Below are 56,373 nucleotides of genomic sequence, written 5' to 3'. Positions count from 1 at the left end.
TCACTAAGTTTAGCATCTAGAAGCTCTGCTATTAATACAAAAGATGCAAAGTTAGATTCTAAGGCTAAAACTGTAGATGCAACTGTAGTAGTAACTGTAAATAAACATCCTATTTCTGTAACGCTAAGAGGAGATACATCAGCACCCGCGGTAATGATAGATCCCGGAGATATGATGAAAAATGAAATGCAAAAAGTCGTTGGCGAAAAACTTAATGGTTTCCTAAAAGGCTTTTTCTAAGAAGCAGCATCGGCCAAAGTTAAACAAAAAAGGACTTCTTTTTTGTTTGCTTTCATAGCTTCTATAGCTTGACCTAGAGTTGAGCCAGTTGTGATAATATCATCTACTAAAATTACTTCTTTTGCTTCAAAACTGTTTACTATAAAATTTCTAGGATTTAAAAGTCTAAACTCTTTACTTTTCCCAGAATAGGAAATAGGGTTACTAGCTCGTAGTATATTGTATAGAGGTTTTATAAATTCTGACTTGAGAGTTTTATTAAGTATAGCTGTATGAGAATAGCCACTATCAATTGTATCATCGATTCCAACAGAAGTAACACTATTAGATAAATCAAAATTTTTGGCAAACTTAGCAAAGCTATTTTTTGCAAGAATATTGTAAATATAGTATCCGATATCTGTATGTTTTGTGTGGAGTAGATCTTTAATATCTTTGTATTTATAAAAAGAAATAACTTCGATGTTGTTAAGGATTTTTCTTTTGTAAAGCGAAGGTGCTAAAAAGGTTTCTTGGCAGGGCTGGCAGATATGCGAAAGAGATAAACTCTCGCATAAAAGGCATTTCATATTTTTTTGTTAGTCCATCTTAAGAACTGACATAAATGCTTCTGAAGGAAGTTGAACTTTTCCAATAGACTTCATACGTTTTTTACCAGCTTTTTGTTTTTCTAGGAGTTTTCTCTTACGTGTAATATCCCCACCATAACATTTAGCAGTAACATTTTTACCCATAGACTTCACCGTTTCTCGAGCAATAATCTGAGAACCTAAAGAAGCTTGAACAGCCACTTCAAAAAGTTGACGAGGGATAATCTCTTTCATGTTTTTAACTAAAATTCTACCACGTGAAAGAGCTTGATTTCTAGGGACAACGATACTCAGCGCATCAACAGCTTCACCAGATACTCTGATATCAAGTTTAACAAGATCTCCAGGTCTAAAGTCTATAGGCTCATAATCAAATGAAGCATAGCCTTTAGAGATTGATTTTAATGTGTCATAAAAATCAACTACAATCTCATTCATTGGTACTTCATACTCAAGCATAACCCTATCTTCATTAAGATACGTCATTTTTGTTTGTGTACCACGTTTGCTGATGAGAAGGGTAATGATATTACCTAAGTATTCAGCAGGTGTAATAACAGTAGCTTTAACATAAGGCTCTTCAATTCTGTCAATACGGTTTACTTCAGGAAGTTGAGAAGGATTATGAACGGTAACTTTATCCCCATTACTAAGGTAAACTTGGTAAATAACTGATGGAGCAGAAGCAATTAAATCAAGGTTGAACTCACGTTCAAGTCTTTCTTTTACTACTTCCATATGAAGCATCCCTAAAAATCCAACACGAAAGCCAAAACCAAGGGCTAAAGAAGTCTCTGGTTCGTAGGATAGAGAGCTGTCATTTAGACGAAGTTTATCCAGAGCATCACGTAAGTTTTCAAACTCATCTGTGTCTATTGGATAAATACCTGCGAATACAAAAGGCTTAGCAGGTTCATATGTTCCAACAGGTTCAGTAGCCGGGTTCCTCGCATCCGTTAGTGTATCGCCAACATTGATAACGCTTACTTCTTTGAGACCAAGAACAACAACTCCAATTTCGCCACACTCAATAGTTTTAGTCTTAATCTTTTTCATTGGATGTGGATACATCAAGTCTAAAATCTGATGCTCTTCTCCATTACTCATAAGCTTAATATTTTGACCTTTTTTAACTTGACCGTCAAAAACACGTACAAGTGCTAATGCACCTAAATACTGGTCAAACCAAGAGTCATAAATGATAGCTTTAGTAGTTTCTTCTGGATTTCCTACAGGAGCTGGAATTCTATCTACAATTGCGTCAATGAGTTCTCTGATACCAACACCAGTTTTAGCAGACACTAAACAAGCATCAGTAGCATCTATTCCGATAGAAGTTTCTATCTCTTCAGCTACTTTGTCAGGATCAGCCGCAGGTAAATCTATCTTATTTATAACAGGGATAAGTTCAAGATCATTATCAAGTGCTAAATAGACATTCGCAATTGTTTGTGCTTCAACACCTTGTGCTGCATCGACAATGAGTAGAGCACCGTCAGATGATGCGAGTGACTTACTTACTTCATAAGAAAAATCAACATGGCCCGGAGTATCAATGAGGTTTAGAATATAGTGTTCACCATCTTTTACATAGTCTAGTCTAACAGACTGCGCTTTAATGGTAATTCCACGTTCTTGTTCGATGTCCATAGTGTCCATCATTTGTGTACCCATTTCACGCTCAGTAACTGAACCACACTCTTGAATGATTCTATCCGCGAGAGTACTTTTACCGTGATCAATATGAGCGATAATTGAGAAGTTTCTAATGTTTTTCAATATTTTTCCTATTTAGAAATAATTACGCGATTATACAGAAAAAGTACTGATAAAGTTGTTAAGTGGATTCTAGGTCATTTATTAGAGCTTAAATTTTAACTATTTTCAACTTCTATCTTTAATTCTAAATTCATTCTTACAAATAAATCTAATAGATCAAAAATCATACTCTCAAAAAGGTATGCTATTACACCTTCAAGTTCCCATTTTTGAATAAAGATTACTTCATTGTTTGAAACTTCCTCTATTATAAAATGATGAGTTGCCTTAAAAAAACTCTTTGTGAATATAGTTTGACTTGCACTAAATGATTCATACTTAGTTTTATGTACAGCTATTGCTTGAAAACTATCGGCTAAAGAACCGTCATTTTCAAATATTGAGACGTCGAACTCTTTACCAAGTTCCATATTATCATTATTTTGCATCTTTAAAACAGTATTCCATTTAGAATAATCTTTAAAGTTTGTTAAAACATTCCAAACTTTTTCTTTAGATGAAGCAATGTCAATTTGAATTACATAATCGTATTCTTTTGTTGTATCAGTATTTCCATAAGAGCTTAGTATTGAGAGAGTTAAGAGTATAGACAACATCGTTTTTTTAAATTTCATAACATATACCTTCTTTAATTTTGGGTATTTTATATAAAAGTTATTATTTTGTATTGTACAAAACCGACATTATTTTATCGGTAGGAGTTAAGTTTGAGAATTTTTTAAAGTCTCTATTAAAATGTGCTTGATCGTAGTAACCGAAATCTAAAGCTTTTAATGAAAGTTCATTGAAATCACTTTTTAACAAACTCTTAAAAGCATAAAAAAACTTTATTATATTGGTAAATCTTTTGGGACTAAATCCAACTAGGTTGTTAAATAGCCTTTCTAATTGTCTTGGATTTATATTATTAGCTTGAGATATATCTTTTATAGATACATCTCCCTTCTTTGTCATTATTTCATCAATAATTTTTAGAATGACTTGATTCAATATTACATTCTTACAAAAAAGCTCAAGTATAATATTGAGGTTTTTAACTTTGTTTTTTTCACTATTTTCATCAAAGCTTAAAAGTATAAAAAGCTCTTTCGATACATCTTCCAATGGAACTATTTTATTAACGAAATCACTTGCTTTTATAGTTAAAAGTTGTGACAATATGGAAGGTTTAAACCTAATTCCAAAGACTTTAGTGTTTGGTTCTATTGGCATAATAACACCTTCGTCGAGACTACCTACGAGTAATAAAACATTATTATTGTATACAATGTCCATATTCCCATCAGGAACTATGGGTATATTTACTATTTCTTGTGTAGGGTTTTCTAATATCCAATATATATCAATGATATGCGATAGTTTTGATGAGGGATTGTACTTATTTACATATAGTTTTTTCATATTAATTTATCTTGAGAAAGAGCGATAGATTATTGAAGAAATTCTAGAAATGAATAAAGGACTAAACTTTTAGTCCTTTAGGTTTTGAAGTTATTCAAATAAGCCATTAACGCTTTCGTTATGGTAGACACGACGAATAACTTCTGCAAAAAGAGGAGCTACTGTTAATACTTTAATTTTTCTATGTTCTTTAGATTCCAGTGTATTTGTGATGATAAGTTCATCTAGTTCACCATTGTCTAAATTTTCGTATGCTTTTCCACTTAAAACACCATGTGTAGCACAGGCCATAACAGAAGTTGCACCTTTGTTCTTAAGTGCAGTTGCGGCTTTTACCATAGTTCCAGCAGTATCAACCATATCATCAATCATAATTACGTCTTTGCCTGCTACTTCACCAATAATTCCCATTACTTCAGCTTCATTTGCTTTCTCACGACGTTTATCAACGATAACCATCTCTAAACCCATACGTTTTGCAAAGTAACGTGCTCTTGCAACTCCACCGATATCTGGTGAAGCTATGATTGGGTTTTTAAGGTTTTTACTTTTGATGTAATGCTCAAACGTTACAGAACCATAAAGGTTATCCACTGGAATATCAAAGAATCCTTGGATCTGTCCAGCATGAAGGTCCATTGTGACAACCCTATCAATTCCTGCAGTTTCATAAAGGTTAGCAACAAGTTTTGCTGTAATAGGAACACGTGGAGCAGCTTTTCTATCTTGTCGTGCATAACCATAATAAGGAACAACGGCAGTGATACTTGAAGCAGATGAACGCTTAAGCGCATCTGTCATAATGAGAAGCTCCATTAAATTATCATTTGATGGCACACCAGTTGATTGAACGATAAATACATCACGACCACGAACAGATTCAGCGATTTGAACAGATATTTCACCATCACTGAATTTTTTAATATCAGCATTACCTAGAGGTACATCTAAAACTTGACAAATCTCTTTTGCGAACTCTACACTTGAACTACCAGCAAAAATTTTATAACCACGCATGGGATTCCTTTTGGAAAAATTTATACGCGATTATACAAGAATACTGCTGAGGGGATATTAAAAGAAGAGATTTTAAAACCTGTATCTCATCCCACTTGTAAGAGAGTAGGCATCTTTTTCAGAGAAAGTTCCGTTTACCCCTGTAGCATTTCCTTGGTTGGATGTTCTGTCCTCGTAATCAGCATAAAGAAGAGAGAGTCCAATGTCTAAATTATCATTGAGTTGATAACGTCCACCAAATGAGTAGGTCATTGAGTTGGATTCTGGTGAAGAGTAGCTTACATATGCTTCATCAGCGGCATTGTTACTATAGGCAATACCACACATAAGAGTGAGTGCATTTTTAAATTTATGAGTAATACCAAGTCGATATACTGTAGTATCTTTCCATACTTTAGGAGTAATTCTTCCCAGTGGACTAGCTTCTAAAGAAGTGTTCTCATAGTTGAAGTCTGTCTCCGTGACCTTAGACCAGAAAGTTTTATCGTATGTGATTTCGATTGTTGTTGCATTATTAAACGTATATGCTCCGGCAAGAATAAGGTTGTCTGGAATTTCAACTGCTAAAGAAGCTCCGGTTGTTCCACTAAACCATGGTGAAGTCACAACTGCACTCCCTTTTGTATTAAGGGTTAAAGGAGACCTATATGTTAGTGCTAGGTTTAATTCATCTGTTGGTTTATAACTTATAGCAATGTTATATGCAAAGGCATCATCATCTCCACTCATGTTTACACTGTAAATTGGTAATGCGTTAAGTTCGACCTCTCCTTCTCCCCTCACATAACGTACTCCAAAGGCAACAGAAAATTGATTCGTAATTGGGATCGCGATTGAAGGATTTAATTCTATTGTTTTAAGAGAAAATTTCTTAGCAGTACTCATGGCTGGCTGATCTGTCCATTCTCTTGTAAGACCATATGGAACAGATATGCTCAGACCTAAACGTATACCATTATCTGATAACTTTGGCGAAACATAATGTAATGATGGGATAACAGTTTGATGTTGTTGTGTATGGATCGGAGTCGTACCACTTGTAGGTGTATACTTCATAGATGGAAGATCTATGTAAGATAGTGAAACTTCGATTTCATTTTTATCTTGATTGTAAACCATATTGGCCGGATTAAAGTAAGCAGCATCAGCACCGTTAGCATTTGCCACATAAGCTGTTGCTAAGGCATTGGAATTAACAGAATTATTTGGAATTTGGTATCCCGCTCCCAAGAGTAAAGATGTACAGAAGAACGATAAGTAAATAGTTTTTTTCATGAAATATCCTCTATTAGATGTTCTAATTTTACACATCTTAATGTTAATAGTATATTAAAATGTGTTATGAAAAATTGTTATTGTTTATTTAATAGTCTTAATTCCCAATATCTCAATAAAAGCATCAGCCATTACTTCATAACCTTTTGCATTTGGATGAACATAATCACTTTTTAAGGAACGATTTCTTTCTATATGTTCTAAAACATTATCTTCAAACAGGACACTTGTTTCATTGGCTACTTCTTCATAAATAGCATGTGCATGAAAAGTAACAAGAGCAAAATCAGGTACACTCACAAGTAGAACCTTTACACCACTATCTTGTATGAGCTTAATCATTACGAGTAGATTATTTTTTAGCTCAGAAGAGGGAATTTTATTTAATATATCATTTCCACCGTGGCAAAGAATAACTAAATCAGGTTTGTGTTCTAAAAGTCTAGGAAGACGAAGTAGACCCTCCGATGTAAGTTCACCATTTATCCCGGCATTAATAACTTTTACTCCTGTTTTCATTTGTATCTGTTTAGGGTAACTAAATTCGTGTGATGCACCAAAACCATAGGTAAGACTATCTCCAAATGCTAATATCACACTCGTCTCCTTCAACATAGGCTCATGAGAATTTTCCTTATTCTCTTTAGTTATTATTAATAAGCTAATTACTATGAAAAGTAATATAGCTGTAAATATTACTTTATTCAAATTTATTTTACCTTGAGATATTTTAAATATTAAGAATTATAACATGATAGATAAATCTAAAGGTATCAAGATTAAATAATATAAGTCTATAAAAAATAATAATTTTAAATTAAATATAAGTTATATTAATATATAATGATTTTAGATATATAAAAGGAACTTATGATGTACAGGAAAATAATAAATGGAATTACAGCAGGCTTAATGATGTTAGCTTTAACTGAATGCTTAGGGGCTTCAGAAGTTAATACGGAAAAATTAGTAGCTGCTGTAAGTCAGAACTACCGTTTAATAGGAACGATGGATAATCCGTCAAATGAAGTTCAATTAGCTGCGGTTAATCAAAATTACATAGCTATAAAATATATTAGAAATCCATCAAAAGAAGCTCAGTTAGCTGCAGTTAATCAAAATCAATATGCTATACAGTATATTCAGAATCCCTCAGAAGAAGCGCAGGTAGCTGCTGTAAAACAGAGCTATTTTATAATACAGCACATTGAAAATCCATCAAAAAAAGCTCAAATAGCTGCTGTGAAAGAGAGTTACTTTGCAATAAGATATATCAAAAATCCAGATGTAGAAGCTATAAAAATAGCACAAGCTAAAATGATTGAAAAGTAAAGTAGAATGAACTCTAAGGTATATAAAAATCTTTTTATATACCTTACTTATTCTAAAATAGAAAGTTGTTTTCTTTATTCAGTTAGTTGAAGTATTTCAATAAAAGCATCAGCCATCATTTCATAACCAGCTGCATTGGGGTGAATATAGTCAGTTTTAAGAAGGTTACTTGTTAATATATTTCTTAAGATATTCTCTTCAAACAAAACACCAGTCTCAGCAGCTACTTCATTATAAAGACTATGGATATCATTACTTAGAAGACCAAAATTAGGGATTCCAACAAGTAAAATCTTTGCGCCATTTTCTTGTATCAACTTTATCATTGCAAGTAGGTTGTCTTTTAACTCTGTAGTAGAGCGTCTATTGTATAAATCATGAGTACCATGACAAAGAATAACTAAGTCAGGGTTCTCTTGTAACGATGATGGAAGGCGTTTGAGACCTTGGGAACTTGCTTCACCAGTTACTCCCGCATTGATAACTTTTAAACCTGTTTTTTTCTCTATTTGTCTAGGATAACTAGATTCACATTTTGCACCATACCCAAAGGTAGTACTATCTCCGAATGCTAATATTAAAGGCGTTGTCATTTATCGCTCTTCATAAGGATTAAAATTTGCAATTTCTTCTAATGCTTGATCAAATTGTTCTGGGATTAATTCAAAAGCATTAATATCGAAATTCGCAATTTTATAAAGTTTATCAGTATCTTTGGGTGAGACTAAAGCAAATATTGTTTGTTGAGGTTTTTTCTCTTTAATTTCTTTTAGAAGAACAACATCCTCAGCATCTACAGATATATCTCCAATGACAATATCGTATTCTTTTGTGTCAATAAGACTTAGTACCTCTTCTGTTGCTTGTGCTTTATCTACTTTGTTAAACAATTGAGTGAGCATTTTAGTATCTGAATCGAATAATGACTTATCTTCTTTTATGAAAAGTATATTCCATTTTTTATTTGTATTCATTCTTTTCCTTTTATTTGAAAAATTGCACTTGATTTTAAAGTTGGCGGGTTGAGATTACTGATAAATTGTTTTGATAAAAGTATTCCATGTTTTTTAAAACGTTCTGAAAGCTCAGGTACATATACTTTATCAGCTGCTGCAGAAAAAAGCTTGATCCAATTACTAAAAGCTTCCTTTTTTATATGAGGAAGTTTGATATGAGCACCAATAAAGTTTCCAACATAAGTATCCTTGCCTAAAAGTTCAGCTAACCAAAAGTCTGCTAAAAGGTCAATATGCGCTACCCAATCTTCATCTGTTATATCATCCCCAAGTTCATGTATAAAAAAAGGACCTAATACTTCATCATCTATTGCTTTTTCATAAAACAATGTCATTAAGAGTCTAAGGTTCTCTCTCGTAATACTATTTTCAAGTTCTATGATGCATCCTTTGTGTATAAATTGTCTATAAACATAAGTTTATTAAATCTAGAAGATAACTTTTTAAAATGTAATTATAGCAAAAACTTGAAAGAAGGTAAGAATACTCTATTCGTCATCCTCGTCTTCATCCTTAAGATACTCTATAAAACGATTGGCAAGTACTTCACTTTTTTTATAAAACTTGTCTGCAATTTCAGGAATAAATAACTCATACACTGTTGCATGAAAAAGTTCTAACCAACGATCAAATGTTTCAGGTGTAAGGTTTCCCAAGAATGCATGGGGCGGAAAAGGATCACCCCAATAGTTCTTTTCTCCATTCATCATCATGAGCCAAAAATTATTTAATGTATTGAGATGCTCGTGCCATGCATAGTTTTTTAAGTCATCGCCTAAAGCTTTGATAAAAAAAGGTCCAACGATATCATCTTTAATAACTATTGTATAAAATTGACGAACCATTTTTTCTACTGAAACTCTATGTACTGTATTAAAAAGCATATTTTTCCCTTGTGTATTTAAATGATTGTAGCATAAGCAGATTTAAATGTCTTACATCAAGTGTCTATAGTTTATGTATATATAAATGAGTGCTACTTGAATGAAAATAATAATTGTAAATTTAATTAAAAAAGATATTTTTTTTATTTTATGCCTAAAAAATAGCATCGCCATTATAGATCCAACAGTTCCACCAAGTAAGGAAGAGGTCAGTAATGTAAATTCCGATATTCTTCGAGGATTGTTTACATGATCAAGTGCTTTAAGTTTATCGTAGCCATAGAGGCTAAAGGATGAAAAACTAATAAGTAGTACATAAATTTCTAAGTATGTCAGTGAAAATTGAAATGTAATCATTTTATATTCTTTTTTTACCAAAAAGTGTATATCTATTTTTAGATATAAGTTTATATATAAAATCTCTTATTACTTGAGGGATTACTATAAACCAATACAAGTACTTTACTCCTCCTGATAGATTCTTAAGTATCATGAGTGCGGCGGTTGAAGCTGTATATACTTTGTTGTTTTCTATCAAGATAACAGTGTCAAAATCATCGAGAGGTAGACTGTACTTTTCTAAGTACAATTGTCCTTCTTCCGATTGCAGAGAGATTAATGTGTATAAGTTATTTATATCGTGCTTGATTATAAAATTCTCAGTTGTATTACAAAGATGACAATAGCCATCAAATAAAACAATTCTAATCCTCTTCTCCTATATCGAGATTATCCATAAATTGTGCTGCAAGTATTTCACTTTTTTTGTAAAATTTATCAGCAATCTCAGGAATAAAAAATTGATTTGTAGCAACCTTGAAATGTTTGAGCCAACATGCAAATGTTTCAGGATACATTTCACCTAAAAAAGCATGAGGAGGAAAAGGGTGCCCACCATAAGCACCTTTTCCAGTCATCATCTTAAGCCAAAAGTTATCTAACGTACTAAGGTGATCTCTCCATTTCCCACCTTCTAAATCTTGTCCTAAAGCTCTTATAAAATAAGGACTTACTAATTCATCTTCAAGTAGTGTTTTATAAAATTGACGTAGCATTTTTGTAACTGTAGCTCTATCGACTGTGTCTGCAAGCATTCTGTTCCTTTTGTATTTAAATGATTGTGTTAAAAGTAAATGTAACCGTATTTTATCTATTATCCCTAAAACAACCCCTTAACTATCGGAGTTGTCTTTATTTTTAAAACAAGTAGACATAAAGCAATATTTTTATCTTAAACTGTTATAATTTCATTCTTAAAACAAAAAAAGGATTTCTATGTTCGCTCAAGACAGAGATATTGTAACTATACTAAAACAAGAAAATAATCACTTTTCAAAATTATTTGATGATCATAACTCGCTACATGACAAAATTGAAGCAGATTCTAATCACTTATCAGATGTAGAACTTGAAACTTTAAAAAAACAAAAATTGAAATTGAAAGATGAGTTATATGCAATGATTCATGATCATAAGACTAAAAAGTAAGGCTTAATATTTTTAAGCTCTCTTCACCCTCTGTTGCTCCATCCATTGTATAGCTCCCAAATTATCTTAATAGTGTTCTTTTAACTAGTTGAAATTATAGGAATACATTCATGAAAAAATATCTAATATTTTTATATGCTGTACTAGGGTATATACTTTCGATTGGCTCTTTGAGCTTTTTAATTTTATGGATTTATCCTTGGGAATTTATAAAGTTTACTATTAATAATCCAATAATTACTCTAGATATCAACCCTATATTTTTAAATACAAGTTTACTCCTGCTTTTTGCTTTACAGCATTCAATTATGGCAAGGAGCTTTTTTAAAGATAAGTTATTGAAAAATATTTCAAATGGGGTGAAGTCTGCTAATTATTCACTAGCTTCTTCTATCTGCCTCATAATTATGTTTTATTTTTGGCAACCAATAGAGGGTGTATTGTGGGACTTTCAAAGTGATGTAGTATTTTGGAGCATTACAATAGTATATATTGTTGGATGGATTACAGCATTTCTTGCTACTTTTATTATACACCATTTTGAACTTTTTGGATTATATCAAGGCTACAGAGTTTTAAGAAATATTCCAGAACCAGAAGTAAAATTCCAAGTAAATTATTTCTATAAATATGTAAGGCATCCTATTCAGTCAGGAACCTTAGTTGGGTTATGGGCAACACCATATATGAGTCACACACACTTGTTTTTATCTATGGGCATGACCATATACGTTCTCATAGGTCTTCATTATGAAGAAAAAAGTTTGATAAATACTTTTGGGGATAAGTATAAAAAATATATTGATACTACTCCAATGCTACTTCCATTTGCTCTAAGAAGGTAATGTCCATTGACTAGTATCTTTAACCATTTACTTGCAATTTGTTATAATTATGAAGGAGAGATATCTTGATACGAGGAGGATGTTATGCCTATTCAACGTGCTGGATTAGTTCATACTCAACATTCTAGTTTTGATAAAGAAGAAAAAGAGAAGAAACACATTGTACCAGTTTCTGAAAATGAATTTGAACATGGTGACCCAGATTTTGTCGACGAAAGAGTACCTGCTCATAAACTAAAAGAAGAAAAATCATTTCTCAGTAGTCTATTTGAAGATGATGAGGAAGATGAACAAAAGGGAGTGTGATAAATTTTGTTTGAACACCTAATTACTCCTAAAATAATACTAAATCTGAAGTTTAATTGTTCTCTTTGTTTTGTATAAACACTAGTAAAAGGGTATCTATTGTAGGTTTTTGAAATAATAAAAGGTTTCCAATGAAGTATATAAATAAGAAAATTATTTTTACTTTCTTATTAGTATTGTTAATGAATGGATGTTTAGGAATTATACCAAATAAAGATAGTGTTACAAGAAAAGATACTACTACAAATATAGAAAGTTCAATATATAAAAAATATAACCGCCATACAGATACTACATACTACTCTCATAATAATCTTTTTGGAAAAAATATCAGTATATATTGGACAAAAAAGAAAAAAGAAAAAAGCTACGCACGAATCAAATTTTCTTATCTCGGTAGTAGATGGATATTTTTTAATGAAGTAACATTGGTTAATGCTGCTGGAAGTAGAATATCATTTCACATAAAAAGTACAGACATAAGTACAAATGTAGTTAGCGATAGAATTGTTAGTGAAAAAGCAAATTTTCTTTTATCTAAGGTAGACATAATTAGTTTAAAAAAACTTTTTAATTCTCCTTCTGTGGATTTAAGGTTGTCAGGAAAATCTCATAAAGACTATGCCTTAAGTGAATCAGAAATAAAATCCTTATTTGAAATTTTATCTTATAATCCATAACTATACTTAAGAAAATTAGTAGTGTTTTCTTTGCATGTATCTGTATTATTTGAGTATTTTATCATATATTTTATGTTGTTTATATATGAATAGTATTTTTTGTAATTGCAACTATGAAGATATTCTATCTTTGAAGTGGGTGATTTAGGAATACTATTAGATATAAGCCTATCTTTTCTAGTTTTGTGTTCGATCTCCACTTTTGAAACCGAATAAAAGGTACGACTATTGATATTCAAAAATCTTTATACATTAATTAATTTCTTATCTTCTTATATGTGAATAGTGGTCATATGGATTATTCTTATAATTTGTTTTTAGTTTTCCAACATCATTAACATTCACACTGCTTAAATCACACTTATTAGAGAGCTTATGATAATCGAAAGATTTACACCAGTCTTCATCTTCACAAGAAGTCATGCAGTTTACTACAGATACATTTTGTAATTGTTTATTGTTATGTCCACTTATAGCCGCATTTTTGGTCAATTTATAATTTGCAGCAATATTATTAGTATTCTGTGGTGCATTTGTATTGTTGGGCTTGTTTGGTAAACTTGTTTTATTAGTTGTACTAAAGATTCGCGTAAAACCAATTCCTTTTGTACCTGCATTATGGGACCAAGTTGCTGAATCAGAATCTAAAACTAAATATTTACCAGCAGATAATGTAATATTTGGATATACAATCCAGTAAACATTTTTTGCACCATTCATCCCCGATTTTAAAGTAGCTCTCCATGGGCCATATATTTTATTAGTATGTAAATTTATTAATTTTATATATGCTCCATATTTATTTCCTATTGAACCTTGGGCATTATTCCAGTGATACGTTTGAATAGAAGAAATATTTGTTGACTTATTTAAAGTAAATAAACTTTGCGTATTAGGCCAATTATTAACTGCACTTTTATTATCATAATTAACAATAAGATTATTAGCAAACATATTTGAAGCTAAAACAATTGAGAAGAGTAAAAATATTTTAAAAATATTTTTCATAATAGATTCCTTAATATTATATTATTCTAAATTATCTCATAGATATACTTAAAAAATTTAAAAGGTACTATAGTTTTTTTTGCTTTAGACAAAGAAGAAAAGAAACTTATAATTGAGAGAATAGAATATATGTATCAATATTAAGTACAGTCATTAGCTACAATAAAAAGACTGAAAGACTAATATACACAAATGCCAGAATATCTAAAAATATGACTTATTGGCTTTGCGGTTCTTTGTGTAAAATTTCTACTTTTTAATACGATATTGGTTTGAAGTAGTTTTGTATCTATTTATAAAAACTTAATATTTAGCTTAAAGTAAATTTTTGGTAGGACGTGCTCTATCGAATAATATGCTTATAAACACCCATTTGTAGTAGTTTTTATAGTTATGTTTATTCGTAATGTACCAATGAGTGTACCTAAAAAGAAAAGTGCTTAATTTTAAGACGAGAGTTCGATTCTTATTTAATGAATTAGATTATATCATTTTTTTTGATAAAAATTTGTGCTGTGATGTTACGAATCACGCCTATAGTATTAAGCCTTCGGGCTTACTTACTCCTAGAACACGGCACTTATAAGACCTCTTAAGGTTTCTATTCAATACTCATTTCTAACCTATTTCTAACCATAGAATGAAAAATTACTATTATTAACCTCAATAAAACAATAACACAATAACACATACATTACTATTTATCTATACAATCAATAGTATAAAACTTTCATAATCCACGACTGAAGCGTTTAGGTTTTTAAAATAATTTATTATATGAAATGATTTAAAAGCTTTTTTTTGTTCCAAAAGTCCTAAGGGTTTGTAGGAATACTGGATTTTGACTTGTTGAACACTTTGTGGAACATCCAAAGCTCATTGTGGTTGACTATGTTCCAAATAGTTTTGGTCTGTTTCTGGGTATCTTTTTATATTCTATAGTGGGTTTACATAATACTACTTCTCAAAACTCTATTATTTAGCTATAAGACCCTGAATATAGGGTCTTATAGCTTCCCTACAAAGCACTTTAAGTTTTCACACAACCTCTTACAACCTTAAAGTGTTTCTAGGAGACCCATCTTCCGGCGTGTCCTTTTCCTCGTCCAAAGATGCTGATATTGAAAACTCTTCCGAACTTTCAGAAGTAAACCTATTTTCTGCATATACCCCTGAATTAACTATGCTTAATAATACTAAACTCTTTATTAAATTTCCCATTTGTATCCTTTTCATCTAAATCCTTTGATAAATTGTATCTAAAAAAGTGAAGAAGTAATGAGCATTTTCATATATCTATGGGAATTGGAAAGTTAAGGTTTGAAAGTGGTTATCATAACAAATCTTCTCACAATAGAAATAAATTACTATAATCCCTAAAAATAGGGGCTCACAGCTCATTAACAAAGCATTTTAAGTTTTCATTCAACCCACTACAACCTTAAAGTACTTCTAAGAGTCCACTTTTTAGGTGGTTTCCCATTTAAGATTACAACAATTACTTCTTATTCTTAAGCAATAAGTTTCAATATAGTAGGTTAAGGTTGAAAGTTGGTTAACATAATGCAAGTTCTATTGAAAAAGACCTTAAAGTGCCTATTATAGGGGTGTAAAAAAGGGGAGTGTTAAAAAAGCTTCTCATTTAAGGTTGCACAGCTTAAACACATGAAAAAATGTACTTTTCACTTAAGGTTAGAGAGGAAAAACACTCTTTTCCGTACTAACCTTAATTAAGTTTCGAGCTGTTTTTCATTTCTTAAACTACAAAAATAAAAATAGTCTTGTATCTAAAACTATACCATACCAATATTAGAAATCAGGCTCCCTTGCTTCAATTACAATAACATTATTTTGTTGGCTATTGTCCTTTCCATATAAGCCCAAGTGTTTAGCTAACATATCAAGGGCTCTCAGTTTATCAAAACGCTTATACTCATCAATGATTGCATACTCTGCATTACCTTCTTCGTCTTTGCCTTGGTACTCTCTCTTTGATTTAAAAGAAGAAATTGCAGATGCTGAAGAATCATCCAACTCTTTAACTGGAACTAGCTGACCGTTTTTATCGTAAAGACTTCTTATATCATGGAATGCAGTTTTACATATTTCTTTAATTACCATATCAGCAGTAACTTGGGTTCTCTCACTTCTTTTTAGCATAAGCTCTTGAATATGGTTTTGAATGTTAACATTTACCAACAACCTTGAAGATTGAGCAATTGCTGTTTTTTCACTGTACCCTGCTCTTATTGCTGACTGAGTAGCATTCAAGTCAATAAGATATTCCTTACAAAATATTTCTTGCTTGTCTGTTATTTTCCTATTATTTTCTTGCATAAATTACCCCTAATTTCGTATTTACTTTTGACCTCGACTAAAGCCCAAGATATAAGGCTAAAGTTGATGTTTGTGTGAAAAACTTATGTATTAACTTAAAGGTACAAGATTTTTACATCAAGCCCACTAAATCGTTTAATAGTTTTCGCCATTTTCTTGAATAACTTTTCTAATTCTTTTACTTTTACTTTCCCGAGATAAGAACTAAGAAAACTAAACTCTAAGCGTTCAATATCTTGAGAAAGTTTCTCTTTATTCGACTTACTGTAGCTTTTTATATTCAGACGGTTGTTTGATTTTTTCTCACTCTTGCTTTTGTAATAAGTTGTATTCCAATATCTAAAAGGAACTCTATCTTCACAAAGTTTTTTTATCACTTTGTTTGGTATCTTTCCCTTATAATCAATTGCAATATCTAACCTTGTAATTGTTTCATCTTGTATATGTTCTAATAACTCATGTAACAGCTCACTAAGAAGCTTTGATTTATCATTGTAAGCATGAAGTCCAGCAAATTCTAAAGTCTGTTTGTGAGGACTTACTGCATACCTTTTTATGGGTAATGCTAGTCCAGAAGATGTATGAAGTATTTTTGCTTCAACTATGTTTCTAGTCAATGACTTTTTAAAAGTTTCTTTCCATAGTTTAGGCTCAAACACTCCTATACTTTTGACTGTCTGTATGATATAGTCATCATTGAAAAAATAATCTTCTAAGTGTGTGCTACTAAAGTTCATAGAATCAATTACTCCCTTGAGCTTCATAGTGATTTACTGCGTCAATACTTGGCTTTTGTTCTAGAAAACACAACACATCATCAGTCGCGTAACTCTTTAATAGTTCTTTGGCTTTATTGAGATTATCCATAGTCGGCTGTAAAATATAAGGTTTATAGTATGAGTATCTACTCTCTCTTGATACATCATCTATAAAATCAATCCCACTTTTCACTAGATCAACTTTTATATTTTCAATGCGTGAAGTTAAATAAACTATTGTATCGCTGTACTGTCTTACATCAATATTATCTAATAAATCAGATAATACTAAATAGTGTGAGATATGCTTAGGTTTTTTCATCTAAGCTACCTCAACACTATTGAAGAGTTTATTAATCTCTTCAATATCAAAGACTGTTACTCTAGCACTTAATTTTTTTGGTGTTAATTTTCCTTCTTTTGCATATAACCAAATTGTGGATAAGCCCACTCCCAATAGTTGCGATAATTCTCTAGCTCGATAATATTTCTTTTGTCTCATTTCTGAATATTGAATAGTACTCATTTTTACATCCCTTTAGAATAGGACATAATTGCAATTATGTTTAGTGATTCAGAATACTAGCCTCGTATTTTTTATAAGTGCAATACCAACTACTGCAACTCATCTTAATCTAAGTACTATGATACAGGACATGGTATAGATTTATAAATGTATAGTTACAGAATGAAAGTTCGCTATTTAGGGGGCTTTTGAAGGGTAAAACTATCAAATTAACATCTTAATTTGATAGTCCTACTTTTTTTAGAAAATAAATTAAAACCTTGAGGTTATTTATTGTATTTTTTCTTTTTATTTAAAGAATAAATATGTGGATATAATTTATTTAACTTATCTTGTTCACTCTTTGGAATATTAAATTTTTGCTTATTAAAGATTTGATTCATGATTTTTTTTGTTGTAGTGTGTAGCTTAGTTTTTTTACCTGTTTCAAAATCAAAGTTTACTTTCCTAGTAAGTTCAAGTTCAAGTTCAATATTAATTTGTAGTTGGTATCTTATCTCTGTTGGTGTTCTAGGTAACATAAACTCAATCTCACAATTAGGTTCTAATGATGAATTTAGAATATCATCATCAGACTTATACACCCTTTTTAGATAAATAAATCGACTAACTTCTTCATATTTTTTTTTGAGGTTTTCATAGTTAGTTATAAAGTTATTTTCATTTTCATTTCTATTAACCAATAAACAAGATTGTTTAATATCTATTAATGCTTTTATTACCATTATTAAAACTTTATATGCACTTAATTCATCTAATCTTGGCTTATGATTATCAAGAATATCTAAAGTAGTGTAGATATCTTTAGAGTAATAATCAATATTATTTATTATCATTCCTTTATTATCTAAAATATACGACTTATATGAGTACTCTCTAGTCACATAGTCATCTAAATTCAAATTAGGCACTATTACTGTTTCTAAATAACTTAAAAAATCTATAACATTTGGATATTTTATTGATTCCATTATTCCACCACCTTACCTAATCTATGAAGATAATTACTCCACCATTGCATAAGTGGTTTTAACTGTTCGGTATAGTCTGCTTTATTTGAATATGCTCTTACTTGCTTTTTAGTTTCTTGATGATCTAATGCTCTTTCTTTTGTATCGTACGTTGCGTTATGCTGTTTTTGATGTGTTTCTATAAGGCTTCTGAATGTACCACGAAAACTATGAGTAGTTTGCTTTTTTTCTTCTATACATCCCATGAGCTGTAATGCTCTATTTGGACTTTCTTTATTGATAGGATATTTTCCCTTACTTAAAAATACGAATGATTGGTAGCCAGTTAAAAGGTATTGCTCTTGTAGAATTTTAATAACTTGCTCACTTAATGGAATTCGATAGTCTGGTAAATTAGTATTTTTTACTTTCATTAATTTTCTAGGTATTGTTAAAAGCTTATCCTCAAAGTTTATATGTTCCCATTTTAGATTACATAAGTTGTCTGCTCGCAAAGGTACGTGTAAAACGAACAGTAAGGCACTACGTACCGAATAATGACCTTGATACCCATGTATCTTATTGATAAGCTCTATTAACAGTTTCTCATCGGTTATCTTTGCATAGTGTTTTACTTCTTTTTTAATAATAACTAAGTCTTTCATAATATCTTGGAAAGGATTGTATTTGCATAAACCTTTTGTAATGGCGAACTTCCAAACTGTATTTAGTTCTGAAAACATTCTACTAGCACTTTCAACATAGCCTTGTTTTTCTTTTGCTTTAATCACTTCGATAATATCTTGATGAGTAATATCTTCAATATTCTGATTCTCTAAAAATGGATAAATACTATTCTTAAACATTGAACGCTTTTTCTTATTTGTATCTGCTATTGTTTTTGTTGCATCAAAATTTAACCAATCTTCTGCAATTTGTTTAAAGTTATTATTTGACTGTTGTTCTTTTAGTTTATTCTGTTCTTTGTAATAATCAATAGGATCAATTCCTTGCGAAATTAGTTCTAATCGTATATTTCTCTTTTTCCTTGCATTAGCAAGTGTAACATCTGGATAGCTTCCTAATGATGTTTTTCTTCTTTTTTGCAAAGTAGGGCTGTTGTATCTAAACTCCCATGATTTAACACCGCTTGATTTTATTAACAGTTGTAGACCTTTACCATCTGATAAAGCATAATCTTTATTTTGTTTCTTAGTATTTTTAATTTCTGTATCTGTTAATGGGGTGCTCTTTCTGGGCATACAAATCCTTTTAGGTACATCTAAAATGTAATCGAACGTAAAATGGTACACCATGTACCAATAAAAGTACCTTAAAGATATAGATTCCCTTGTATTGCCTTAGACTAACATAGAGTATAGATATGAGGTTTGGTATGTAATTCAGGGGATTTTATAGTGTTTTCAGATTGTGTGAGATTAAGTTTTGGTGGAGACGTGCGGGATCGAACCGCAGTCCTAAAGTTGAGTTTCTGTGACGTCTACATGTTTAGAGAAGTTGTTAAAATTTAATTTTGCTTCACACACCTTGCAAAGCTACACAAAACGAGCCTCTAAATTCATACTAAGACGAGACAAACTCAGCATATATCTACATAAGGGTTATACTTCGAATCCGACTTATCTAGAGTCCATCGGTGAAGCAGCCCGTCCTCTAAGAGGGGGTAAAACTTATGCTACTGCGTAAGCTGGGCGGTAATTTGTATTGTTTGCGTTTAAGCAAGTTTAAGCCGTGTAACGGAAGTGCTCAGTCCGACATGCAATCACAGACCACCAACTCCAGTCGAAGCCAAGTCGTCCCCAAATAACTTCTAGAATTGTACAGTTATTTTCTTAATAATAGAATTTATACATATTTTTCTATCAAGAAAATGGGTAATTTTAGGCAAACATAGTACAATAAAAAAAGTATAATGAAATCTAATACTAGGAAATTATTATGGTTGATGGCCTTAAGCAAAAAACCCATTACTCATATCTATTTATTTTTATTGTCTTTACTCTCATGCTTCTCACGACTGTATTCTTGATATACAGTGAAAAATCAACAGCACATAATATTAATATAGCTGGGAAACAAAGAATGATAAGTCAACGTATTGCACTACTTTGTAATAATTATTATGATAACCCATCTAATGAAAGAATAAAGTTCCAGATAGAAGAACAATTAATTACTTTTAACTTCAATCATGATGTGATTACAAACATTGGTAATAAAAAGCTCGATGAGATATTGTATAGTTCACGTTATCAATATGATAATTCATTGCATATATATGAAAGTAATGTATTAAAGTTCTTGTCCAATAAAAGTCTTGAAAAACTCAAAATTATTAACTATACAAATGAATCTTTACTTCGTACTGCCGACACCCTTGTCGAAGTTATGGAAAATGAATTTGCATATTTTATAAACTTTTTTATCTCTCTTATATTGATATTATCCACAATATTTATGGCTACACTCTATTTTGTCTATAAAAACATAACGTTGAGCTCCATTCTAAAGATGCAAGAGGCACTCAATACAGTTGAAAAAGATGAGCAGTTTATCAAATCTATTGTAGACAATTCTGCACATGCTATTATTACGACCACTTCTGAGGGCTTTATTACCCTTTTTAATAAGCAAGCTGAATCTTTACTTGGGTATAAAAGTGAAGATATCATAAATAAACATACACCTGCACTTTTTCATAAAGAAGCTGAAGTCGTGCAAAGAGCAGAAGAACTAAGTACAGAACCCAATAAAATTATAAAACCAGGATTTGATGTATTTGTAGAAAAAACAAAACGTGGATTGAAAAATACTGATGAATGGATATACGTTGATATTAAAGGTAAAGAAATAGTTGTAAAATTATCGATAACTGCTTTAAAAGATAAAAATGGATTGTTAAATGGTTATATGGGAATAGCAGAAGATATGACTGAGATTAAGATGAAAGAGAGTGATATTAAAAACTATTTACACCTTATAGATGAAAATATTATTACTTCGACAACTGATTTATCAGGAAAAATAACATTTAGTTCAAAAGCATTTAATAGGATAAATGGCTATCTAAAAAATGAGTTGCTAGGAAAAAACCATAGAATAGTTAGACATGAAGATATGTCTAGCGATACTTATAAAGAGTTATGGGAATATATTTCAAACGATAAAGTTTGGCATGGTGAAATAAAGAATAAGAGAAAAGATGGAAGCTTTTACTGGGTATATGCAACTATATATCCTATATACGACAATGATAAAAATAAAATAGGTTACACAGCTATTGGACAGGATATTACGGATAAAAAGACAGTTGAAATGCTTTCTATTACAGATGCTTTGACTAATCTATACAACCGTAGATATTTTAATGATGTAGCGCAAATTGAACTCGATAGGGCAAAAAGAGATAAAAATCTATTTGCATTTGTATTATTAGATATAGATCATTTTAAGAAGTATAACGACATGTATGGGCACCAAGAGGGAGATAATGTTCTTATAGATGTCTCTCAATCATTAAAAGATAGTTTTCAACGTTCTATAGATATTGTGTTTCGTCTTGGTGGAGAAGAATTTGGGGCTATAGTCAATGCAAAAAATATAAAAGAAATTGAATACTTAGTAGAACAAGCCCGTGCAAATATTGAAGACTTAGCAATTGAACATAAGTTAAACGTTCCATCTAAAGTAGTTACTGCTTCTTTTGGTGTAGTTATTTTATATGCTGATGACTTCACCAAAGTACGTACGATTGATGATATTTATAAAGCTGTTGATGATCTACTTTATGAAGCAAAAGAGACAGGAAGAAATAAAATTGTACTCAAGGAAATATAATGAAATTAATATATAGCGCTTTAATGCTAGTACTATTTATCTTTAGCGGATGTTCTAATGATGAAGAGGTAGATACTTTTCGAGTAGGAACAAATATTTGGCCAGGATATGAAGCATTACATTTGGCAAAAGATCAAAATGAGTATAAAAATAATATAGATATATTGACTTATGATTCCGCAACGATTGTACTCAACAAATTTAGAAAAAAAGAGATAGAAGCAGCAGCGCTTACTCTTGATGAAGTGATATTATTAAAAGATCAGGGCTATGATCCTGTAATCATTGCTGTTTTAGATATTTCTGAAGGGGCTGATGTATTACTTTCAAAGCCGTATATTAATTCAATTTCTCAATTGAAAGATAAGAGTATTGGTGTTGAAAATTCTGCACTAGGTTCCTATATCTTGGCGAGAGTGCTTGAGTTGGCTAACCTTACATATGATGATGTACAACTTGTTCCCTTAGGTGTTAACCAACACGCAAATGCGTTTAGAGATAATGTTGTTGATGCCGTAATAACTTTTGAACCAGTACGTTCTGAGCTATTGAAAATAGATGCAAAAGAGATATTTACAAGTAAAGAAATTCCTGGTGAAGTAGTTGATGTCTTAGTAGTTAGAAAAGAGTTTACAGATAGTATCTATGTAGAAGATATTTTACATGCATGGGAACGCTCTAGTCAAAAAATAATATCTTTAGATAATACCGCTATTAGTTTGATTGCAAAACGTCTCAATCAAACTAATGATGAATTTATTAGTTCTTTAGATGGTCTTAGTATCCCAACACTTGAAAAGTCGAATCTAATGCTTCAAGATAAATCTTTAAAGAAAACAATTGTAAAAATTCAAAATGTTATGATTGAAAGAAAGTTACTTCAAAAAGAGATAGATGTTGAATCTCTATTAAGATAATCCATTAATTTAGTCTTCAAACGTTTGCGCATTCCTTGAAAAGAGCATAGATAGATGAATGCTTTAAACCTTGTATCTTTAAATTATAAAGAGGCACACTTAACGTTTCAGCTTGATTCTAATTAAGTTTAAACTTGGGTATAATCAAAGAATGATAATAAAAAATAATATATGGAAATTGTTTTGCCTGATATTTTTCGGAGGTTTATCTTTACTTATATCTCTTTTATATGTCAGCTTTAACGATATAAATATTAGATACCACACTCAAATAAAACACTATACAGAAATTTTATCTGGGTCTGTAAACGCTGATTTTTTGCAAAAAGATATGATACTTGATATTGTTGGAAAACAGCTCTTTCATGATGATAGTTATAAGGATACAAAGAAAACAGAACATATTTTAGATGATTTGTTAAAACAAAACCCAAACCTTGTAAGTTTTGGACTTGCTGATGTAAATGGTAATATCCTTATCTCGAACTCTAAGGTTAACATTAACAATAAAAAAAATCTCCTCACTGATGAAGTTACAAATTATGATTTTAAAAGCTCACTTACAAGTAAGAATATGGTTGTGGCAAGAACGTATTACTTTCAAGGAATACAAAAGTGGATTATTCCTTTAAGAAAAGCTATTCGTGATGAAAATGGAAAAATTTTAGGGGTCGTGATAGCTGGTATTAAAAATAATAGAAATAGTAGTTATCTTGATACTTTTACATTATCAAAGAATAAAACAGTTGTTATAACAAAAGACTTTGATAAGAGTAACAAGGTTTATAGACAGTACTATAGCAATTTTGAAAATATTTCTAATGAAGATATATACAATATCCCTATTTCTGATGAATCAACAATGAGTGTGGGTAAAGAACTTCAAAAAAAATATAATTACTCCTTTGAAGAATTGAGAACCAATGAAAAGACTCTTAGTGTAGAGGCTATAGACTCGTTTGGAAAACAAATGATCGCGGGTATAACATATGATGAAAAGTATAAGCTTTGGATATTAGTTCAGGGTAATAAGCTCGATATATGGCATGAGTTTTATAGTATATTAGTAGTTTATACAGCACCATTCGTAGTAATATTTATATTAATATTTATATTATCCAAAAATATTGCAACAAATGAACAGAGGAAGAATAAAGAGCTCATTTTTCAAGCGCAACATGATAGTTTAACTAATCTTCCAAATAGAATTTATATGTATGAAAATATATCTACTTGGAAAAGCAGGCATAAAGATAAATATCATGTCCTTTATCTTGATTTAGATAATTTTAAAAATATTAATGATAAGTTTGGGCATACAGTTGGGGATAAGATATTAGTAGAGGTCGCACAAAGACTAAAAGGGTTCTTTAGTAAAGATGATATGCTAATCAGACAAGGTGGTGATGAGTTTATTGTACTTATGGACGAGGTAGATGAAATATATGTGGAGAAACAGATGAATAATCTAATCACCATAATATCCAAAATTTATCATATAGATACAAAAGAGTTTAGAATTGGTATGAGTGTTGGAGCTTCTCAGTATCCAGCAGATGCTTCGGATATCGAAGAGTTATTAAGTTTAGCAGATACCGCAATGTATGAGGCTAAAAAACGAAAAAATTCATACTGCTTATTCTCGGAGAAAATGCGTTCTTATCGTGCTATAAAAACAGATATAGAACATGAGCTTAGAGGTGCAATAGAACAAGATGAACTTTGGATGGTCTATCAACCACAAATAAATGCAAAGGGTAGTTTGTGTGGAGTGGAGGCACTTATAAGATGGGAAAATATAAAACTTGGAAATATAGGACCGGATAAGTTTATATCTGTGGCTGAAGAGACCGGGCTCATGAAAGAGTTGGGAGAATTTATTTTAATTACTTCTTTGAGAGATATTAAATCAATCCAATCGCTCCAAGGCATATCATTTAACTTGTCAATAAATATTTCTGTAGTTCAGCTGGTAGAATCAGATTTTTTAGAAAATTTTCTAGAAATAGTTGAAAGTGAAAAATTTGATAAATCATATTTAACTTTGGAAATTACGGAGAGTTTATCTATAGAAGATTTAGATGAAGTTTTACCACTGTTACATGCCATACGAAAAGAGGGTATAAAGCTATCATTAGATGATTTTGGTACAGGTTACTCATCTTTAAGTATCTTAAGAGATTTACCCATAAATGAGCTTAAAATAGATAAAAGTTTTATAGATAATATTTTATACGACGATAGTGAAAAAGCACTTGTTCAAACTATTATAAATATGGGAAAAACCTTTAACATGAAAACTCTTGCAGAAGGGGTTGAAAGTTTAGGTCAAGTAGAAGAATTAAAAAAAGTTGGATGTGATATATTTCAAGGCTACTATTACTCAAAGCCGCTCTCTAAAGAACAATTAGTAGATTTTTTGACACATGATAGTTTTAAGTAGATTTTAAAAGAAGTGGTGGCCAATCTCGGAATCGAACCAAGGACACACTGATTTTCAGTCAGTTGCTCTACCGACTGAGCTAATTGGCCACGCTTATTATTGTAAGGTCTTTAAAAGGTGGTGGCCAATCTCGGAATCGAACCAAGGACACACTGATTTTCAGTCAGTTGCTCTACCGACTGAGCTAATTGGCCATCTTTTAAAGACCGAAATTATACCTCTCCTCTACTGAAAGTAAGCTTATTCTTGTAAATTTACCGAAGTGGTATGGCCCAGTGATGTTTATAGGCTAAAAGTCTAAGAAGTAAAGAAGATAAAAATAGACCTGATATTGTATAAACAGAGATTAAATTATACATGTCTAAAAAGTATAAAACCACTGCAATCATGATAGCTACAGTTCCATAAAAGCCTGTTTTAAGAACAAAGGGGACTTCATTAATGATGATATCCCTCATAATACCTCCCCCAACAGCGGTTAAGAATGTCATAGCAATTACACCAGTTAGGTTAAAGCTTCCTTCTATCGCAATAAGGGCACCGGAGATACTAAATGAAATAAGACCAATAGAATCACTTAATATAAAAGAAGGCTTATTTTCAATACTCTCTCGACGGTGAAGTTTAAAAAGTATCATGAGTATAAAAACAGATAAAACAACTATACCAGGGTAATGATGACTAAATGTGTAGGGTGTTCTATCTAAAGCAATATCTCTCATAATTCCACCGCCTAGAGCAGTTAAAAAGGTAGATATAAGGGCACCAAGAAGATCGAGCTTACTTTTCGCAGCTACAAAGAATCCACTCATAGCAAATGCTATCATGCCTATAAGGTCTGTTACTTCAAACATTTAGCTAAGGCTTCTACTAGTGCAATTTTTTCGAGTGCTTTAATTTTTCCTTCTAATGTCTCAGAAGTTTCACCGCTTATTAAAGTAAGCTCTTTTTGTAGAATTATCTTTCCTTCATCATACTCTTCATTTACCTCGTGAATTGTTACTCCGCTGATTACTTCATTATTATTTATAACTGCTTCATGTACAAATCTTCCGTACATTCCCTCCCCTCCATATTTTGGTAAAAGTGCAGGGTGGGTATTTATTACTTTAAAATCATTTGTTATTTTGATAGAGATTTTTTTCATGTAACCAGCGAGTATCACGTACTGACAGTTGTTTTCTTGGAGTATTTGATGAATTGTATCATCTGGATGTGAATTAGTTTTTGAGTTTACGAGAAAACTTTGTATATTGTATGCTTTTGCTTTTTCTAAAACAGGTGCATTCGTGTTATTTGTAATTACAAGCTTGATATTGAGATTTAAAATCTTATCTTCACAAGCCTTAAGTAAAGTGTCAAGTCCGCTGCCATTATGTGAGGCTAATACTGCTATGTTTATCATGATAATTGTGTTACTGCCTTTTTAAATTCATTGCCTCGTTGTGCATAAGAAGTAAATTCATCCAAACTTGATGCAGCAGGGGAAAGAAGAGCTACTTCACCGAGTTCAAGGTTTGTATCTATCTTTGAGATTGCATCTGCGAGATTGAGACATAGGTCTGCGTTTATAGAGTATTCACATGCTAGTTGTGTAAGTTTTTCTTTGTTTGAACCAATAGTGTAAATTTTGACATCAATACTTACTAAATACTCAAACAGTTCATTCAATTCTACGCCCTTGTCATCGCCACCAAGTATCAGATGTATATTACTGTCTTTGTATCGATTGAGTGCTGCGATAGTTGCATCAATGTTTGTAGCTTTTGTATCATTTACCCAAAGTCTATTTTTAGAATCTTTTAACTCTTCTTGTCTATGGGGATCTAATTCAAAAGAATTTATCTTCTCATAGTCTATTTTATCAAAAAGTATTTTTTCAACTGCCATAGCTAAAAGTGCATCAGCTAAAAAGGCACCTTTAAACTTTACTTTTGTCGTGTCTATATTAAAGTTTGCGGCTAGGTCTTCTTCATTTGAATAAGAAATAACCTTCGCCTCTGTTTTATAGTCCTTATAAGCATCAGGAATAATCGCTACTCCACCATCTTTCATTGTGTCTAGAGGCTTGAGTTTAGCGTGAACATACTCTTGCATACTTCCATGCCATGATAAATGGTCTGGATTAATTGGAAGGAGTACGTAAATATTTGGTGCGGCTATATTTGTATAGTGGATTGTAAAGGAACTTGTTTCAAGAATCCAAATCTTTGCATTGCTATCTAGCTCCCCAAGAGCTGTACCAATGTTTCCACCAGCAAGAGAACCTTTTTCTTTTAAAAGATGTTGCATCATTTGCGTAGTAGTTGTTTTTCCGTTTGTTCCACTAATCCAAATATTTAAAGGCATCGTATCTGCAAAGTAATCATATTCACTTATGAGGTTTTTTGCTTTACTTATAAGAGGGTTAGATGGTGGAATGCCAGGTGATGGAATCTCTAAATCAGAGTTCTCAGGATGAAAATCAGAAGATGGTTTTACTGTAAATCCATTTTCATCTTTATAGACCTGCGTACATTTATCATCATAAAATACTGCATGAGGGATATGTTTGGCAATAGCCTTCGTTGTGCCGCCATAACCAAATAAAGAAACTCTTTGCATCTATCTGATTTTAAGTGAGATAAGAGCTATGATGTTTGAAAGAATTGCGATAATCCAGAAACGAACTATGATTTTATTTTCGGCCCAGTTTTTCATCTCAAAATGATGGTGAATTGGTGCCATTAAGAAAACTCTTTTTTTACGGAGTTTAAAAGAACCAACTTGTAAGATAACTGATAAAGTCTCGATTACAAAAATGGAACCAATGAGAAGAAGTAAAATTTCACTTTTAGAGATGATTGCTAGGTAGCCTAAAAAAGCACCTATGGTAAGAGAACCACTGTCCCCCATAAAAACTTCGGCAGGATGACAGTTGTACCAAAGAAAACCTGTAAGTGCACCCATAAGAGCTGCAGCTACGATAGCTACTTCACCAACATCAAAGTTTGGCATTAAAAGATAAGTACTAAAATTTGAATGACCTGTGATATAGATAATTATAACAAAAGAGCCCAGAGCTGCGATAGAAGGAACAGTCGCCAGTCCATCAAGTCCATCAGTTAGGTTAACTGCATTTGAAGTCGCAATGATAACGAGAACCCAAAGTAGTACAGAAAATATTCCCATATCAATGACGGGAGATTTGAAAAATGGTACGTAAAGATCAGTGTTAAAGTCAGCAAAGTAACAAAGGTAACAAGCAATAATAAGTGCAGATATAATTTGAAATATTAGTTTTGTTCTCGCTTTTAAGCCAGCTAGGTTTTCATTTTTTCTAATCTTCGCATAGTCATCTTGAAAACCTATTAAAGCAAAAAGTACAAGAGTGATTATTGCCCCAATTGCATAAACATTTGAGAATTTTATAGTAATAAGTGAAGCTAAAATAGTTGCTAAGATAAATACAATTCCACCCATTGTAGGGGTAGATGCTTTTTCCTTATGTCTATCTGGTGCCCATTTATTGATAGGTTGCACGCTAGATGTTTTTTGAGCCCATTTAATAAACTTTGGCATAAGTAAAAGGGTAAACAGCAGGGCTATGAAAAATGCTACACCAGCACGGATAGTAATGTAACCTAGAATGTTAATATCGAAATTTTGGTGAAGCCAGTAAAGCAAATCTTGTCCTATTTATATATTTATGACATTATAGTATAATCTTTAAAATCTTTATTAACAAAGGAATATCCAGTGAGTAAAAAGGCGATTTTAGTCATTACAGACGGGATTGGTTATAGTCCTAAAACTGAGCACAATGCTTTTTTTAATGCACAAAAACCAACATACGATAAGCTCTTTAAGGAAGCTCCTCATTCTTTGATTGACACTTCTGGTTTGAGTGTTGGCTTACCAGAGGGACAGATGGGAAATTCAGAAGTTGGGCATATGAGCATAGGAAGTGGAAGAGTTTTATACCAAGACTTGGTAAAAATATCTCTAGCACTCTCTGAGAATACCTTAGAAGATAATGAAGAGTTACAAGTACTAATGGCTAAGTCAGATAGACTTCACCTTATTGGACTTTTAAGTGATGGCGGGGTTCACTCTCATATAGATCATTTTATGGGACTTGCAAAAATAGCCTCAAAAAATGGAAAAAAAGTTTTCCTTCACCTCATTACTGATGGACGTGATGTTTCACCAACGTCTGCTGGAAAGTACATTAAAATAGTTGAAAATGAACTTGATGAAAACATGTCTATTGCTACGATATCGGGACGTTTTTATTCTATGGATAGAGATAACAGATGGGAGAGAGTACAGCGTGGATATGAAGCAATTGTAGATGCAAAACCGAAAACAGACTGGCTACCCCAAGGTTATATTGGACATTCTTACTCTATGGGTGAAACTGATGAGTTTGTAGAACCAACTGCTTTTGAAGGTTATGATGGTGTCAAAGATGGGGACAGCATCTTAACAATCAATTTTAGAAGTGATCGAATGAGAGAGATGGTATCGGCTCTAGGAAGTTCTGAGTTTAATGGTTTTGCTAAGCGTCATATTGGAGTAAACTTAGCAACTATCACTGAATATGATAGGAGCTTTGAATATCCAGTTCTTTTTAGAAAAGATGTACCTAAAAATACTTTAGCTGAGGTTATTGCTAGTAAAGGCTTAAGACAACTTCATACAGCAGAAACTGAAAAGTACGCGCATGTTACATTCTTCTTAAATGGTGGCATAGATGAGCCATATGAAAATGAGACACGGGTACTTATACCTTCTCCAGATGTTAAAACATATGATATGAAGCCAGAAATGAGTGCAAATGAAGTTGGACAAGCTGTTTTAAAAGCGATGGATGAGAGTTACGACTTTATAGTTGTTAATTTTGCCAATGGTGATATGGTTGGTCATACTGGAGATGAAGAAGCTGCTAAAATCGCAGTAACTACGGTGGATGAACAACTAGGTAAGATTGTGAAAAGTGCAAAAGATAATGACTATGCTCTGGTTCTTACCTCAGATCATGGAAATTGTGAAGAGATGAAAGATGATGAGGGGAATACTCTTACAAATCATACAGTTGGTAAAGTATGGTGTTTTGTGATGGCTGATGGAGTTAGCAAAGTAGAAGCGGGTGCTTTAAACAACATCGCACCAACAGTTTTAAAACTTATGGATATAGAGATACCATCTGAGATGGATCATAGTTTAGTATAATAATCAAAAATAATTTAAGGATAATAAATGAAATTTTCAGGAAATAACGTCTTAGTTACAGGTTCAAGTCGTGGTATTGGTGCAGAGATTGCAAAAACTTTAGCTGGTTTTGGTCTTAAGGTATGGGTTCATTACAGAAGTGGAGCAGTAGAAGCTGACGCTGTAAAAGATGCAATTGAAGCGGCAGGTGGAAAAGCTGCAGTAATTGGCTTTGACGTTAGTGATGAAGCTGCTTTTGTAGATGCAATCAAAACTATTGTAGATTCTGATGGTGAATTATCATATCTTGTAAATAATGCTGGAATCACAAATGATAAACTTGCTCTTCGTATGAAAACAGAAGATTTTATGTCAGTTATCAATGCAAATCTTACAGCTACTTTTGTAGGTTGCCGTGAGTCTATGAAAGCGATGAGAAAGAAAAAGTTTGGTTCAGTTGTAAATATATCTTCAATCATTGGTGAAACTGGTAATGCTGGACAAACTAACTATGCTGCATCTAAAGGTGGAGTAATTGCAATGACAAAAAGTTTTGCAATAGAAGCTGCAACAAGTGGTATCCGTTTCAACTCTGTAACTCCTGGTTTTATTTCTACTGAGATGACAGAAGTATTAGCAGATGAAATTAAAGATGAGATTAATGCCAAAATTCCGATGAAGAGAATGGGATCAGCAAGTGAAGTTGCAGAAGCGACAGCTTTTTTACTCTCAGACCATGCAAGCTACATTACTGGTGAAACATTAAAAGTAAATGGTGGTATGAATATGGCGTAACGCCATAGTCCCAAGTAGTAACTATAAAATTTATTACTATGAAAGAGAAGCTGTTTATTGGAATTGAGTGGCTATATTATGAATACAACTATAAAGGGACAACTTCTAAGACAAGTGCAGTTGAGGCAATGATTAAGTATAGTTTTTAAACTTATTGTGCTAAAATTGTCCTCCCAACATAAAATATAGGAAATTAGATGGACAATTTAGAAATATTAAATGAAAAAGTATCTCAAGTACTACAACAGTACAATTCTTTAAAAAGTGAAAATGAGATGATTCGGAATGAACTTATCACATTAAAAGCAGAAAAAGAGATTAAAGATCAAGAGATAGAAAAATTATCAGATGCTAATACGATGAAAGATTTAGAAATCGAAGAGATCGTAAATAAAATAGAAAGTATTTTAGGCTAAGCTTATATGACTAAAAAAATAGGTTTACACATAGGTGGTCGCCGTTTTGATGTTGATGTTGAAGAAGGATTTGCTCAGTTTTTAGAACATAATATGGCAAAAGACTTCAATATTGAAGGAAACAATGACTTAAAACTATTACTTCAAGCGTACGTGAGAAAAAACCATGAATTATATATGCAAGAGAAAAAAGTAGAAGAAATTATAAAAAAGATAGACATTTTATAATCCTATAAGCTAAAAGTGCTATAATTTCATTCTCTCAAAACAGAGATGGTGTGCGCTCGTAGCTCAGCTGGATAGAGCACTGGTTTGCGGTACCAGCGGTCACACGTTCGAATCGTGTCGGGCGCACCATTAAACTACAACAATTTTACTTCACTTTGAAAATCTTGAATTAATCTTAGAAATGTCGCGGAATAGAGCAGTTCGGTAGCTCGTCGGGCTCATAACCCGAAGGTCACAGGTTCAAATCCTGTTTCCGCAACCAATTTACTAATTATATTTTTAAAATATAATTTACATAACAAATATCGCGGAATAGAGCAGTTCGGTAGCTCGTCGGGCTCATAACCCGAAGGTCACAGGTTCAAATCCTGTTTCCGCAACCAAATACTAAATCCTTTATTTATAGGCTTTATAACAACATATTTTAAACAAATTTAACTCGACTTATATCTTCGTATCAATAAGCCACATTAAACACCTTTTAGAACCACTCAACTTGTTATCCACCTATTGTTAAATGATTTAATGAAAATTAAAAACAAAAGGAAATAAATGTCAATTACAAACATAAAACAGACAGAAAAAGTCAAAGTATTTTTAAGATTATTAGATAATCAAGAAAATATTGAAATAGCTTGTTCTAAAGCTGGACTTAATATCGAAACAACAAAAAAATTCTTATCTCTATAAGAAAGGCGCAATCCTCTCAAGCCTAGACGCAATATTAAATTAATGAGACTCACGGCATTGATTTAATTTACTTAAACTTATAAAAACTATATTTTTTTTTAATAATAAACTATTATTACGATATACTGAATCCAATATCATAATACTTGATCTGTATTTGACTTCGTTTTTATAATCCTTTAAAAACACAATAACTACATATAAAGCCTAGATCTACTCGAATTAACAGTAACAGATTTTTGTTAGGTTTTTTCATAATTCACTTTCTATCTATACCATTTCAATACCAGCATGTATGGCTGGAAACTTTTATAGGAACTAATATGACATATGGTGAATACAATTACCTTCTAAAAGAAAGTATGACATTAAAAAATGGTGTATGGATTGCAACTAGACCCGCAATGAGTACACCGGCTAAGATGTCTAGAAAAGAAGCTTCAATATATTATACATGTAAATTTAGTAAATATTGGGAATCTAAAAGTAATTAAAACTGCTGCAGAGAATAGTTTTTAGGATGAGATATAGTTTAAATCATCGTGATAGACATTGAAAATTAACTGTATTTTGGTAACTCTTACTAAAATACTCCCTAAAAAAAATAAAATTATATTAAAATATCAAAAGAATTTTAATAATATGCGATAGCTGATGAAGACATTAATCAAAGTAATATTTGTTACTCTGGCTCTTAGTCTCACAGTAAATTTGTCATGATGACTATCACGTAGAAATAATAGTAACTACCGATATCGAGCTAAGTTCTAACGAGTGTAAAAAAAGGAAAGTAATGAATGAAATAAAACTTTTAGTGGAAGATAAAAATATTACACTTGTTTTAGCTATATTAGATAATTTAAAAGAGGGGCTTATCTCAGATATTCAAAGTAATACCGAGACAAAAAAGCCACCAAAAACTACACGCTACCAACCAAAAGTAAATACTATAGTGAAGGAAGAGGATTCAGGTACTGCTGATACAAGTGGAAAGTATATGAATCCAGCAAGCTACAAACGTAGAATGAAAAAGTAGCTAAAACAGTATGAAATATATTTTTATGTTGAGCTCTATTTTAATATTTTTTACAGCTACCCTTTATGCAAATGAAGAGGATAGAGTAAGTAGTGCAGTTGTGTTCATGTACCACCATTTTGGAAAAAGTAAGTATCCATCTACAAATATAAAACTTGAACAATTTAAAAAGCAGTTAGATTACTTAGAAGCGCATCATTACAATGTATGGCCACTATCCAAGATCCTTAGATATGTAAAAAATAGAAGAGGCTTACCTTCAAAAACAGTAGGTATAACTATTGATGATGCATATATTAGTACTTATACGCACGCATACCCGATGTTGAAAAAAAGAAACTTCCCTTTTACGGTTTTTGTAAATACCAATCCCATAGGACATAACTCGGTCAATTATATGACTTGGGAGCATATGAAAGAAATGAAGCTATATGGTGCAGAGTTCGCAAACCATTCTAGTACACATGATTATCTTACACCTAAAAAAAATGAACGAAAAGTGGAGTGGCAAAAAAGAATAAAAAGAGAGATAGAAGATGCTCAAAGAATCTTGCACAGAGAGTTAGGACAGACAACAAATGAAAAACCTAAGGTTCTCTCTTATCCATTTGGCGAATACACACAAGAGAGTGCAGACTTTATCCAGCGTTTAGGATACATTGGAGTAGCACAGACCTCTGGGGTTCTAAGTTACGATAGTGATTTACGTAGAGTTCCTCGATATGCCATGAGCGAAGCATTCGCAGATATGGATGGATTTACATTAAAGTTACAGACTTTAGCACTTGAAGTAGAGTCTGCACAACCTTGGGATCCAGTTGTAGTAATGAACCCACCAAGATTAAAAATTAAACTAAAAAATTCTATGAAAAGTTTAGGTTGTTATACATCCAATGGTAAAGCAATTAAGATAGAATGGATTTCAGATGTAGAGTTTGAAGCTGAGGCTACTTCACCACTTCAGGGTGTACGTGATCGCTATACGTGTACTGCGCAAGACTATAGTGGAAAGTGGCATTGGTATAGTCACCTTTGGATACTCAAAAAGAAATAAATGAAAATGTTGACGTCTCTGTAGAAACATTCGAAAATGATTTTAAATTACTTTTAGAGATTTATGAAGGGTTTTCGATTGAAAAAAGCCTTTAGTCCGTAACTAAAGGTTAATTTCATTTTTAATAATTTTTGCAAGTTCTGAACATTGTGCAATTTTCTGAGAGTAATTTAGATTTTCTTTAAGTAAAACATCAACAAAAGCGCTTCCTACAATAACTCCATCAGCACCTTTTACTTTTTCCCTTGCTGTTTTAGGGTTTACTCCAAAACCAACATAAATTGGTGTTTGTGTATATTTTTTTATAGAGCTTAAAAATGGTTGTAAGTCTTCACTTACTCCTGAACCAGTAATCCCAGTATACGCAACCATATAAATAAACTTTTGAGCTTCACTAACGACTTCTTGGATTCTTTCTTCACCATCAGTTGGTGCCACAAAAGAAATATTTGCAATTGTATTATTTCTAAAGAGCTGAGAGTATTTTAATGCTTCTTCGTGAGGTAAATCAGGAATGATAAGACCGTTTACACCAATTTCGCTCGCAAGAGGAATAAGTTCGTCCATATTCTGTTGATAAAAACTGTTAAAGTATCCCATCCAAAGAGTGTCTATTTTAGGTGCCACTTCTTTAGAAATTTCTAATAGATGTTGGAATTTAAATCCAAGCTCGAGTGCTTTATGGTTTGCTTTTTCAATCAATGGTCCATCTGCTACAGGGTCTGAGAAAGGAACACCAAGTTCAAGAGTATCTACTCCATTTTCGCCTAAAGCTAAGGCTAAATCTACGCTAAATGATTTTTCTGGATAACCAGACGTTATAAATGCTACTAGTTTTTTCAATTATTTGTTCCGTTATTTATTTTTCTGTGTCGGGTATTTTTAACAAGGAGTATTGTACTTTTGAAAGTTTTCCATCCATCTTAAAATCTTGATGCCAGCGTGCAAACATATCACTAATCTCAAGTAACCAAGTGATAGTTTCCTCATTGACTACTTTATCATTATTTCTAAGTTGTTCTAGCTCATCCTCTACGAGAGTGGCTAAACGTGTCATAGGCTCTATTTGTAGATAACCTGATGCAGATTTTATATTGTGAAAAACACGAAAAAGTTCGTCTATACTTCGTCTTTGCATATTTGGTTTTGAAAGGTCGAGAATCATCATTTCCATGCTATCAACCATCATTGAGTAATGGTCTAAGAACTCATCTACTATCTCAAAATCAAAGTTAGCATCTAGGTCACTTTTTATTCCCATTAAATTATTCTCCCATATTGGTGTAATTGTAGCACTTTTTGGTTAAAATTCTTAATACATAAAAAAAAGAGACGAGTAATGAATAAAAAAATGACAATATCTTCTATTAAAAAATCAAAAGGCTTAGCTCCCTTAGTAATGATTACTGCTTATGATGCACTTTTCGCTTCGCTTTTTGAAGAGAGTTGTGACATGATTTTGGTGGGCGATAGTCTCAATATGAGTTTTGCTGGCAAAGCAGATACGCTTAGTGCTACGATGGAGCAGATGATCTACCATACTAAGGCTGTATGCAACGGTGCAAAAAATAGTTTTGTTGTCTGTGATATGCCGTTTGGAACGTATACTAATGAAGCTGATGCTCTTCATAATTCTATAAAAGTATTTCAAGAAACAAGTGCTGATTGTGTCAAGATTGAAGGTGGAAAAGAGAAGGCTGATATTGTAAAACATTTAACATCTAATGGAATTGCGGTTTGTGGTCATATTGGACTTTTACCACAGTCGGTAAGAAGTGAAGGTGGCTATAAGGTAAAAGGCAAAACGAACGCAGAGTGTTTATCACTCATTGCTGATGCCAGAGCCATTGAAGATGCTGGTGCTTTTTGTATGGTTATAGAAGGTGTAATAGCACATGTTGCAGAGGAAATTGCAAAGAGTGTAGATATCCCTGTTATCGGGATTGGTGCCGGAAATAAAGTTGATGGACAGGTTTTAGTTTTTTCTGATATGTTGGGTTTATTTGAAGCCTTTACTCCTAAGTTTGTAAAAAAATATATAGATGGAGCGTCACTTGTAAAAGAAGCTGTAAAGAGTTATGCAGGTGAAGTAAAGGTACGTGATTTTCCACAAAAAGAGCATACCTATTAATCTGCTTAAGTTGGAGTGTTAATGGATAGAATAGTTGAGATAGAAAAATTTGATGCAGAAGAGACAAGTGTTGAAACAACACTACGCCCAGATGTATGGGCTGAGTACATTGGCCAAGAACAAATCAAAAAAAATCTCTCTGTCTTTATACAAGCGAGTAAAAAAAGAGATGAAGCACTTGATCATGTGCTTTTTTTTGGACCTCCCGGGCTAGGTAAAACTACACTTGCACTTATTATCGCAACTGAGATGCAAGCAAACATAAAAGTCACAGCAGCTCCTATGATAGAAAAAAGTGGTGATTTAGCTGCAATATTAACAAACTTAGAAGAGGGCGATATACTTTTTATAGATGAAATTCACCGTCTTTCACCAGCGGTAGAAGAGATACTTTATTCATCGATGGAAGACTTTAGAATAGACATCATTATAGGAAGTGGTCCAGCTGCCCAAACAGTGAAGATTGACTTACCTCGGTTCACCCTTATTGGAGCGACTACCAGAGCCGGTATGCTTTCAAATCCACTTCGAGATAGATTCGGGATGAGTTTTCGTATGCAGTTTTATAGCTCGGATGAACTTTCCAGAATCATTGCTCAAGCTTCTGGTAAACTTGATAAAGAGATTATTCATGAAGCTTCTCTGGAAATTGCAAAACGTAGTCGAGGTACACCTCGTATAGCACTTCGTCTTTTACGTCGTGTACGAGATTTTGCAGATGTTGCAGAAGAGATGGGCATTAGTCATTCTCGTACACAGTATGCACTAGATGAGTTAGGGATTAATTCACATGGTTTTGATGAAATGGATTTACGACTTCTCAATCTCTTAGCTTCAAGTAATGGAAGAGCTATGGGTTTAAGTACCATAGCCGCATCATTAAGTGAAGATGAGGGAACAGTTGAAGACGTACTAGAACCTTACCTAATTGCAAATGGATACCTCGAGAGAACAGCCAAAGGTAGAAAGGCAACAAGAATGACGTATAGTGTTTTAAATATCTCTTTACCCGTAGATGAAAAAGGGCTTTTATAATGAAACCACAATATTTTATAGCAATACTATTTGCAACGTCTTTATATTGGATGTATTTACTTTATTCACCATTTATTTTAACTATTTTAATTGCTGCACTTTTAGCGGTATCTACTTCAAGTATTCAATGTTATCTCGAAAAAACACTTCATTCGAAATTTTTAGCTTCACTTGTATCAAGCTTACTTCTGAGCGCTTTATTTTTCGCTCCTTTAGGTTACTTTTTAACTACGTTAACAATCCAACTTAATACTGTAAACCCAGTAGATATGGTGAAAATAGATATATATATTAAAGAATTCATTGCTTCGCCTCCTGAGTATTTAAGCTTTTTAGTTCCCTATATTAATGAAGCATTACAGAATTTAAATACAAGTACAGTAACAGCAAATGCAATTTTTGTTACAGGAAAAATAGGTGCTTTTAGTGCAGGCTTTTTAAAAAATGCATTCCTTGTTATTATCTTTTACTTTTTTGCGCAATATAATGGTTCTTATGTTCTAACATTTTTAAAACGTGTTATACAGATGTCAGTAGAGGATACAACACTCCTTGTAAAAGAACTTTCAGCAGTTATGAGTGTTGTATTTTATTCTATTATTACAACCGCGATGTTTGAAGGTATACTTTTTGGTATAGCTATTTCCTTTATGGGTTACAATGGTCTTTTATTTGGAATTATGTATGGTTTTGCTTCTTTAGTACCTGTGGTTGGAGGTATTATAATGTGGCTACCATTTATGGTGTATGAATTTGCAATTGGGAATAACTCTAGTGCGATATTTATCGCAGTATATTCTGTTGTAGTTATATCTATTATTGCAGATACATTTATAAAACCGCTTATTATTAAAGCCATTAATCAACAAATATTAGATGAAGACGATACAAAGATGAATGAGCTTCTCATCTTCTTTGCTATTATCGCGGGACTTGCAACTTTTGGGTTTTGGGGTATGATCTTAGGACCTGCAATTACAGCATTTTTCCTAACGATCCTAAAACTATTTGAAGCAAAAAGTCAGGAGTATAAAACTACTGTTGATCTGAGTAAATCTTAGGGTGATCATTCTTAAATCTTCTATGAAGCCAGAACCAAAATTTTGGTTCTCTTTCAATAAGGTTACCTAACCAATCAGCTTGGAGTTGGGTAGCTTTTAAAATATCTGCCTGTGCATCATCAGTCTTTTCTACTTTTATCTCATCAAATAGTATTAAAGTATAGTTGTCCTCATCGTCTGTTCTCATTGTCACGGGAATGATTGCAGCGTCAAATTTACGTGCAAGAAATGCTGGTGTTGAGGTCTGGCGTAAATCTTTTCCCATAAATTTTATCATTACCCCTTCATTATCATTAATATTTGTATCTATTAAAAGCCCGCAGGCAACACCGTTTTTAATGTTCTTTACCAATGGCTTTACAACGTTACTTTTCTCCATTGAAATATTTCCAAATCTATCTCTTGCCTCAAGTAGCCAAGCTTCGTATTCCCGATTTTTCATTTTTTTATAGACTGCGATAAGTGGTTCTATAAAAGCACCGATTGAAGCACCACCTAACTCCCAAGAACTATAATGAGTAGTTACGTAAATAACTGCTCGACCTTGAGCATGAACCCTTTGAACAGCCTCAATATTTTTTATAGTGATTTTTTTTTGAAGGTCTTCTTTACTCATATGGCGAAGTTCCATTGCGTGCAAAAAATTAAAAGCTAAGTTTTTAAAAGCGTAGCGTGTGATTTTATCTTTTTCATCCTCACTCATAGTATTATTAAAAACAAAATCTAAGTTTTGGTAAGAGACCTTACGATATCTTGAAGACATGTAGTATCCTATATTTGCTAAAGAGGCAAAGAAACTTTTTCTCCATGATGCAGGTAAAATCATGAGAAATTTTTCAAAAAGTAAAAATAATTTAAATGCCATTTAGGAGCTCCATAGCTTTTTTTGTAATCTCTTTAACTTCAATTTCAGAGATTGAGAAGTCGTTTTTATTTATTTTGAAAATATTAACATCTGAGGGTGAATGAATTGCTATATTTTTTGGATTTTCATAAATCATTCTCTCATTGGTTGGTCCAAAAAGAGTAATAGATGGGATATTTTGTCCCCAAGCCATATGGGTTGGTCCTGTATCATTACCTATGAGTAAATCACAAGAGCCAATGTAAGAAACTAGCTCTACTAATGAAAGTTTTGGAGCGAGTGTGGCAAATTCAGAGTTTTCACAAATCCATTCTGCGTCTTTTTTTTCATCTTCGTTGCCCCAAATGATAAGAGAATTTTGTTTGAGCTCATTTGTAAGGAATGCTATTTTTTCTTTTGGATACTTTTTTGATTCCCAAGATGCACCAATAACGATAGCTATATTTGACATCTTGTCTTTTTTAGTATGTTTGTACTCCGTAGATGGAAATACCTTTTCTTTAGTTAGTAACATAGAATCAGTAATTGTAAAGCCCAAAGCATCAGCTACTACAAAAGAGTTTCTTTTGACAATATTTTCATCATAAGCGATGGAAGAACTTGTTCTATAGAGTAAGGAAGCTAAACCTTCTCGAGTAGAATTTTTATCAAAACCGTGCGTATTTTTCCCTATAAGCCTAGCTACTATACTTGACTTTATAAGTCCTTGCATATCTATAATTAGGTCAAAGGGGCCTAAAGATTTCAGATGTGAAACTGTTTTGCTTAAGGCACTAAAACTACGTTCTTTCTTTAATTTTTTAAGATTAACAGAATGAACAGAATGAATAAGAGGATGATTGCTTAAAAGAGGAGCAAAAACTTCTTCTGTAATCCATTCTATCTTTACATGAGGGTATTCTCGATGTATAAACTGTAAAACAACAGCACTGTTAACAATGTCACCAAGGGCAGATAGTCGAACTATCGCGATTCTTTTTATATCTTTATTCATTAGATGTAATTATAGCAAATATATTTTTTTATTAGCTTATCCATGCTATGATATATAGAAGATACTAAAGGGGGATAATTATGGAATTAAGTTATTTAGGAATATTATTAATCATTGCTAGTTTTGCTGTTGGTTGGTTTATTAGCTATATCAAATCTAGGTTTGAAGTTAGAAAGTATAAAAAAGAATTAAAAGAATTTCAAGAACACTTAAATAGACAAATGAAGATAACTGGTGAAGGAAGTAAGAATCTTGAACTTGATTTGGAAAAACTAAAAAAAGAAAATGAAAATTTACGAATATCGGTCAAAACACTTGGTCAAAAACCAGGACGTGCTGAAGTGAGACTTTTAAATATTTATGACGGAGCACTTCGAAAAATGATGTTGAATGCACCTGGATTTTCTGGTGCTTGGGAAGCTTCACTTCAAGAAGCAGAAAGAGAGTATGAAGAAAATGAAAAAGGTTTTAAATCAATTATAAAAAAAGTTTTCAGTCCTAGCTTAGCACATAATACAGAGCCTAAAAAAATAGAACAACAAAAAGAGGGATTTAATTAATGGTAGCTAGTGATTTAGATAAAATAGCTAAAGGAAGGACTAAAGCAAGGGCTTATTTTTGTTACCTTTTTTCAGCGAACCTGCCAAATAAAATATCTGAAGTATCTCAGAGTATGGTAATTCCACAACTTTTAGCCATAAAAGAGAAGCTTAGAAATTGTGAGAGTGCATACCTTTTAGATTATCAAGGTAAACAAGTTACACCTACATATTTACCAAATGGCAAAGAAGATACTAAGGGAGAGGGTGTTCTTCGTTCTAATCGTGCTTATTATTATCGTGCGGTAAGAGAAAAACGCTGTATTTTAACAGACCCATATCCATCTCTTATAAGTGGCGAGCTTACAGTTACAGCTTCTCAACCTGTCTATGATGATAAAGAAGAATTAAAATATGTAGCATGTTTAGATTTACCAATTAATGAAGTACTTGCTGCATCACAAATGAATAAGTATGATTCAGGATTTGCAAATTTTTTCAAAATTGCATATATATGTTTTGCGTTTGCATTGACAGCTGTAGCCCTATTACTTTTTGTTCATGGTATTCAGAACTTTTTTGTTCAAGACATATCTATGTCACATCTTTCTATTGATGAGATGTTTAAAGCAACCATTTTATTAACACTTTCCCTAGCGATATTTGACCTTGTGAAAACACTTATAGAAGAAGAGGTTTTAGGACAGCATAAGGAATATAATGTATCAGGACCACATAAAACGATGGTTAAGTTCCTTGGTTCTATTATTATTGCCTTATCAATTGAAGCCTTAATGCTTGTATTTAAATTTGCAATAACAGACCCTGACCATTTAGTCAATGCAATGTATATAGTTGCGGGTGTCGCAATGTTGATTGTGTCGCTAGCAATTTATATCAAGTACACAAGAAATGAGGGAGAGATAGATAACTAATGATAGCAATTGTTGATTATAATATGGGTAACCTTGCGAGTGTACAAAATGCATTTACAAAGCTTGGTTGTGAAACAGTGGTTGAAAGTAATCCAGATAAATTCAAAAATTATGACAAGTTAATTCTTCCGGGAGTTGGAGCCTTTGGTGATGCTATGGAGCATCTAAGAGAGCGAAACATGATAGAAGCTATACGTGAATACGCAGCAAGTGGAAAATATATGCTTGGAATTTGCCTTGGTATGCAGTTACTTTTTGATTCAAGCGAAGAGTTTGGTACACATGAGGGTTTGGGACTTATTAGTGGTGAAGTAAAAGCTTTTGATGAAAGTAAGTTTAATCAAGCTTTAAAAATACCTCATATGGGTTGGAATAGAATGTTTACACAAGAACATCCATTGTTTGAAAATTTAGATGAAGAACATTACCTTTATTTTGTACATACATATCATGTAAATTGTAAAATGAAAGAAGATATTATTGGACGTACTAACTACGGCTATGAATTTACTTCTGCAGTTGCTCGTGGGAACATTTTTGGTATTCAACCACATCCAGAAAAAAGCCATGATAATGGTTTAAAGATACTAGAAAATTTTATTAATTTATAAGAATGAAATACTAAATTAGAATATATGCAGTTTTAAACTAATGGTATAATTCCATAATTTAAAATTGATAACTTCACAGGAAAATTATAATAATGACTTTATACCCAGCAATAGATTTAAAAGATGGAAAAGCAGTTCGCCTTACAAAAGGTTTGATGGATAGTGCAAAAATTTACTCAGATGAGCCTTGGACTCTTGTACAGAAGTTTGAAGAAATGGGTGCTGAGTGGGTTCACTTAGTTGACCTTAATGGTGCCTTTGCAGGTAAACCAAAGAATCTTGAGCAGATAATAAAAATTAGAGAAAACTGTAATGTTAAGCTTGAACTTGGTGGTGGAATTCGTGATGAAAAAACAATTGTTAAAATACTTGAAATTGGAATAGACAGAATTATCCTAGGTTCTATAGCTGTAAAAGACCCTCAGTTTGTTAGAGATATGGCTGCAAAGTATCCAATAGCTGTTGGGATTGATGCAATTGATGGTTTTGTAGCAGTTGAAGGTTGGGGTGAAGTAAGTACTATGAAAGCAACAGACTTAGCTAAAGAGTTTGCAGATGCTGGGGTTGAAGCTATTATCTGTACGGATGTTGGTAAAGATGGAACACTTAGTGGAGTGAACGTAGAATTTACTTTAGATATTGCAAGAGCAAGTGGCATCAGTACGATTGCAAGTGGCGGTGTAAAAGATGAGAGTGACATAGAAGCCTTGATAGCAACAAACGAAGTGGATGGTGTTATCATTGGTAAGGCTTATTATGAAGGAAGGTTAGATCTTCCAAAAATGTTTAAGCTTTTATAGTTAATAGAAAAATAAACATTTTTTTGCTATTATATGAGCATTAAATTATAAATATATTAAAGAAAAGGATTTCAATTGAAATTACTTGTTGTTGATGACAGCTCTACAATGCGTCGTATTATTAAAAATACTTTAGCCCGTTTGGGATATAAGGATATTTTAGAAGGTGCTGATGGTGTTGAAGGTTGGAATCAAATGGATTCTAATCCAGATATTGAAATGTTAATTACTGACTGGAATATGCCAGAAATGAATGGTCTTGAACTTGTTAAAAAAGTTCGTGCAGATGCAAGATTTAAAGATGTACCTATTATAATGGTAACGACTGAAGGTGGTAAGGGTGAAGTTATTACAGCATTAAAAGCTGGTGTGAATAATTACATTGTTAAACCATTCACTCCTCAAGTCCTTAAAGAAAAACTTGGTGCTGTTATGGGTGTTTCCGAATAATGCAAGAATACTACTATGAATTAGTAGTTAAAGTTTCATCTCATCTTCCTCTTTTTTCAGATTTTTTATCGGATACGGTACCAGTAGGTTTTGAAGAGACTGATGATGGCTTTATCATACGAAGTGAAGATTCTTTAGAAACGATTGAATGGGGACTAATTCAGTATCAAGAAGCCCTTCAAAAAGCTCTTAATGAAACTATAGAACTTGAATGTACGCATACAAAGCAAAAAAACAGTGATTGGGTTGCTGAATATCAAAACTCAATTCAGCCATTAGCAATAGACAGGTTTTATATTCATCCAACTTGGAATGAGCCGAGTGACTCACTTATAAATATCGCGATTGATCCAGCTTTAGCTTTTGGAACCGGTCATCATCCAACAACTGCATCTTCTCTTCGTGCTATCTCAGAGTATACAAAGAGTGGAAGTACTTTGATTGACGTGGGTTGTGGAAGTGGAATCCTCTCAATTGCTGCAATGAAACTAGGTGCAATAGTAGATGCTTGTGATACTGATGTTGTTTCTGTTGATAACTCAATAGTAAATGCTGAGTTAAACGATGTGAAGTTTCATAACATCTGGGAAGGTTCATGTTCTATAACGGATAAAAAATATGATATGGTTGTCGCTAATATAGTAGCGGATGTCTTAACGTTCATTGCTAAAGAATTAAAGTCTGCTCTTAAAGATACTGGAATCTTAGTACTCTCAGGAATACTAGATAAGTATGAAACAAAAGTACTTTCATTTTACAAAGATTGTGAACTCATTGAAAGAATCCCTCAAGACGAGTGGGTTACTTTAATTTTAAAATTAAAATAAAAAGAGAAATAATACATGTCAAACCAAGAATCAAATAATAATAAAAACGATAAAAACGATAATAATTTTTTTAATAAAAATCCTTTAATTACATTTGCTGTATTTTCAGTTGTAATGATTTTATTGTTTAAAGCATTAGTCGGAGATGGTGGATCTTTAAATAATGGGATGACTACACAAAACTCTAGAGTACAAGCTATCAGCTATTCTGAATTAAAATCCCTTATAGAATCAAAAAGTGTAAGTAAAGTTGAAATTGGTCAGACATATATTAAAGCTAAATCTAGCGATGGTCAAGTATATACAACGAGAATTGTAAGAGGTGATACAAAGCTGACTGAAAGTTTAGAAAAGAAAGGAATCGAATATACTGGATTTAGTGAAACAAATTGGTTTACAGAGATGTTTGGATGGTTACTCCCATTTTTAATCATCATCGGAATTTGGATGTTTTTTGCTGGTCGTATGCAAAAAAGTATGGGTGGCGGTATTCTTGGTATGGGTCAATCTAAAAAGATGGTAAATTCAGAAAAACCAGATACAAAGTTTGATGATGTAGCCGGTGTTGAAGAAGCTAAAGAAGAAGTTCAAGAGATTGTTGACTTCTTAAAGTATCCAGCTCGTTATGTAGAGATTGGTGCAAAAATTCCTAAGGGTGTTCTTTTAGTAGGATCCCCTGGTACTGGTAAAACACTTTTAGCTAAAGCTGTAGCTGGTGAAGCAGAAGTTCCATTTTTTTCAGTAAGTGGTTCTAGTTTTATAGAAATGTTCGTCGGTGTTGGTGCTGCACGTGTACGTGATTTATTTGAGCAAGCAAAAAAAGATGCTCCGAGTATTATATTTATTGATGAGATCGATGCTATTGGTAAGAGTCGTGCTGCTGGTGGTATGATGGGTGGAAATGATGAGCGAGAGCAAACACTCAATCAACTTCTTGCTGAGATGGATGGTTTTGGGACAGATACTCCTATTATTATTTTAGCGGCTACAAATAGACCGGAAGTCCTTGATGCAGCACTTCTTCGTCCAGGACGTTTTGATAGACAAGTTTTAGTGGACAAGCCTGATTTTGAAGGTCGTATTAAAATCCTTAAAGTACATATGAAAAATGTAAAAATGGATACAGATGTCGAGATAGAGGAAATTGCTCGTTTAACTGCTGGTTTAGCTGGAGCAGACCTTGCAAATATCATAAATGAAGCGGCACTTTTAGCGGGTAGAAAATCTCAAAAGACGGTGAAGCAAAAAGATTTATTTGAATCAGTTGAGCGTGCTATTGCTGGACTTGCTAAAAAATCTCGTCGTATTAACCAAAAAGAGAAGAAAATAGTTGCATACCATGAAAGTGGACATGCCCTTTTAGCAGAAACTACTCATGGTGCTAAAAAAGTTTCAAAAGTTTCTATTGTTCCTCGTGGTCTAGCAGCTTTAGGGTACACCTTAAATAAACCAGAAGAAGATAGATTTATGATGCAACGTTATGAGATGTGGGCTGAAGTAGATGTTCTTCTTGGAGGTCGTGCAGCGGAGCAAGTTTTCATTGGTGAAATTTCTACGGGTGCTGGAAATGACTTAGAACGTGCAACGGATATTATCAAATCAATGCTTCAAACGTATGGTATGACAGATATTGCTGGACTTATGGTATTAGAGAAAAGTAGACAATCTTTTATTGGTGGGCCTCAACAACCTGCGCGTGAATACAGTGAAAAAATGGCACAAGATTCAGATGCCTTTATTAAGACTTCTCTGGATGAGCATTATGCAAGTGTTGTAGAGCGTCTTGAAAATTATAAAGATGCTATTGAAGATATGGTTGCTCTTTTATACAAAAAAGAAAATATTACTGGCGATGAAGTTAGAGATATTATTATAGACTTTGAGGACAGAAACAATATGGAATCTAAAGTAGAGATTGTTGCAGATGAAATAGCGGAAGAGCTAAAAGAAGATGCAAAAATGGTCAAAAATCCAGATGAGGAATAACCTACTTCCAATTGCTAAAGAGGGATGGAGCTACGTAGGCTATAGTTTAGGCTTTTTTGCACTCTTTAGTATTTTAGGTTGGGGAATTTTACAGTTTTTTTCATTTGCAGTAGTTGTATTTTTTTTATTTGTATTTCGAAATCCAGAGAGAGAACTTCCAAATTTTGATGCCAAGTCTGTGCTTTGTCCAGTAGATGGTGAAGTGATCTCTATCGATACACTTACCGATAATGAATATGCATATAAAGTGTCAATAGATACTACATATAAAGATGTAGGTATTTTAAGGGCTCCGATGAATGCGTCACTTATTTGTGTGAATAAAAAACATGGGACAAGACTATCTTTAGATAATCCAATAGCATTACAAACAAATGAAAATGTGAGTATAGTTTTTCAAGATTCAAATGCAAATAAAATAAAGGTTCTTCATACTGTTAAGCAAAGCTTATGTGGTGTTATAGTTGATGTAGAACAAGATAAATCAATAGCCCAATCAGCAAGATATGGAATAATGGTCAATGGTATTACTCATATATATCTTCCTTTAAACTTTCGCTTAAGTCTTATCTTAGGTGAAGAGATCACAGCTTCTAAATCTTTAGTAGGCTATTTCTCTTAAATAGCTTACTTTCCTTCTTCCTCTTTACTCTTTTTACCTTCATCGATTTGTTTATGTATTGAAAGCTTTTTTAAGTCTATATCAAAGTTAAAATATTTAGAAGTAAACCCAGTATTTCCAATTTTAGATAATTGGATGACCGCTCCCTCATTGTTTTGTACTTCTAGGTAGAGTAATCCTAGTGCATATCTACTCTCAGTAAAACTTTTGTCTTTTCTTTTTGACAACTCAAGTAAACCAATAGCATTTTCGTGATGACCTGCTGCAGTGGAAGCAACAGCACCTAAGAATAATGTCTTTGCATCTCGAACCTTCATCTCATCAATAAGTTGATTGTAAAGCACATATGACTCTTCATATGCTTTATCGTATAAAGAAGCAAGGGCTAGTGTACTCGTTAATTCATAAAGAGGCTCTGTTGTAGTAGCAATAGCATCTTTGAGTTGTTCCCTAAGGTAGTGCAATCGACCTGTTATAAGATTTTGTTGCACATAGAGGTACCTTGTTATTAAAGGGCCAAAATATAAATCTTTGTTGTGAAAATGTTTGTTTTTTAGATACTGAAATACTTGACTTGCATACTTGTCATCATCTAAGTCACTAAAGTGTGCATCAATATACATCATTGAGGGAAGAATATCACGTGGAAGAAGAGTAGTTAATTTTGTAGAAGATCTTTTAGCGTAGTCATATCTACTAAGGTTAAGTGCAATAATAGTTTCTAAGGCTAAATATAATGGTCTTTGCTTGTAGTCATTATCTAACCAGTCTACGGTAGCTATGATATTGTTCTTAGATATATATAAGAGAGTTTTGTACAGCATTCTCTCTTCGCTAGGCTCCTCATCATTAATTGAATCCCCAAGTATAGAAAAGAGTTTCATATTCTCTTTATCAATGAGTTGGGAGCTCATAACAGCATATATGCCAGAAAGGTAGTTTTTTGCATCAAGGTAGTAAGACTTTAAAAAGTGTTTATGTGCAAGTCTCATATGCCCCATTTGTGCATATGTAAGTGCAAGGTTGTAATGTAATATAGAGTGTTTAGGTTGGATTTGTATAAGTGCTTGTAATTCGTTATTTGCAGCTCTGATATTGAATGAAAGTGCTTTTTTAATTGCTTTTGCAATACCTTGATTTACTACAGAAGAAGAAGAACTTTTATTTAAATAATCTTTTGCAGAAGCGATGTTGTCAATATAAATATTTGCAGTACCTTTTCGAATATAACTAATCGTCTGGTTTGCATTAAAAACTTTATACGGTGAAAAATAAAAGATTTTTTGATAGTTAAGTAGTCTTGAGGACTCAATATTTTTTCTATAAGATTTTTGTGCTTTTTTTGCATTAAAAAGAGTCTTTTTTAGTGTAACTTTAATCGGATAGTATTTATATACTTCATTTGGGAACATATCTGTGATATTTTGTATCTCATTTGCACCGGCAGAAATTTGACCTGCTTTCATTTTTATAAATCCAAGAGCGAGTTGCGCTTTAACAGGTTGTATATTTCGTAAAATTGCTTCTTCTAGGTGTACTTGTGCAAGTGTTAAATCTCCAACTCTTGCATACAGTAAGGCAAGAGAAAAACTGTCTGTAACATCAGGGTTTTTTTCCATTGCTTCAATAGCGTCATAGTTGTTGTCAAAGAGAGCATTCATTTTTGCTTTTAAGTGTTTTTGCACCTTTGGGTATTCATTGGATGTAGGATTCTTTAAAGAACTTAAGGCTTCTAAGTAATTTTTGTTGTAGTAGTTAATAAGTGTATAGTAGTAAGAATAAAGAGGTGAATTAGTCTCATTTGGTAAATATGCATAAGCAAGGTCTATATAATAATTGAAGTTTTCTTTATCTTTGAGGTGAAGAGAACATACTGCAGCGTTAATAGCGCTAACACATCTTTTTTCATCATTTTTAATTGCTTTTTGAAAGGTTTTAAGCGCAACAGCATATTGCTCATCTTTAAGTTGTGCAACACCTAAATTGTATTGTGATATTGCTTCGCTGTAGATCGCGATTTTCTCATATAAAAAAAGTGCTTCATCTTTAGAACCAGTTGAATAAAGATAATTAGCCTTTGCTATCATGTTCTCAAGTTTAGATGGTTCTATAGGCTCTTGTCTATTTTGTTCAAGTTTTTCTTCTATATTGTCCATAGAGAATTGTTCTTCTGGTACAGAAGACTTTACAAGTAAGATAACTACAATTAAAATGATGAGTATAAGTGTGACAATAGCACCACCAATAATTATAAGCTTCTTTTTTTTCGCATCTTTATCTTCTTCTGCAATTATAATAACTTCAGGTGCATCACTTTGGGCTGCATCATCTTCATCAATGATTACAATTTCTTCTTCAGACATACTTACCCTTAGTTAATGTTTCTTAATTTATAGCAAAAAAAGTACCATTGCATATTTAAACTATAGTGTATCAAAATTATCTATCATTATCTCTCTATGATTCAGCATTATTGTTTATTTAATTCTATATAATTGAAGAATAAAATTAGAATAATAAAAGGAGCTACATGAAAAAAGAAATAAATATTGGATATTACTTTATAGTAATGGCAAGCATTGTTATTGTACTTGCGGGTATAAAAAGCGCTTCGAGTATAATAGTTCCATTTTTATTGTCTCTTTTTTTAGCGATTATATTACTACCCTCATACAATTATTTGAACAAAAAAGGTTTACCGAGCATACTCTCTTTAACATTTGTAATGGGGATATTTGTTTTGGTAATTTTACTTGTGGTAAAGTTAATAGGATCATCAATAAGTGATTTTAATGCTAATATAGATGTGTATGCAGATAAGCTTGCTATTTATTACCATGCGTTTGTTACTTTAGCATTGAAGGTAGGGATTGATATTTCAGTGGAAGAACTTTCAAGTATGCTGCAGGCAAAACAAATTATGTCTTTTTCAACGCAAATTATACAAAGTCTTGGCTCAATGTTTACCAATAGTTTTGTAGTTCTTTTTAGCGTTATATTTATGCTCTTAGAATCGAGTCTCTTTAAATCAAAAATAGAGCTTTTTACTGATAATAGGGAAGTAGTGAACCATGTGCAAGATATTAGCGCTCAAATAAAAGGATATATGGTTCTAAAAGCAGCTATTTCACTCTTAACAGGTTTTATTGTCTGGGGGAGCTTATCTATAATCGGTACTGATTATGCTTTTTTATGGGCAGTAATCGCTTTTTTCTTTAACTTCATACCAAATATTGGTTCAATAATAGCAGCTGTTCCTGCCGTTCTTCTTACTTTAGTGCAATTGGGCCCGCTCAGTGCTTTAGCAGTTACAGGAGTGTATGTTATAGTAAATATTGTTATAGGCTCTATTGTAGAACCTAAGATAATGGGAAAAGGTTTAGGAGTCTCAACATTAGTGGTATTTCTCTCATTGATATTTTGGGGATGGTTGTTAGGAATAGTAGGAATGTTACTTTCTATCCCTTTAACAATAATGATAAAAATTATACTTAATGATAATGAAAAAACAAGATGGATTTCTGTCTTACTTGGAAGTGGTGAAAATACGCAACTTAAACAGTAGAATTTATTTTTATAAGCTATTTAATTATTAGAAAAATTAATAATTAAACCTATATTTTTAATTAAGAGTATTTTTATCCTATTTAGATTAGACTTAGTAAAAGGAGTTGTTATGGCTCAGCAAGAAATAGAAAAAATTCTTTCTCAAGAGTATCAACTAGGATTTACAGTTGATGTTGAGGAAGACACCGTTGACCCCGGTTTAAATATTGATGTTCTTAAATTTATTTCAGAGAAAAAAGAAGAACCAGCTTGGATGCTAGATATACGTATCAAAGCACTTCAAAAATGGGAAGGCATGAAAGAACCTCATTGGTCTCATTTGCACTATCCCCCTATAGATTACCAAAGTATCTCGTACTTTGCAGCTCCAAAGAAAGCTCCAAATTCCTTAGATGAAGTTGACGAAAAAGTTTTAGATGCTTATGCAAAACTCGGTATCCCTTTATATGAACAAAAGATGCTTCAAGGTATCGCAGTAGATGCTGTGTTTGATTCGGTATCTGTAAAAACAACGTACTCGAATGAGCTTAAAGAAAAAGGAATTATCTTTTGCTCTATTTCTGAAGCAATACGAGATTATCCTCAATTAGTACAAGAGTATATGTTTTCTGTTGTTCCAATGGCAGATAATTATTTTGCAGCACTTAATACTGCTGTTTTTACAGATGGAACCTTTGTCTATATCCCTAAAGGAGTCCGATGTCCAATGGAACTTTCAACATATTTTCGAATAAATGCAAAAAATACAGGGCAATTTGAGAGAACACTCATTATTGCAGATGAAGGAAGTTATGTTTCTTACAATGAAGGTTGCTCCGCTCCCCAACGTGATGAAAATCAACTACATGCCGCAGTAGTTGAACTCATTATCAAAAAAGATGCCGAGATTAAATACTCAACTATTCAAAATTGGTATCCCGGCGATGAAAATGGTAAAGGAGGGATTTTTAACTTCGTTACTAAACGTGCTTTATGTGAGGGGGAAAACTCTAAAGTTTCTTGGACACAGGTTGAAACAGGTTCTTCTATTACATGGAAATATCCTAGTTGTATTTTAAAAGGAGATAATTCTGTTGGCGAATTTTACTCGGTTGCTGTTACATCAAAAGCGCAACAAGCGGATACGGGAACAAAAATGATGCATATTGGAAAAAATACACGCTCAACTATCGTTTCAAAGGGAATCTCTGCAATGAAGGGACAAAATACCTATAGAGGGCTTGTGAAAATGTCTGCTAGAGCAGATGGCGCTAGAAATTTTAGTCAGTGTGATAGTCTCTTAATTGGAAAGGATTGTGGAGCACATACTTTTCCATATCTTGATTCACAAAATGCAAGTGCTCAGGTGGAACACGAAGCAACTACTTCAAAAATTAGTGATGAGCAATTGTTTTACCTACGCCAGCGTGGAATTGGTGAAGAAGATGCTGTCTCGATGATAATTCATGGATTTTGTAAAGAGGTATTTGCAAAACTGCCGATGGAGTTTGCAGTTGAAGCAAAAGAGTTACTAAACCTAACCCTTGAAGGAAGTGTAGGATGATTCAGATTAAAAATTTACATATAAAGATTGGCGATAAAGAAATATTAAAGGGACTTGACTTATCACTTGAAAAAGGGAAAGTGCATGTTCTTATGGGTGTAAATGGCTCAGGGAAATCAACCTTAACAAAAGCTATTGCAGGACATTTTGACATAGAAGTTTTAGATGGTGAAATACTTTATAAAAATAAAAATTTATTAGATCTCCCAGCTGAAGAAAGAGCACTTGAAGGTGTTTTTTTAAGCTTTCAAAACCCTACTGAGATTGCAGGGGTAAATAATGCATATTTTTTACGTACAGCATTAAATGCTAAAGAAAAGCATCAAGGAAAGAAAGAAACAAACGCTGCAGAATTTTTAAAACTAATGCGAAAGCATATTGAAAACTTAGGAATGAGTCAGGATATGATTGCACGTTCACTCAATGATGGCTTCTCCGGTGGTGAAAAAAAACGTAATGAAATTTTACAAATGGAAATCTTGGAACCCGATGTTGTTATGCTTGATGAGATTGATTCAGGTTTAGATATTGATGCCCTCAAGGCTGTCGCAGAAGGTATTAACAGAATGAAAAACGATGAAAGAACATTTTTAATCATTACACATTATAGAAGAATCCTCGATTATATCGCTCCAGATTTTGTTCATATTTTACAAGATGGACGTATTGTAAAAACAGGTGGACTTGAACTTGTTGATAAGCTAGAATCTGAAGGGTATGATGCGATGAGAAAGGATATGTAATGTCTCAATTATGTTTAGATTATTTTGATAATAATCATCCTTTATATAAGAAAATTAAAGATTTTGGTATACCAAATAGTAAAACAGAGCAATATAAAAATTTTCCTATCAAATCAATTCTAGAACGTGAATATACTTTTAAAAAATTAGAATATTCACAAATGCATGAGGGCACTAAACTTATAATAAATAATGGTGTAATTACGGAGTATCCAAAGGGTGCAAAAATTTTTTTTGATAAAAATTTTGAAGCAGATGAAGAACATTTTGATGTACTCTATTTTTGTTCACATACTCTATCTGGGCTAACAGCTACTATCGAGATATTAGAAGATATAGAATTTGAAATACAACATATTTTTACACAGAGTGAGACACTATTAGCTTATAGAATAGCTATTAAAATTATACAAAATATTAAAGTAAAAGTTTACGAAACATTCAACATGTTAAAGAGTCGAGAGAGTCTATTTCTTTATGGAGTAGATGTAGAGATTAAAAATGACTCTACAATGTTATGGATTCGTGATGAAAATAGACAAGAAAATGAAACGAGTGTTGTAGGTACACACAAATTTACAGTAGCGAAGCAGGGCGCACTAGAGTTAAAAACTTTTGATTATGGTGCTGCGAACTCCTTGCATTTATATAAGATTGACTTGGGTTCATATGCATGGGTAAATGCAGCGCATTTACTCTTAGCTTCTAATAAAGCGAGAAGAGGAAATGTAGTTCAAATCAACCATCATGAAGCGTATGCAAAAAGTGTACAAGAAGCACGATCTATTTTAAAAGATACTGCAACTGGAATTTTTGATGCAAAAATTTATGTTGGACCTAATGCTCCGTACTCGAATGCTTCTCAAAATGCCAAAGCAATACTCTTAGATGAACATGCTCGTATGTATGCAAAACCACAGCTTGAAATTTATATAGATGAACTTGAGGCTTCTCATGGTTCTAGCATTGGGACACTTGATGAGGAAGCACTTTTTTATTTGTGCTCACGTGGTATAAGACTCGAGGATGCTCGTAAAATATTGGTCTTATCTTTCGCAAATCGCTTAATAGATACAGTGGAAGATGAAAAATATAGACAAAAAATCCGTAAAGATTTTGAACTTTTAATGTAAAGGATTTATTATGACTATGCAAGAGCAAGTGAAAATTTATAAAGATGATTTAGCACTTTTTCCTGATAAAGATACAAAAATGGAATATATATTGGACTATGCAAAGCTAGCTGTGGATTTAGATGTAGAATGTAAAACAGATGAGAATATTATTAAAGGATGCTCATCACTTGCCTGGTTACAAAAAGATTTTAAAGATGAAAAAATTCTTTTAGAAGCAGAGGGAGATTCACTCATCGCAAAAGGGATGCTTGTTTTATTGTTAGGTATATTTAATAAAAGAACACCAGATGAAATTCTTTCTTTTGATACAAAACTACTTTTAGAGATGGGAGTAATGGAATTGTTAAGTCCTGTACGCCAACAAGGCATGGAAGCCTTTTTAAGTGTTATTTATGGATACGCTCAAGAGTGTAAGGAGGCTTGAGATGAACTTTGATATTTTGAAAGAAAAAATAATTGAAAAACTAAAAGATATTTATGACCCAGAAATACCCGTAAATATTTATGATTTAGGTTTAATTTACTCTATCGACTGTGAAAAAAAAGATGATAATTCGACATCTTGTATTGTAAGTATGACTTTAACATCTGCTGGATGTCCTGTAAGTGAAGTTTTATACGACCAAGTATGTAATGTGAGTTACATTATAGATGGTGAAGATGATTTGGACATTATTCCGAAGCTTGTGTTTGATCCACCATGGACTCAAGATATGATGAGTGATGACGCTAAGTTGGCTCTAGGGATGCTTTAGTTAGCCTTATAGCCTCTTGTTATAGAGAAGCTATATCTTGTATATGACGTAGTTCTTTATCATTTAATGGACGGGATAAAATACTTTGTGTTAAGCCAATTAAAGAACTATAAGAATTTAGGTTTAACTTTTTTTCATACAGTGCATATTTTGCAAGTTCTTCAACTAATTCCTCTTGTGGTATAAATAACTCTGAACTTTCATAAAGGGAGTGTAATCTCTCTATTGTATTTTTATTTATGTTTAACAGAGTATTTGTTTTTTGCAAAGCAACATCATGATCAAGACCTTTTTCGACAAGAATATTTGTTATCTTTTGGAATATATTTGATACTTGCTGATTTCTTTTAATGATTTGATTTGATTTTTGAGGAAGTGCTAAAAGAGGACTCATTGCATTACTAACTAGCAATATTACTAATATTGACTGTTGTGTGAAAATTTTTATTTGTATCATTTAATCTCCTTATTTTTATGCTTCTAAACTAATAGTATCATCAGTAGGTAAATGATAGATGAATCTATATCATCTCGTTTATAGTTGGCAGTTCAATAAATAAGTTTTCAAATCTTCAGTAGGTATGGGTTTAGAGTAAAAATATCCTTGAATACTAGAACACCCATTCTCAACTAAAAAGTCTCTTTGTTCTTTTGTTTCAACACCCTCTGCAATTACTTTTAGATTTAAGCTATGTGCTAGAGCAATCACAG

General features: G+C 32.4%; 66 protein-coding genes, 5 tRNA genes and 1 other RNA gene (1 of these 72 only partly in view). 37 read left to right on the top strand and 35 right to left on the bottom strand.

What is annotated here, in order from left to right:
• Positions 1–240, top strand: the end of a protein-coding gene (locus ACI9TV_RS01830) for a hypothetical protein (protein WP_415249052.1). Its footprint begins 1,758 nt before the window's first position; 240 of the gene's 1,998 nt are visible here — the last part of the coding sequence; the start codon falls outside the window, past its left edge; the stop codon is at positions 238–240.
• Here the strand turns inward: ACI9TV_RS01830 and ACI9TV_RS01825 are convergent.
• From ACI9TV_RS01825 to ACI9TV_RS01795, 7 genes are all read right to left on the bottom strand, one after another.
• On the bottom strand, positions 237–809 hold the full coding sequence (locus tag ACI9TV_RS01825) for a ComF family protein (RefSeq protein ID WP_415249051.1): 573 nt from the start codon (positions 807–809) through the stop codon (positions 237–239). The two genes, ACI9TV_RS01830 and ACI9TV_RS01825, sit on opposite strands and share 4 nt — an antisense overlap.
• Positions 810–818: 9 nt before the next feature.
• Positions 819–2,609 (bottom strand): translation elongation factor 4, encoded by a 1,791-nt coding sequence (gene lepA / locus ACI9TV_RS01820; RefSeq protein ID WP_415249050.1) that lies wholly within the window; start codon positions 2,607–2,609, stop codon positions 819–821.
• 95 nt (positions 2,610–2,704) lie between these two features.
• Positions 2,705–3,223, bottom strand: coding sequence for an SRPBCC domain-containing protein (locus tag ACI9TV_RS01815; RefSeq protein ID WP_415249049.1), 519 nt, complete (start codon positions 3,221–3,223; stop codon positions 2,705–2,707).
• A 43-nt stretch (positions 3,224–3,266) separates the two neighbouring features.
• Positions 3,267–4,010, bottom strand: coding sequence for a DUF6597 domain-containing transcriptional factor (locus ACI9TV_RS01810; RefSeq protein WP_415249048.1), 744 nt, complete (start codon positions 4,008–4,010; stop codon positions 3,267–3,269).
• Between the two features lie 90 nt (positions 4,011–4,100).
• Entirely contained in the window at positions 4,101–5,027 is a 927-nt protein-coding gene (locus tag ACI9TV_RS01805; protein WP_415249047.1) for a ribose-phosphate pyrophosphokinase, read from the bottom strand.
• Between the two features lie 72 nt (positions 5,028–5,099).
• Positions 5,100–6,302 carry an OmpP1/FadL family transporter gene (locus ACI9TV_RS01800; RefSeq protein WP_415249046.1) on the bottom strand — a complete coding sequence of 401 codons (1,203 nt, stop codon included), beginning with the start codon at positions 6,300–6,302 and terminating at the stop codon, positions 5,100–5,102.
• Between the two features lie 84 nt (positions 6,303–6,386).
• Positions 6,387–6,899, bottom strand: a complete 513-nt coding sequence (locus ACI9TV_RS01795) for an arylesterase (RefSeq protein WP_415249045.1) — start codon at positions 6,897–6,899, stop codon at positions 6,387–6,389.
• 276 nt (positions 6,900–7,175) lie between these two features.
• On the opposite strand from ACI9TV_RS01795, the gene ACI9TV_RS01790 reads away from it, so the two are divergent.
• Positions 7,176–7,634, top strand: a complete 459-nt coding sequence (locus ACI9TV_RS01790; protein ID WP_415249044.1) for a hypothetical protein — start codon at positions 7,176–7,178, stop codon at positions 7,632–7,634.
• A gap of 74 nt (positions 7,635–7,708) precedes the next feature.
• On the opposite strand, the gene ACI9TV_RS01785 is transcribed toward ACI9TV_RS01790, so the two are convergent.
• From ACI9TV_RS01785 to ACI9TV_RS01755, 7 genes are all read right to left on the bottom strand, one after another.
• A complete protein-coding gene (locus tag ACI9TV_RS01785) occupies positions 7,709–8,227 on the bottom strand; it encodes a GDSL-type esterase/lipase family protein (protein WP_415249043.1) in 519 nt (172 codons plus the stop codon).
• On the bottom strand, positions 8,228–8,608 hold the full coding sequence (locus tag ACI9TV_RS01780) for a hypothetical protein (RefSeq protein WP_415249042.1): 381 nt from the start codon (positions 8,606–8,608) through the stop codon (positions 8,228–8,230). It abuts the gene before it with no gap.
• Complete coding sequence (locus ACI9TV_RS01775) at positions 8,605–8,985, bottom strand: group III truncated hemoglobin (protein ID WP_415249041.1); 381 nt, start codon at positions 8,983–8,985, stop codon at positions 8,605–8,607. Before ACI9TV_RS01775 ends, ACI9TV_RS01780 begins: the two co-directional genes overlap by 4 nt.
• A 153-nt stretch (positions 8,986–9,138) precedes the next feature.
• Positions 9,139–9,534 carry a group III truncated hemoglobin gene (locus ACI9TV_RS01770; RefSeq protein WP_415249040.1) on the bottom strand — a complete coding sequence of 132 codons (396 nt, stop codon included), beginning with the start codon at positions 9,532–9,534 and terminating at the stop codon, positions 9,139–9,141.
• Between the two features lie 51 nt (positions 9,535–9,585).
• On the bottom strand, positions 9,586–9,891 hold the full coding sequence (locus tag ACI9TV_RS01765; RefSeq protein WP_415249039.1) for a DUF1294 domain-containing protein: 306 nt from the start codon (positions 9,889–9,891) through the stop codon (positions 9,586–9,588).
• A 1-nt stretch (position 9,892) separates the two neighbouring features.
• On the bottom strand, positions 9,893–10,237 hold the full coding sequence (locus ACI9TV_RS01760; protein WP_415249072.1) for a thiol-disulfide oxidoreductase DCC family protein: 345 nt from the start codon (positions 10,235–10,237) through the stop codon (positions 9,893–9,895).
• A 1-nt stretch (position 10,238) separates the two neighbouring features.
• A complete protein-coding gene (locus tag ACI9TV_RS01755) occupies positions 10,239–10,628 on the bottom strand; it encodes a group III truncated hemoglobin (protein ID WP_415249038.1) in 390 nt (129 codons plus the stop codon).
• A gap of 181 nt (positions 10,629–10,809) precedes the next feature.
• Between ACI9TV_RS01755 and ACI9TV_RS01750 the strand changes: the two genes are divergently transcribed.
• The 4 genes from ACI9TV_RS01750 to ACI9TV_RS01735 all read left to right on the top strand — a co-directional run bounded on the left by ACI9TV_RS01750 (position 10,810) and on the right by ACI9TV_RS01735 (position 12,853).
• Entirely contained in the window at positions 10,810–11,022 is a 213-nt protein-coding gene (locus ACI9TV_RS01750) for a DUF465 domain-containing protein (protein ID WP_415249037.1), read from the top strand.
• Between the two features lie 110 nt (positions 11,023–11,132).
• Positions 11,133–11,867, top strand: coding sequence for a methyltransferase family protein (locus ACI9TV_RS01745; RefSeq protein ID WP_415249036.1), 735 nt, complete (start codon positions 11,133–11,135; stop codon positions 11,865–11,867).
• A gap of 84 nt (positions 11,868–11,951) precedes the next feature.
• Positions 11,952–12,173, top strand: coding sequence for a hypothetical protein (locus tag ACI9TV_RS01740; protein ID WP_415249035.1), 222 nt, complete (start codon positions 11,952–11,954; stop codon positions 12,171–12,173).
• Between the two features lie 131 nt (positions 12,174–12,304).
• On the top strand, positions 12,305–12,853 hold the full coding sequence (locus ACI9TV_RS01735) for a hypothetical protein (RefSeq protein ID WP_415249034.1): 549 nt from the start codon (positions 12,305–12,307) through the stop codon (positions 12,851–12,853).
• A 264-nt stretch (positions 12,854–13,117) separates the two neighbouring features.
• On the opposite strand, the gene ACI9TV_RS01730 is transcribed toward ACI9TV_RS01735, so the two are convergent.
• From ACI9TV_RS01730 to ssrA, 8 genes are all read right to left on the bottom strand, one after another.
• Positions 13,118–13,861, bottom strand: coding sequence for a PAN domain-containing protein (locus ACI9TV_RS01730; RefSeq protein ID WP_415249033.1), 744 nt, complete (start codon positions 13,859–13,861; stop codon positions 13,118–13,120).
• 1,809 nt (positions 13,862–15,670) lie between these two features.
• On the bottom strand, positions 15,671–16,198 hold the full coding sequence (locus ACI9TV_RS01725) for a terminase small subunit (RefSeq protein WP_415249032.1): 528 nt from the start codon (positions 16,196–16,198) through the stop codon (positions 15,671–15,673).
• A 95-nt stretch (positions 16,199–16,293) separates the two neighbouring features.
• Positions 16,294–16,935 (bottom strand): hypothetical protein, encoded by a 642-nt coding sequence (locus ACI9TV_RS01720; RefSeq protein ID WP_415249031.1) that lies wholly within the window; start codon positions 16,933–16,935, stop codon positions 16,294–16,296.
• 4 nt (positions 16,936–16,939) lie between these two features.
• Positions 16,940–17,278 carry a hypothetical protein gene (locus ACI9TV_RS01715; RefSeq protein WP_415249030.1) on the bottom strand — a complete coding sequence of 113 codons (339 nt, stop codon included), beginning with the start codon at positions 17,276–17,278 and terminating at the stop codon, positions 16,940–16,942.
• Positions 17,279–17,482 carry a helix-turn-helix transcriptional regulator gene (locus tag ACI9TV_RS01710; RefSeq protein ID WP_415249029.1) on the bottom strand — a complete coding sequence of 68 codons (204 nt, stop codon included), beginning with the start codon at positions 17,480–17,482 and terminating at the stop codon, positions 17,279–17,281.
• Between the two features lie 266 nt (positions 17,483–17,748).
• The gene (locus tag ACI9TV_RS01705; protein ID WP_415249028.1) at positions 17,749–18,453 is read right to left on the bottom strand and encodes a hypothetical protein; all 705 of its coding nucleotides are present in this window, start codon (positions 18,451–18,453) and stop codon (positions 17,749–17,751) included.
• A complete protein-coding gene (locus ACI9TV_RS01700) occupies positions 18,453–19,694 on the bottom strand; it encodes a tyrosine-type recombinase/integrase (RefSeq protein ID WP_415249027.1) in 1,242 nt (413 codons plus the stop codon). Before ACI9TV_RS01700 ends, ACI9TV_RS01705 begins: the two co-directional genes overlap by 1 nt.
• 185 nt (positions 19,695–19,879) lie before the next feature.
• Positions 19,880–20,254, bottom strand: a transfer-messenger RNA (tmRNA) gene (gene ssrA, locus ACI9TV_RS01695).
• Between the two features lie 137 nt (positions 20,255–20,391).
• Here ssrA and ACI9TV_RS01690 point away from each other — a divergent pair.
• From ACI9TV_RS01690 to ACI9TV_RS01680, 3 genes are all read left to right on the top strand, one after another.
• Entirely contained in the window at positions 20,392–22,290 is a 1,899-nt protein-coding gene (locus ACI9TV_RS01690) for a diguanylate cyclase (RefSeq protein ID WP_415249026.1), read from the top strand.
• Complete coding sequence (locus ACI9TV_RS01685; RefSeq protein ID WP_415249025.1) at positions 22,290–23,207, top strand: ABC transporter substrate-binding protein; 918 nt, start codon at positions 22,290–22,292, stop codon at positions 23,205–23,207. The genes ACI9TV_RS01690 and ACI9TV_RS01685 overlap by 1 nt, the downstream gene beginning before the upstream one ends.
• Before the next feature lie 151 nt (positions 23,208–23,358).
• Complete coding sequence (locus ACI9TV_RS01680) at positions 23,359–25,650, top strand: EAL domain-containing protein (protein ID WP_415249024.1); 2,292 nt, start codon at positions 23,359–23,361, stop codon at positions 25,648–25,650.
• Positions 25,651–25,663: 13 nt separating this feature from the next.
• Here the strand turns inward: ACI9TV_RS01680 and ACI9TV_RS01675 are convergent.
• The 6 genes from ACI9TV_RS01675 to mraY form a co-directional block, all read right to left on the bottom strand.
• Positions 25,664–25,739, bottom strand: a tRNA-Phe gene (locus tag ACI9TV_RS01675).
• Between the two features lie 29 nt (positions 25,740–25,768).
• A tRNA-Phe gene (locus ACI9TV_RS01670) sits at positions 25,769–25,844 on the bottom strand.
• Between the two features lie 60 nt (positions 25,845–25,904).
• Entirely contained in the window at positions 25,905–26,504 is a 600-nt protein-coding gene (locus ACI9TV_RS01665; RefSeq protein WP_415249023.1) for a trimeric intracellular cation channel family protein, read from the bottom strand.
• A complete protein-coding gene (locus ACI9TV_RS01660; protein WP_415249022.1) occupies positions 26,492–27,055 on the bottom strand; it encodes a phosphoribosylglycinamide formyltransferase in 564 nt (187 codons plus the stop codon). The genes ACI9TV_RS01665 and ACI9TV_RS01660 overlap by 13 nt, the downstream gene beginning before the upstream one ends.
• Positions 27,052–28,254: a UDP-N-acetylmuramoyl-L-alanine--D-glutamate ligase gene (gene murD, locus ACI9TV_RS01655; protein WP_415249021.1), complete on the bottom strand. Its 1,203-nt coding sequence runs from the start codon at positions 28,252–28,254 to the stop codon at positions 27,052–27,054. The genes ACI9TV_RS01660 and murD overlap by 4 nt, the downstream gene beginning before the upstream one ends.
• The gene (mraY, locus tag ACI9TV_RS01650) at positions 28,255–29,316 is read right to left on the bottom strand and encodes a phospho-N-acetylmuramoyl-pentapeptide-transferase (RefSeq protein WP_415249020.1); all 1,062 of its coding nucleotides are present in this window, start codon (positions 29,314–29,316) and stop codon (positions 28,255–28,257) included.
• A gap of 72 nt (positions 29,317–29,388) precedes the next feature.
• Between mraY and gpmI the strand changes: the two genes are divergently transcribed.
• From gpmI to ACI9TV_RS01595, 11 genes are all read left to right on the top strand, one after another.
• Positions 29,389–30,864 (top strand): 2,3-bisphosphoglycerate-independent phosphoglycerate mutase, encoded by a 1,476-nt coding sequence (gpmI, locus tag ACI9TV_RS01645; RefSeq protein WP_415249019.1) that lies wholly within the window; start codon positions 29,389–29,391, stop codon positions 30,862–30,864.
• 27 nt (positions 30,865–30,891) lie between these two features.
• Positions 30,892–31,638 (top strand): 3-oxoacyl-ACP reductase FabG, encoded by a 747-nt coding sequence (fabG, locus tag ACI9TV_RS01640; RefSeq protein WP_415249018.1) that lies wholly within the window; start codon positions 30,892–30,894, stop codon positions 31,636–31,638.
• A 197-nt stretch (positions 31,639–31,835) separates the two neighbouring features.
• A complete protein-coding gene (locus ACI9TV_RS01635) occupies positions 31,836–32,054 on the top strand; it encodes a hypothetical protein (protein ID WP_415249017.1) in 219 nt (72 codons plus the stop codon).
• Between the two features lie 6 nt (positions 32,055–32,060).
• On the top strand, positions 32,061–32,282 hold the full coding sequence (locus ACI9TV_RS01630; RefSeq protein ID WP_415249016.1) for a hypothetical protein: 222 nt from the start codon (positions 32,061–32,063) through the stop codon (positions 32,280–32,282).
• 52 nt (positions 32,283–32,334) lie between these two features.
• A tRNA-Arg gene (locus ACI9TV_RS01625) sits at positions 32,335–32,411 on the top strand.
• A gap of 56 nt (positions 32,412–32,467) precedes the next feature.
• Positions 32,468–32,544, top strand: a tRNA-Met gene (locus tag ACI9TV_RS01620).
• 44 nt (positions 32,545–32,588) lie between these two features.
• A tRNA-Met gene (locus ACI9TV_RS01615) sits at positions 32,589–32,665 on the top strand.
• A 169-nt stretch (positions 32,666–32,834) separates the two neighbouring features.
• Positions 32,835–32,972, top strand: a complete 138-nt coding sequence (locus ACI9TV_RS01610) for a hypothetical protein (protein ID WP_415249015.1) — start codon at positions 32,835–32,837, stop codon at positions 32,970–32,972.
• Positions 32,973–33,295: 323 nt separating this feature from the next.
• Positions 33,296–33,466, top strand: coding sequence for a hypothetical protein (locus ACI9TV_RS01605; protein ID WP_415249014.1), 171 nt, complete (start codon positions 33,296–33,298; stop codon positions 33,464–33,466).
• A gap of 299 nt (positions 33,467–33,765) precedes the next feature.
• A complete protein-coding gene (locus tag ACI9TV_RS01600) occupies positions 33,766–34,008 on the top strand; it encodes a hypothetical protein (RefSeq protein ID WP_415249013.1) in 243 nt (80 codons plus the stop codon).
• Between the two features lie 10 nt (positions 34,009–34,018).
• A complete protein-coding gene (locus ACI9TV_RS01595) occupies positions 34,019–35,062 on the top strand; it encodes a polysaccharide deacetylase family protein (RefSeq protein ID WP_415249012.1) in 1,044 nt (347 codons plus the stop codon).
• 102 nt (positions 35,063–35,164) lie between these two features.
• Here the strand turns inward: ACI9TV_RS01595 and trpA are convergent, their stop codons facing one another.
• Together trpA and ACI9TV_RS01585 are read right to left on the bottom strand one after the other, a co-directional pair.
• Complete coding sequence (gene trpA, locus ACI9TV_RS01590) at positions 35,165–35,905, bottom strand: tryptophan synthase subunit alpha (protein WP_415249011.1); 741 nt, start codon at positions 35,903–35,905, stop codon at positions 35,165–35,167.
• 16 nt (positions 35,906–35,921) lie between these two features.
• On the bottom strand, positions 35,922–36,323 hold the full coding sequence (locus ACI9TV_RS01585) for an Hpt domain-containing protein (protein ID WP_415249010.1): 402 nt from the start codon (positions 36,321–36,323) through the stop codon (positions 35,922–35,924).
• Positions 36,324–36,401: 78 nt separating this feature from the next.
• Between ACI9TV_RS01585 and panB the strand changes: the two genes are divergently transcribed.
• The 3 genes from panB to ACI9TV_RS01570 are packed head-to-tail and all read left to right on the top strand — an operon-like array spanning position 36,402 to position 39,289.
• Positions 36,402–37,193, top strand: a complete 792-nt coding sequence (panB, locus tag ACI9TV_RS01580; protein WP_415249009.1) for a 3-methyl-2-oxobutanoate hydroxymethyltransferase — start codon at positions 36,402–36,404, stop codon at positions 37,191–37,193.
• 21 nt (positions 37,194–37,214) lie between these two features.
• Positions 37,215–38,228: a Holliday junction branch migration DNA helicase RuvB gene (gene ruvB, locus ACI9TV_RS01575; RefSeq protein ID WP_415249008.1), complete on the top strand. Its 1,014-nt coding sequence runs from the start codon at positions 37,215–37,217 to the stop codon at positions 38,226–38,228.
• The gene (locus ACI9TV_RS01570; protein ID WP_415249007.1) at positions 38,228–39,289 is read left to right on the top strand and encodes an AI-2E family transporter; all 1,062 of its coding nucleotides are present in this window, start codon (positions 38,228–38,230) and stop codon (positions 39,287–39,289) included. The genes ruvB and ACI9TV_RS01570 overlap by 1 nt, the downstream gene beginning before the upstream one ends.
• Here ACI9TV_RS01570 and ACI9TV_RS01565 read toward each other — a convergent pair.
• Entirely contained in the window at positions 39,264–40,154 is an 891-nt protein-coding gene (locus ACI9TV_RS01565; protein WP_415249006.1) for a lipid A biosynthesis lauroyl acyltransferase, read from the bottom strand. The genes ACI9TV_RS01570 and ACI9TV_RS01565 overlap by 26 nt on opposite strands.
• Positions 40,144–41,148: a lipopolysaccharide heptosyltransferase I gene (gene waaC / locus ACI9TV_RS01560; protein ID WP_415249005.1), complete on the bottom strand. Its 1,005-nt coding sequence runs from the start codon at positions 41,146–41,148 to the stop codon at positions 40,144–40,146. Before waaC ends, ACI9TV_RS01565 begins: the two co-directional genes overlap by 11 nt.
• Positions 41,149–41,228: 80 nt before the next feature.
• Between waaC and ACI9TV_RS01555 the strand changes: the two genes are divergently transcribed.
• The 8 genes from ACI9TV_RS01555 to ACI9TV_RS01520 all read left to right on the top strand — a co-directional run bounded on the left by ACI9TV_RS01555 (position 41,229) and on the right by ACI9TV_RS01520 (position 47,918).
• Positions 41,229–41,708, top strand: coding sequence for a hypothetical protein (locus ACI9TV_RS01555; RefSeq protein ID WP_415249004.1), 480 nt, complete (start codon positions 41,229–41,231; stop codon positions 41,706–41,708).
• Entirely contained in the window at positions 41,708–42,622 is a 915-nt protein-coding gene (locus tag ACI9TV_RS01550) for a PDC sensor domain-containing protein (protein ID WP_415249003.1), read from the top strand. The genes ACI9TV_RS01555 and ACI9TV_RS01550 overlap by 1 nt, the downstream gene beginning before the upstream one ends.
• A complete protein-coding gene (gene hisH / locus ACI9TV_RS01545; protein WP_415249002.1) occupies positions 42,622–43,233 on the top strand; it encodes an imidazole glycerol phosphate synthase subunit HisH in 612 nt (203 codons plus the stop codon). The genes ACI9TV_RS01550 and hisH overlap by 1 nt, the downstream gene beginning before the upstream one ends.
• Positions 43,234–43,325: 92 nt before the next feature.
• On the top strand, positions 43,326–44,033 hold the full coding sequence (gene hisA / locus ACI9TV_RS01540) for a 1-(5-phosphoribosyl)-5-[(5-phosphoribosylamino)methylideneamino]imidazole-4-carboxamide isomerase (RefSeq protein WP_415249001.1): 708 nt from the start codon (positions 43,326–43,328) through the stop codon (positions 44,031–44,033).
• Between the two features lie 75 nt (positions 44,034–44,108).
• On the top strand, positions 44,109–44,483 hold the full coding sequence (locus ACI9TV_RS01535) for a chemotaxis response regulator CheY (protein ID WP_415249000.1): 375 nt from the start codon (positions 44,109–44,111) through the stop codon (positions 44,481–44,483).
• Entirely contained in the window at positions 44,483–45,310 is an 828-nt protein-coding gene (locus ACI9TV_RS01530) for a 50S ribosomal protein L11 methyltransferase (protein ID WP_415248999.1), read from the top strand. Before ACI9TV_RS01535 ends, ACI9TV_RS01530 begins: the two co-directional genes overlap by 1 nt.
• Positions 45,311–45,325: 15 nt before the next feature.
• Positions 45,326–47,296, top strand: coding sequence for an ATP-dependent zinc metalloprotease FtsH (ftsH, locus tag ACI9TV_RS01525; protein ID WP_415248998.1), 1,971 nt, complete (start codon positions 45,326–45,328; stop codon positions 47,294–47,296).
• Positions 47,262–47,918, top strand: coding sequence for a phosphatidylserine decarboxylase (locus ACI9TV_RS01520; protein ID WP_415248997.1), 657 nt, complete (start codon positions 47,262–47,264; stop codon positions 47,916–47,918). Before ftsH ends, ACI9TV_RS01520 begins: the two co-directional genes overlap by 35 nt.
• A 5-nt stretch (positions 47,919–47,923) precedes the next feature.
• On the opposite strand, the gene ACI9TV_RS01515 is transcribed toward ACI9TV_RS01520, so the two are convergent.
• Positions 47,924–50,281 carry a hypothetical protein gene (locus tag ACI9TV_RS01515; RefSeq protein WP_415248996.1) on the bottom strand — a complete coding sequence of 786 codons (2,358 nt, stop codon included), beginning with the start codon at positions 50,279–50,281 and terminating at the stop codon, positions 47,924–47,926.
• 167 nt (positions 50,282–50,448) lie between these two features.
• Between ACI9TV_RS01515 and ACI9TV_RS01510 the strand changes: the two genes are divergently transcribed.
• The 6 genes from ACI9TV_RS01510 (at position 50,449) to ACI9TV_RS01485 (ending at position 55,662) form a co-directional block, all read left to right on the top strand.
• Positions 50,449–51,483, top strand: coding sequence for an AI-2E family transporter (locus tag ACI9TV_RS01510; protein WP_415248995.1), 1,035 nt, complete (start codon positions 50,449–50,451; stop codon positions 51,481–51,483).
• Positions 51,484–51,594: 111 nt separating this feature from the next.
• A complete protein-coding gene (sufB, locus tag ACI9TV_RS01505; protein WP_415248994.1) occupies positions 51,595–53,028 on the top strand; it encodes a Fe-S cluster assembly protein SufB in 1,434 nt (477 codons plus the stop codon).
• Positions 53,025–53,771: a Fe-S cluster assembly ATPase SufC gene (sufC, locus tag ACI9TV_RS01500; protein WP_415248993.1), complete on the top strand. Its 747-nt coding sequence runs from the start codon at positions 53,025–53,027 to the stop codon at positions 53,769–53,771. Before sufB ends, sufC begins: the two co-directional genes overlap by 4 nt.
• Entirely contained in the window at positions 53,771–54,904 is a 1,134-nt protein-coding gene (locus ACI9TV_RS01495; RefSeq protein WP_415248992.1) for a SufD family Fe-S cluster assembly protein, read from the top strand. The genes sufC and ACI9TV_RS01495 overlap by 1 nt, the downstream gene beginning before the upstream one ends.
• Before the next feature lie 10 nt (positions 54,905–54,914).
• Positions 54,915–55,331, top strand: coding sequence for a SufE family protein (locus ACI9TV_RS01490; RefSeq protein WP_415248991.1), 417 nt, complete (start codon positions 54,915–54,917; stop codon positions 55,329–55,331).
• Between the two features lies 1 nt (position 55,332).
• A complete protein-coding gene (locus ACI9TV_RS01485; protein ID WP_415248990.1) occupies positions 55,333–55,662 on the top strand; it encodes an iron-sulfur cluster assembly protein in 330 nt (109 codons plus the stop codon).
• A 19-nt stretch (positions 55,663–55,681) separates the two neighbouring features.
• On the opposite strand, the gene ACI9TV_RS01480 is transcribed toward ACI9TV_RS01485, so the two are convergent.
• Together ACI9TV_RS01480 and ACI9TV_RS01475 are read right to left on the bottom strand one after the other, a co-directional pair.
• The gene (locus ACI9TV_RS01480; RefSeq protein WP_415248989.1) at positions 55,682–56,119 is read right to left on the bottom strand and encodes a hypothetical protein; all 438 of its coding nucleotides are present in this window, start codon (positions 56,117–56,119) and stop codon (positions 55,682–55,684) included.
• A gap of 78 nt (positions 56,120–56,197) precedes the next feature.
• Positions 56,198–56,371 (bottom strand): EAL domain-containing protein, encoded by a 174-nt coding sequence (locus tag ACI9TV_RS01475; protein WP_415249071.1) that lies wholly within the window; start codon positions 56,369–56,371, stop codon positions 56,198–56,200.
• Between the last annotated feature and the right edge of the window lie 2 nt (positions 56,372–56,373).

It is taken from the genome of Sulfurimonas sp. (genome assembly GCF_047622445.1).
GTDB lineage: Bacteria > Campylobacterota > Campylobacteria > Campylobacterales > Sulfurimonadaceae > Sulfurimonas.
This window is presented reverse-complemented; position numbering and strand designations above follow the sequence as displayed.

Coding starts and splice junctions, on each gene's coding strand:
- ACI9TV_RS01665 (WP_415249023.1), bottom strand. CDS start 26,504: ATGTTTGAAGTAACAGACCTTATAGGCATGATAGCATTTGCTATGAGT.
- ACI9TV_RS01565 (WP_415249006.1), bottom strand. CDS start 40,154: ATGGCATTTAAATTATTTTTACTTTTTGAAAAATTTCTCATGATTTTA.
- ACI9TV_RS01755 (WP_415249038.1), bottom strand. CDS start 10,628: ATGCTTGCAGACACAGTCGATAGAGCTACAGTTACAAAAATGCTACGT.
- ACI9TV_RS01480 (WP_415248989.1), bottom strand. CDS start 56,119: ATGATACAAATAAAAATTTTCACACAACAGTCAATATTAGTAATATTG.
- ACI9TV_RS01775 (WP_415249041.1), bottom strand. CDS start 8,985: ATGACATTGTTTTATGAAAAAGCAATAGATGATGAAGTATTAGGTCCT.
- ACI9TV_RS01550 (WP_415249003.1), top strand. CDS start 41,708: ATGGTAGCTAGTGATTTAGATAAAATAGCTAAAGGAAGGACTAAAGCA.
- ACI9TV_RS01585 (WP_415249010.1), bottom strand. CDS start 36,323: ATGGGAATAAAAAGTGACCTAGATGCTAACTTTGATTTTGAGATAGTA.
- murD (WP_415249021.1), bottom strand. CDS start 28,254: ATGCAAAGAGTTTCTTTATTTGGTTATGGCGGCACAACGAAGGCTATT.
- ACI9TV_RS01635 (WP_415249017.1), top strand. CDS start 31,836: ATGGACAATTTAGAAATATTAAATGAAAAAGTATCTCAAGTACTACAA.
- ACI9TV_RS01600 (WP_415249013.1), top strand. CDS start 33,766: ATGAATGAAATAAAACTTTTAGTGGAAGATAAAAATATTACACTTGTT.
- ACI9TV_RS01515 (WP_415248996.1), bottom strand. CDS start 50,281: ATGTCTGAAGAAGAAATTGTAATCATTGATGAAGATGATGCAGCCCAA.
- ACI9TV_RS01705 (WP_415249028.1), bottom strand. CDS start 18,453: ATGGAATCAATAAAATATCCAAATGTTATAGATTTTTTAAGTTATTTA.
- ACI9TV_RS01715 (WP_415249030.1), bottom strand. CDS start 17,278: ATGAAAAAACCTAAGCATATCTCACACTATTTAGTATTATCTGATTTA.
- ACI9TV_RS01810 (WP_415249048.1), bottom strand. CDS start 4,010: ATGAAAAAACTATATGTAAATAAGTACAATCCCTCATCAAAACTATCG.
- ACI9TV_RS01770 (WP_415249040.1), bottom strand. CDS start 9,534: ATGCTTTTTAATACAGTACATAGAGTTTCAGTAGAAAAAATGGTTCGT.
- ACI9TV_RS01485 (WP_415248990.1), top strand. CDS start 55,333: ATGAACTTTGATATTTTGAAAGAAAAAATAATTGAAAAACTAAAAGAT.
- ACI9TV_RS01805 (WP_415249047.1), bottom strand. CDS start 5,027: ATGCGTGGTTATAAAATTTTTGCTGGTAGTTCAAGTGTAGAGTTCGCA.
- ACI9TV_RS01800 (WP_415249046.1), bottom strand. CDS start 6,302: ATGAAAAAAACTATTTACTTATCGTTCTTCTGTACATCTTTACTCTTG.
- ACI9TV_RS01790 (WP_415249044.1), top strand. CDS start 7,176: ATGTACAGGAAAATAATAAATGGAATTACAGCAGGCTTAATGATGTTA.
- ruvB (WP_415249008.1), top strand. CDS start 37,215: ATGGATAGAATAGTTGAGATAGAAAAATTTGATGCAGAAGAGACAAGT.
- ACI9TV_RS01595 (WP_415249012.1), top strand. CDS start 34,019: ATGAAATATATTTTTATGTTGAGCTCTATTTTAATATTTTTTACAGCT.
- ACI9TV_RS01825 (WP_415249051.1), bottom strand. CDS start 809: ATGAAATGCCTTTTATGCGAGAGTTTATCTCTTTCGCATATCTGCCAG.
- ACI9TV_RS01660 (WP_415249022.1), bottom strand. CDS start 27,055: ATGATAAACATAGCAGTATTAGCCTCACATAATGGCAGCGGACTTGAC.
- hisH (WP_415249002.1), top strand. CDS start 42,622: ATGATAGCAATTGTTGATTATAATATGGGTAACCTTGCGAGTGTACAA.
- ACI9TV_RS01720 (WP_415249031.1), bottom strand. CDS start 16,935: ATGAACTTTAGTAGCACACACTTAGAAGATTATTTTTTCAATGATGAC.
- ACI9TV_RS01700 (WP_415249027.1), bottom strand. CDS start 19,694: ATGCCCAGAAAGAGCACCCCATTAACAGATACAGAAATTAAAAATACT.
- ACI9TV_RS01680 (WP_415249024.1), top strand. CDS start 23,359: ATGATAATAAAAAATAATATATGGAAATTGTTTTGCCTGATATTTTTC.
- ACI9TV_RS01740 (WP_415249035.1), top strand. CDS start 11,952: ATGCCTATTCAACGTGCTGGATTAGTTCATACTCAACATTCTAGTTTT.
- ACI9TV_RS01685 (WP_415249025.1), top strand. CDS start 22,290: ATGAAATTAATATATAGCGCTTTAATGCTAGTACTATTTATCTTTAGC.
- ACI9TV_RS01815 (WP_415249049.1), bottom strand. CDS start 3,223: ATGAAATTTAAAAAAACGATGTTGTCTATACTCTTAACTCTCTCAATA.
- ACI9TV_RS01785 (WP_415249043.1), bottom strand. CDS start 8,227: ATGACAACGCCTTTAATATTAGCATTCGGAGATAGTACTACCTTTGGG.
- ACI9TV_RS01605 (WP_415249014.1), top strand. CDS start 33,296: ATGACATATGGTGAATACAATTACCTTCTAAAAGAAAGTATGACATTA.
- ACI9TV_RS01750 (WP_415249037.1), top strand. CDS start 10,810: ATGTTCGCTCAAGACAGAGATATTGTAACTATACTAAAACAAGAAAAT.
- fabG (WP_415249018.1), top strand. CDS start 30,892: ATGAAATTTTCAGGAAATAACGTCTTAGTTACAGGTTCAAGTCGTGGT.
- sufB (WP_415248994.1), top strand. CDS start 51,595: ATGGCTCAGCAAGAAATAGAAAAAATTCTTTCTCAAGAGTATCAACTA.
- ACI9TV_RS01555 (WP_415249004.1), top strand. CDS start 41,229: ATGGAATTAAGTTATTTAGGAATATTATTAATCATTGCTAGTTTTGCT.
- ACI9TV_RS01490 (WP_415248991.1), top strand. CDS start 54,915: ATGACTATGCAAGAGCAAGTGAAAATTTATAAAGATGATTTAGCACTT.
- ACI9TV_RS01765 (WP_415249039.1), bottom strand. CDS start 9,891: ATGATTACATTTCAATTTTCACTGACATACTTAGAAATTTATGTACTA.
- ACI9TV_RS01570 (WP_415249007.1), top strand. CDS start 38,228: ATGAAACCACAATATTTTATAGCAATACTATTTGCAACGTCTTTATAT.
- ACI9TV_RS01520 (WP_415248997.1), top strand. CDS start 47,262: ATGCAAAAATGGTCAAAAATCCAGATGAGGAATAACCTACTTCCAATT.
- ACI9TV_RS01745 (WP_415249036.1), top strand. CDS start 11,133: ATGAAAAAATATCTAATATTTTTATATGCTGTACTAGGGTATATACTT.
- ACI9TV_RS01730 (WP_415249033.1), bottom strand. CDS start 13,861: ATGAAAAATATTTTTAAAATATTTTTACTCTTCTCAATTGTTTTAGCT.
- ACI9TV_RS01630 (WP_415249016.1), top strand. CDS start 32,061: ATGACTAAAAAAATAGGTTTACACATAGGTGGTCGCCGTTTTGATGTT.
- hisA (WP_415249001.1), top strand. CDS start 43,326: ATGACTTTATACCCAGCAATAGATTTAAAAGATGGAAAAGCAGTTCGC.
- panB (WP_415249009.1), top strand. CDS start 36,402: ATGAATAAAAAAATGACAATATCTTCTATTAAAAAATCAAAAGGCTTA.
- ACI9TV_RS01610 (WP_415249015.1), top strand. CDS start 32,835: ATGTCAATTACAAACATAAAACAGACAGAAAAAGTCAAAGTATTTTTA.
- ACI9TV_RS01510 (WP_415248995.1), top strand. CDS start 50,449: ATGAAAAAAGAAATAAATATTGGATATTACTTTATAGTAATGGCAAGC.
- sufC (WP_415248993.1), top strand. CDS start 53,025: ATGATTCAGATTAAAAATTTACATATAAAGATTGGCGATAAAGAAATA.
- ACI9TV_RS01725 (WP_415249032.1), bottom strand. CDS start 16,198: ATGCAAGAAAATAATAGGAAAATAACAGACAAGCAAGAAATATTTTGT.
- ACI9TV_RS01690 (WP_415249026.1), top strand. CDS start 20,392: ATGGTTGATGGCCTTAAGCAAAAAACCCATTACTCATATCTATTTATT.
- ftsH (WP_415248998.1), top strand. CDS start 45,326: ATGTCAAACCAAGAATCAAATAATAATAAAAACGATAAAAACGATAAT.
- waaC (WP_415249005.1), bottom strand. CDS start 41,148: ATGAATAAAGATATAAAAAGAATCGCGATAGTTCGACTATCTGCCCTT.
- ACI9TV_RS01780 (WP_415249042.1), bottom strand. CDS start 8,608: ATGAATACAAATAAAAAATGGAATATACTTTTCATAAAAGAAGATAAG.
- ACI9TV_RS01495 (WP_415248992.1), top strand. CDS start 53,771: ATGTCTCAATTATGTTTAGATTATTTTGATAATAATCATCCTTTATAT.
- ACI9TV_RS01710 (WP_415249029.1), bottom strand. CDS start 17,482: ATGAGTACTATTCAATATTCAGAAATGAGACAAAAGAAATATTATCGA.
- ACI9TV_RS01530 (WP_415248999.1), top strand. CDS start 44,483: ATGCAAGAATACTACTATGAATTAGTAGTTAAAGTTTCATCTCATCTT.
- ACI9TV_RS01735 (WP_415249034.1), top strand. CDS start 12,305: ATGAAGTATATAAATAAGAAAATTATTTTTACTTTCTTATTAGTATTG.